The organism is Rhizobium sp. KDH_Rht_773_N, from assembly GCF_052946295.1.
Window position 1 is genome coordinate 1083075 of sequence record NZ_JBRFNB010000002.1, and the last position, 57671, is coordinate 1140745.

At 62.4% G+C, this 57671-nt stretch carries 43 protein-coding genes and 1 pseudogene (2 of these 44 cut by a window edge); 26 read left to right on the forward strand and 18 right to left on the reverse strand.

Annotation, left to right across the window (positions count from 1 at the left end; genetic code table 11):
- The 6 genes from ACU8HS_RS26935 to ACU8HS_RS26960 form a co-directional block, all read right to left on the reverse strand.
- A protein-coding gene (locus ACU8HS_RS26935; protein WP_447016087.1) for an acetamidase/formamidase family protein crosses the window boundary here: on the reverse strand, window positions 1–142 show its beginning. Its footprint begins 803 nt before the window's first position; 142 of the gene's 945 nt are visible here — the first part of the coding sequence; its start codon is at window positions 140–142; its stop codon lies beyond the left edge, outside the window.
- 65 nt (window positions 143–207) lie between these two features.
- A complete protein-coding gene (locus ACU8HS_RS26940; protein WP_447016088.1) occupies window positions 208–1827 on the reverse strand; it encodes an ABC transporter substrate-binding protein in 1620 nt (539 codons plus the stop codon).
- Window positions 1828–1852: 25 nt separating this feature from the next.
- Window positions 1853–2773, reverse strand: a complete 921-nt coding sequence (locus tag ACU8HS_RS26945; protein WP_113412211.1) for an ABC transporter permease — start codon at window positions 2771–2773, stop codon at window positions 1853–1855.
- Window positions 2773–3621 (reverse strand): ABC transporter permease, encoded by an 849-nt coding sequence (locus tag ACU8HS_RS26950; RefSeq protein ID WP_447016089.1) that lies wholly within the window; start codon window positions 3619–3621, stop codon window positions 2773–2775. The genes ACU8HS_RS26945 and ACU8HS_RS26950 overlap by 1 nt, the downstream gene beginning before the upstream one ends.
- Window positions 3622–4203 carry an ANTAR domain-containing response regulator gene (locus ACU8HS_RS26955; RefSeq protein WP_112572342.1) on the reverse strand — a complete coding sequence of 194 codons (582 nt, stop codon included), beginning with the start codon at window positions 4201–4203 and terminating at the stop codon, window positions 3622–3624.
- The gene (locus ACU8HS_RS26960; RefSeq protein ID WP_447016090.1) at window positions 4200–5333 is read right to left on the reverse strand and encodes a transporter substrate-binding protein; all 1134 of its coding nucleotides are present in this window, start codon (window positions 5331–5333) and stop codon (window positions 4200–4202) included. Before ACU8HS_RS26960 ends, ACU8HS_RS26955 begins: the two co-directional genes overlap by 4 nt.
- 408 nt (window positions 5334–5741) lie before the next feature.
- Between ACU8HS_RS26960 and ACU8HS_RS26965 the strand changes: the two genes are divergently transcribed.
- Complete coding sequence (locus ACU8HS_RS26965; protein ID WP_112572340.1) at window positions 5742–6554, forward strand: IclR family transcriptional regulator; 813 nt, start codon at window positions 5742–5744, stop codon at window positions 6552–6554.
- A 66-nt stretch (window positions 6555–6620) separates the two neighbouring features.
- On the opposite strand, the gene ACU8HS_RS26970 is transcribed toward ACU8HS_RS26965, so the two are convergent.
- Window positions 6621–8810, reverse strand: coding sequence for an alpha-amylase family protein (locus tag ACU8HS_RS26970; protein WP_447016091.1), 2190 nt, complete (start codon window positions 8808–8810; stop codon window positions 6621–6623).
- Between the two features lie 528 nt (window positions 8811–9338).
- Between ACU8HS_RS26970 and ACU8HS_RS26975 the strand changes: the two genes are divergently transcribed.
- The 7 genes from ACU8HS_RS26975 to ACU8HS_RS27005 all read left to right on the forward strand — a co-directional run bounded on the left by ACU8HS_RS26975 (window position 9339) and on the right by ACU8HS_RS27005 (window position 18866).
- The gene (locus tag ACU8HS_RS26975; RefSeq protein ID WP_447016092.1) at window positions 9339–10433 is read left to right on the forward strand and encodes a LacI family DNA-binding transcriptional regulator; all 1095 of its coding nucleotides are present in this window, start codon (window positions 9339–9341) and stop codon (window positions 10431–10433) included.
- A gap of 244 nt (window positions 10434–10677) precedes the next feature.
- On the forward strand, window positions 10678–12273 hold the full coding sequence (locus ACU8HS_RS26980) for an ABC transporter substrate-binding protein (protein ID WP_447016093.1): 1596 nt from the start codon (window positions 10678–10680) through the stop codon (window positions 12271–12273).
- A 109-nt stretch (window positions 12274–12382) separates the two neighbouring features.
- Window positions 12383–14944, forward strand: a complete 2562-nt coding sequence (locus ACU8HS_RS26985) for a hypothetical protein (protein ID WP_112757571.1) — start codon at window positions 12383–12385, stop codon at window positions 14942–14944.
- A gap of 94 nt (window positions 14945–15038) precedes the next feature.
- Entirely contained in the window at window positions 15039–15974 is a 936-nt protein-coding gene (locus ACU8HS_RS26990) for an ABC transporter permease (RefSeq protein ID WP_112572327.1), read from the forward strand.
- Window positions 15974–16855, forward strand: coding sequence for an ABC transporter permease (locus ACU8HS_RS26995; protein WP_112572325.1), 882 nt, complete (start codon window positions 15974–15976; stop codon window positions 16853–16855). Before ACU8HS_RS26990 ends, ACU8HS_RS26995 begins: the two co-directional genes overlap by 1 nt.
- On the forward strand, window positions 16852–17859 hold the full coding sequence (locus ACU8HS_RS27000; protein WP_447016094.1) for an ABC transporter ATP-binding protein: 1008 nt from the start codon (window positions 16852–16854) through the stop codon (window positions 17857–17859). The genes ACU8HS_RS26995 and ACU8HS_RS27000 overlap by 4 nt, the downstream gene beginning before the upstream one ends.
- Window positions 17856–18866, forward strand: coding sequence for a dipeptide ABC transporter ATP-binding protein (locus ACU8HS_RS27005; protein ID WP_112570769.1), 1011 nt, complete (start codon window positions 17856–17858; stop codon window positions 18864–18866). The genes ACU8HS_RS27000 and ACU8HS_RS27005 overlap by 4 nt, the downstream gene beginning before the upstream one ends.
- Here the strand turns inward: ACU8HS_RS27005 and ACU8HS_RS27010 are convergent.
- Entirely contained in the window at window positions 18863–22144 is a 3282-nt protein-coding gene (locus tag ACU8HS_RS27010) for a GH36-type glycosyl hydrolase domain-containing protein (RefSeq protein WP_447016095.1), read from the reverse strand. The genes ACU8HS_RS27005 and ACU8HS_RS27010 overlap by 4 nt on opposite strands.
- Before the next feature lie 145 nt (window positions 22145–22289).
- On the reverse strand, window positions 22290–23240 hold the full coding sequence (locus ACU8HS_RS27015; protein WP_112570765.1) for an AraC family transcriptional regulator: 951 nt from the start codon (window positions 23238–23240) through the stop codon (window positions 22290–22292).
- A gap of 105 nt (window positions 23241–23345) precedes the next feature.
- On the opposite strand from ACU8HS_RS27015, the gene ACU8HS_RS27020 reads away from it, so the two are divergent.
- Both ACU8HS_RS27020 and ACU8HS_RS27025 read left to right on the forward strand, forming a co-directional pair.
- The gene (locus ACU8HS_RS27020; protein ID WP_447016096.1) at window positions 23346–24551 is read left to right on the forward strand and encodes an MFS transporter; all 1206 of its coding nucleotides are present in this window, start codon (window positions 23346–23348) and stop codon (window positions 24549–24551) included.
- A 120-nt stretch (window positions 24552–24671) separates the two neighbouring features.
- Window positions 24672–25139 (forward strand): annotated as a pseudogene (locus ACU8HS_RS27025) (helix-turn-helix domain-containing protein); the annotation flags it as partial.
- Between the two features lie 46 nt (window positions 25140–25185).
- Here the strand turns inward: ACU8HS_RS27025 and cysG are convergent.
- The 7 genes from cysG to ACU8HS_RS27060 form a co-directional block, all read right to left on the reverse strand.
- The gene (cysG, locus tag ACU8HS_RS27030) at window positions 25186–26661 is read right to left on the reverse strand and encodes a siroheme synthase CysG (protein WP_447016097.1); all 1476 of its coding nucleotides are present in this window, start codon (window positions 26659–26661) and stop codon (window positions 25186–25188) included.
- A complete protein-coding gene (locus tag ACU8HS_RS27035; RefSeq protein WP_447016473.1) occupies window positions 26633–29287 on the reverse strand; it encodes a nitrate reductase in 2655 nt (884 codons plus the stop codon). Before ACU8HS_RS27035 ends, cysG begins: the two co-directional genes overlap by 29 nt.
- Window positions 29287–29616 carry a nitrite reductase small subunit NirD gene (gene nirD, locus ACU8HS_RS27040; RefSeq protein ID WP_112570784.1) on the reverse strand — a complete coding sequence of 110 codons (330 nt, stop codon included), beginning with the start codon at window positions 29614–29616 and terminating at the stop codon, window positions 29287–29289. The genes ACU8HS_RS27035 and nirD overlap by 1 nt, the downstream gene beginning before the upstream one ends.
- A 107-nt stretch (window positions 29617–29723) precedes the next feature.
- Window positions 29724–32174, reverse strand: a complete 2451-nt coding sequence (gene nirB, locus ACU8HS_RS27045; protein ID WP_447016098.1) for a nitrite reductase large subunit NirB — start codon at window positions 32172–32174, stop codon at window positions 29724–29726.
- Between the two features lie 17 nt (window positions 32175–32191).
- Complete coding sequence (locus ACU8HS_RS27050) at window positions 32192–33454, reverse strand: MFS transporter (RefSeq protein ID WP_113414534.1); 1263 nt, start codon at window positions 33452–33454, stop codon at window positions 32192–32194.
- 449 nt (window positions 33455–33903) lie between these two features.
- Entirely contained in the window at window positions 33904–35187 is a 1284-nt protein-coding gene (locus ACU8HS_RS27055) for a CmpA/NrtA family ABC transporter substrate-binding protein (RefSeq protein ID WP_377312727.1), read from the reverse strand.
- 37 nt (window positions 35188–35224) lie between these two features.
- A complete protein-coding gene (locus tag ACU8HS_RS27060; protein ID WP_112570751.1) occupies window positions 35225–35812 on the reverse strand; it encodes an ANTAR domain-containing response regulator in 588 nt (195 codons plus the stop codon).
- Window positions 35813–36058: 246 nt separating this feature from the next.
- Here ACU8HS_RS27060 and ACU8HS_RS27065 point away from each other — a divergent pair, with 246 nt between their 5' ends.
- Window positions 36059–38362 carry an FdhF/YdeP family oxidoreductase gene (locus tag ACU8HS_RS27065; protein ID WP_447016099.1) on the forward strand — a complete coding sequence of 768 codons (2304 nt, stop codon included), beginning with the start codon at window positions 36059–36061 and terminating at the stop codon, window positions 38360–38362.
- Window positions 38363–38389: 27 nt separating this feature from the next.
- On the opposite strand, the gene ACU8HS_RS27070 is transcribed toward ACU8HS_RS27065, so the two are convergent.
- On the reverse strand, window positions 38390–39412 hold the full coding sequence (locus ACU8HS_RS27070; protein WP_113414532.1) for a LacI family DNA-binding transcriptional regulator: 1023 nt from the start codon (window positions 39410–39412) through the stop codon (window positions 38390–38392).
- A gap of 234 nt (window positions 39413–39646) precedes the next feature.
- Here ACU8HS_RS27070 and ACU8HS_RS27075 point away from each other — a divergent pair, with 234 nt between their 5' ends.
- The 12 genes from ACU8HS_RS27075 to dhaL (ACU8HS_RS27130) all read left to right on the forward strand — a co-directional run bounded on the left by ACU8HS_RS27075 (window position 39647) and on the right by dhaL (ACU8HS_RS27130) (window position 53807).
- Window positions 39647–40786, forward strand: a complete 1140-nt coding sequence (locus tag ACU8HS_RS27075) for a sugar ABC transporter substrate-binding protein (protein WP_447016100.1) — start codon at window positions 39647–39649, stop codon at window positions 40784–40786.
- 78 nt (window positions 40787–40864) lie between these two features.
- Entirely contained in the window at window positions 40865–42403 is a 1539-nt protein-coding gene (locus tag ACU8HS_RS27080; RefSeq protein ID WP_447016101.1) for a sugar ABC transporter ATP-binding protein, read from the forward strand.
- Window positions 42400–43395: an ABC transporter permease gene (locus ACU8HS_RS27085; RefSeq protein WP_112570741.1), complete on the forward strand. Its 996-nt coding sequence runs from the start codon at window positions 42400–42402 to the stop codon at window positions 43393–43395. Before ACU8HS_RS27080 ends, ACU8HS_RS27085 begins: the two co-directional genes overlap by 4 nt.
- Complete coding sequence (locus ACU8HS_RS27090; RefSeq protein WP_447016102.1) at window positions 43392–44375, forward strand: ABC transporter permease; 984 nt, start codon at window positions 43392–43394, stop codon at window positions 44373–44375. Before ACU8HS_RS27085 ends, ACU8HS_RS27090 begins: the two co-directional genes overlap by 4 nt.
- Window positions 44376–44743: 368 nt before the next feature.
- Window positions 44744–46222, forward strand: coding sequence for a sugar ABC transporter ATP-binding protein (locus tag ACU8HS_RS27095; protein WP_447016103.1), 1479 nt, complete (start codon window positions 44744–44746; stop codon window positions 46220–46222).
- Window positions 46191–47267, forward strand: a complete 1077-nt coding sequence (locus tag ACU8HS_RS27100; protein ID WP_447016104.1) for an ABC transporter permease — start codon at window positions 46191–46193, stop codon at window positions 47265–47267. Before ACU8HS_RS27095 ends, ACU8HS_RS27100 begins: the two co-directional genes overlap by 32 nt.
- A gap of 93 nt (window positions 47268–47360) precedes the next feature.
- Window positions 47361–48347, forward strand: coding sequence for a substrate-binding domain-containing protein (locus tag ACU8HS_RS27105; RefSeq protein ID WP_447016105.1), 987 nt, complete (start codon window positions 47361–47363; stop codon window positions 48345–48347).
- Window positions 48348–48405: 58 nt separating this feature from the next.
- A complete protein-coding gene (locus ACU8HS_RS27110; protein ID WP_112570733.1) occupies window positions 48406–49176 on the forward strand; it encodes an SDR family oxidoreductase in 771 nt (256 codons plus the stop codon).
- A gap of 22 nt (window positions 49177–49198) precedes the next feature.
- The gene (locus tag ACU8HS_RS27115) at window positions 49199–50194 is read left to right on the forward strand and encodes a dihydroxyacetone kinase subunit DhaK (protein ID WP_112570731.1); all 996 of its coding nucleotides are present in this window, start codon (window positions 49199–49201) and stop codon (window positions 50192–50194) included.
- A 14-nt stretch (window positions 50195–50208) separates the two neighbouring features.
- Window positions 50209–50856: a dihydroxyacetone kinase subunit DhaL gene (dhaL, locus tag ACU8HS_RS27120; RefSeq protein ID WP_112570729.1), complete on the forward strand. Its 648-nt coding sequence runs from the start codon at window positions 50209–50211 to the stop codon at window positions 50854–50856.
- 152 nt (window positions 50857–51008) lie between these two features.
- Window positions 51009–53099 carry a bifunctional sugar-binding transcriptional regulator/dihydroxyacetone kinase subunit DhaK gene (locus ACU8HS_RS27125; protein ID WP_112570727.1) on the forward strand — a complete coding sequence of 697 codons (2091 nt, stop codon included), beginning with the start codon at window positions 51009–51011 and terminating at the stop codon, window positions 53097–53099.
- A gap of 51 nt (window positions 53100–53150) precedes the next feature.
- Window positions 53151–53807 carry a dihydroxyacetone kinase subunit DhaL gene (dhaL, locus tag ACU8HS_RS27130; protein ID WP_112570725.1) on the forward strand — a complete coding sequence of 219 codons (657 nt, stop codon included), beginning with the start codon at window positions 53151–53153 and terminating at the stop codon, window positions 53805–53807.
- Window positions 53808–53826: 19 nt separating this feature from the next.
- Here dhaL (ACU8HS_RS27130) and ACU8HS_RS27135 read toward each other — a convergent pair whose 3' ends face one another.
- Entirely contained in the window at window positions 53827–55602 is a 1776-nt protein-coding gene (locus tag ACU8HS_RS27135; RefSeq protein WP_162758079.1) for a cytochrome c biogenesis protein DipZ, read from the reverse strand.
- A gap of 139 nt (window positions 55603–55741) precedes the next feature.
- Here ACU8HS_RS27135 and ACU8HS_RS27140 point away from each other — a divergent pair, with 139 nt between their 5' ends.
- The 3 genes from ACU8HS_RS27140 to ACU8HS_RS27150 form a co-directional block, all read left to right on the forward strand.
- Window positions 55742–56194 (forward strand): DUF488 domain-containing protein, encoded by a 453-nt coding sequence (locus ACU8HS_RS27140; protein ID WP_447016106.1) that lies wholly within the window; start codon window positions 55742–55744, stop codon window positions 56192–56194.
- A gap of 137 nt (window positions 56195–56331) precedes the next feature.
- Entirely contained in the window at window positions 56332–57372 is a 1041-nt protein-coding gene (locus ACU8HS_RS27145; protein ID WP_447016107.1) for an alpha/beta fold hydrolase, read from the forward strand.
- A gap of 118 nt (window positions 57373–57490) precedes the next feature.
- Window positions 57491–57671 carry the 5' portion of a response regulator gene (locus tag ACU8HS_RS27150; RefSeq protein ID WP_112570719.1) on the forward strand. The gene runs 560 nt beyond the window's last position, so only the first 181 of its 741 coding nucleotides appear in the window; the start codon lies at window positions 57491–57493; the stop codon falls past the right edge of the window.

Genomic DNA, 57671 nt, shown 5'->3' on the forward strand with positions numbered 1-57671 from the left:
CGCCGAGCTGACCGCAGGAAGAATCCAGGCATTCGAAATGGATCGTTTCGCCCGGCTTGGCGACGACAGCGGGTGCGAAATCCTTGTTCCAGCCGAAATTATGCTGGGCGCGGTGAATCGTGTGGGTGCAGGCAATGCACATGGGTGTCTCCCTCGATTTTGTGGAGCCTTCCCGACACGGCCGGGAAGGCATTGTCCGCTTGAGGCCTATTGCTTCACGTAGATCGCGTCGTAATTGATGACGCGGGTCGGATCGATATAGATGTTGTCAGCGCCGCCCATGCGCAGCGACTTGGCGACGACGCGGCGCTCGTTGATGACCGGAACCCATGGCGCGTCGGCCATGATGTCGGTGAAGATCTTGCCCCAGGCCGCCGTGCGCTCGGCCGACTTTGCCGGATCGGACATGGAGTCGGCGGCCACCGCACGCTTGTCGAGATCGGCATTGCAGTACCAAGACCAGTTCCAGCCGCCCTGAACGGCGCCGGCGCAGCCGAGGATCGGGCCGTAGAAGTTGGACGGATCCGGGAAGTCGGCGATCCAGGCCATGCCGCCCGACCAGATCATCGGCGCTTCGCCTTCCGTGCCGCCGGCTGAAATCACGTTGGCCTGCGCGAGAGCGCGCACTTCGGCCTTGATGCCGATGGCTGCGAGATCCTGCTGGATCGCCTGGGCGATACGCGGCTGCGGATCGGTATTGGTCGAGTAGAGGACCGTTTCGAAGCCGTCCGGGAAGCCTGCTTCCGCCAGCAGCGCCTTCGCCTTGGCGACGTCGTAGCTGTAGCCGGTGAAGGACTTGTCGTAACCCGGCATCAGTGGCGGCAGCGGCTGGTTGGCGGGCGTTGCGCGGCCGTTCAGGATGCGGGTGATGCGCTCCTTGTTGATCGCCATGTTGACGGCCTGGCGCACCTTGACGTTGTCGAAGGGCTTTACCTTGGTGTTCAGCGTGATGTAGCCCGTATGCAGCTGCTCGCCATCGACGATCATCTGTGCGCCGTCGGCGGAGTTCTTGATTTCCAGGAACTTGGCCGGCGGAATGCCGTCGCCGGCAATATCGACCTCACCCTTCTGCAGGCGCAGCAGGGCGACCAGCGGCTCCTGGCCGACTTCGACCTTGAAGCTGTCGAGATAGGGCACGCCCTTGACGAAATAATCCTTGTTGCGCTCGAAAACGAGCTGCTGGCCGATCGTCCAGTCCTTCAGGATGAAGGTGCCCGAACCGACAGGCTTCTTGCCGAAATCGCCGCCGGCGGCTTCGACGGCTTCCTTCGGCAAGACCGAAGCGAAGTTGATGGCCAGCACATGCAGGAAGGTCGCGTCGGGACGCGACAGGTGGAAGATGACGGTGCTGTCATCGGGCGTCTCGATGCCCGAAAGCGTCTCGGTCTTGCCGCCGGTCTCATCCTCGAAGCCCTGGATGGCACCGAAGAAACCGGCACCCGGCCCCTGTGTCTTCGGGTTGACGGCGCGTTCGATCGAATATTTCACGTCGGACGCGACGACTTCGCGGCCGTTGGAGAATTTCACGCCCTTGTGCAGCTTGAACGTATAGGTGAGGCCATCGGGCGACACGGTGAAGCTTTCGGCCAGCGACGGCACCGGGTTCGGCGTGCCCGGCGCATAGTCCATCAGGCGTGAATAGAGGCTCTTGATCATCGACCAGTTGACCCAGTCGTAACCGATGGCCGGGTCGAGCGTGGTGATGTCGTCCTTATAGGTGACGACGATGTCGCCACCCTGCTTGGGCGTTTCCTGTGCGGTGGCGGCGAGGGGGGCGAGCGCCACCATCGTTGCCATGGTTGTGTGTCGAAGCCAGCGTTTGAACATTCGGGTTCCCCTTCTTTGGTTGCTGTCAACGTGTACGGATACGTGGATCGATGAGCGGCGCCATCAGATCGGCCAGCAGGTTGCCGAGGACGATGGCGAGTGCCGATGTCAGCGTGACGCCCATGATGATCGGTATGTCGACCTGCTGGATGGCCTGCCATGCAAGCTGGCCGATGCCGGGCCAGCCGTAGACGGCCTCGACCACAACCACGCCGCCCATGAACTGGCCGATATCGATGCCGATCATGGCGATGATCGGCAGGATGGCGTTGGGCAGGGCGTGGCGGAAGATGATGCGGCGTGAGGACAGGCCCTTGGCCCGAGCGGTGCGAACATAATCCTGATTGAGCACATCGATCATGGCCGATCGCACCATGCGTGCATACCAGCCGGCGCCAAGCACGCCGAGGGTGGTGGCTGGCAGCACGACATGGGCGAACGTGCCATAGCCGCTCATGGGCAGCCATCCGAGCGTTACGGCAAAGACGTATAGAAGCAGCAGGGCGACGACGAATTGCGGCGCCGAAACCCCGACGAAAGAGGCGGTCATGACAAGCCGGTCGACGAAACCGCCGCGGCGCACGGCGGCAATCGTGCCGAGTGTCAGCCCGAGAGCCACTTCCACCAGAATGCCTGAGAGCATGAGGACGAGCGTTGCCGGCAGACGGGCGGCAATGAGCGTCCAGACCTCGGTCTTCTGCGCATAGGAGCGGCCGAGATTGCCGTGCAGAAGATTGCCCAGATAGGTGCTGAACTGGATGAGCAGCGGCTGATCGAGGCCGAGTTCGTGGCGGATATTGGCAACCGTCTGCGCGGTGGCGCTTCGGCCGGCGATCATGCGCGCCGGGTCTGCCGGGAGTGCATAAAGCAGCACGAAAGTGATGGCGGCGACGCCGAGAAGGATGAGCGCGGCCTGGACCAGCCGGCGGAGGACGAGGAAGATCATCAGCCTCTCCCGCGCTGGGTCGGGTCGAGAATGTCGCGCAGCGCATCTCCGACGAGATTGAAGGACAGCGCCGTCAGAAGAATGATCGCGCCGGGGAAGAAGACCAGCCAGGGCGCAGCCTGGAAATAACTCTGGCTTTCGAAGATGATATTGCCCCAGGAAGGCTGCGGCGGCTGCACGCCGATGCCGAGGAAGGAGAGGGTCGCCTCGAGCAGCACGGTGGTCGCGATGCCAAGCGTGCCCCAGACGATCGCCGTCGGTACGAGATGCGGCAGGATGTGCAGGAAAAGCACGCGCATGTGGCCGGCACCGAGCGAGCGTTCGGCCATGATGAAATCGCGTTCCACCAGCCCACGTGTCTCCGTATAGACGATGCGGGCGACCTGCACCCAGTTGACGAGCGCAATCACCATGGCGACGATCCAGAGGCTTGGTCGCAGCAGGGCAGCGAGCACGATCGCCAGCAACAGCGCCGGGAAAGCCATCATCAGGTCGGTGAAGCGCATCAGGATATTGCCGACGATGCCGCGCATGTAACCGGCAAGGATGCCGACGAAGAGGCCGATCGCGACCGCGATGCCGTTGGCGACAAGGCCGATCACGAGCGAGGTGCGCGCGCCAAACAGCATGCGCGAAAAGAGGTCGCGGCCAAGCGTATCCGTGCCGAGCAGATAGGGGCCGCCGGGCGGCAGCGGGGCGCCTTCCAGCGACAGGCCGTCGAACATCTGTTCATCGGGGTTGAAGGGCGCGATCCAGGGGGCCGCCACGGCAAGGCCGATGACAGCAAGCACGACGATTAGGCCGAAAAGGGCAGCTGGCTGCCTCAGGATGGCTTTCAATGCACGCATTCAACCCGCCTCCGGCAGCGGTTCTATGCCGCCGAGGATGAAGGCGGCGATCTGTTCCATTGGCAGGCGGCGGCGCATGGCGCAGTTGCGCAGGATCGAATAGGCGCGTTCCTCGTCGACCCCATGCGCCTTCATGAGTTTTTCGACTGCCGCATGCACGAGCGGTCGCAGGCGCACGCGCTCCTCAAGATATTGAAGACGCTCAGTGACACCCTTGCGCTCCTGATGAATGGAAACCGCCATGACGAGAGCCGGATAGACGGCGGAGGCGGCGATCGGTTTGGCGATGATCGCGCCGGCACCCTGGCCGAGCGCCCAGGCGATGCGGCCGGGCGCTTCCGAGCCGAGCAGCGCAACGATCGGGCAGGTCGGGGCGGCTCCACTCCAGGGAAGCAGGCCGTCAAAACCCTGGTCGGCATCGACGATCACGAGATCCGGCACGCTCGCGGCCGAAAGCGGCGCCCATTGCAGGGTCGCCGAAAGCCCGAGAAGCCGCAACTGACGGATCAGCCTTTCCGTATTGCCATCCTCGCGGTGCAGGACGACGGCATGCCAGCCGGCGAAATTGGGTGTTTCCTTCATGATACCACCCGTAATTTCGGCGAGACCGTCTTGTTGCGGCCGGTCAGATAGGGATCGGCGGCAAGCGGCGGGCGCGAGGCGATCACGTCGAAACCGTTCCTGACGTTGATGCGGCCAAGATGGAAGGGCAGGGCCGCATGATTTGTTTCACGGTCAATAGTGAGCGCGCCGAAGGGTGTTGCCCAGGTCCGGCCGTACAATTCCCGACGCACGGCGGAGGGCTCGTCGCCATCGGCCGCCACGATTGCATCGACACAGAGGCGCACGGCGGTATAGGCGCTGGCAAAGACGCTGGAGATGCGGCGCTCGGCGCCGAAATGGGCGATGATCCGCTGCTTGAATTCGGCATTCTCGGAGGTGGCGACGCTGTCGAAATAGGAGGCAGCGCAGAGCTGGCCGACCGCCGCCCCCGGCGCGATATCGTCAAGCTCGCATTCCATCAGGTCGCAGCTGACGACCGGGCAGTTCTCAGGCCGGAAGGCCGGGTCGCGATCGGCAAGCCGACGGATCGCCTCGTGGAAAGCATAGCTCGACGGCCCGATCAGATTGTTGAGGATGAAACTCGGGCGGTGCTGCTCGATATCGGCGACGATACGCTCGACCGCGGTTTCCTCGAGCGGCAGGTAACGCTCGCCGAGCACCTCGCCGCCGGCATTGGTCGTCAGCTCGCGGGCGAGCCGGTTCATTTCCCAGCCCCAGACATAGTTGGCGCCGACCAGATAGGGCCGATTGCCATAGCGCGGGATCAGGTGCTCGAAGAGCGGTAAGAGGTGCTGGTTCGGGCAGCCGCCGACATAGATGACGTTTTCGTTCGCCTCGAAACCCTCATAGGGGCACATATACCAGAGCAGGCCGTCATGCTTTTCGATAAGCGGGATGACCTCCTTGCGGGCCGCCGAAGTTATGGTGCCGACGATATGGCGGCAGCCGGCGCGCAGCAGATGGCGCGCGCCTTCGAGATAGGCGGCCAGATCGGCTCGCGGGTCGAAGAAGACGGGTTCGACGGGGCGGCCGCTTTCGGCAGCAAATTCGGCGATCGCGAATTCGGCGCCGTCGCGCGCGTCGCGCCCCATCGAGCCGTAAGGACCCGTGGTCGAGTAAAGAATGCCGATTTTCAACGCATCATTCATCTGCAAGCCAAAAACCAAAAACCCCATGAGGCGTCCCATCCGCGACGGGGGCCATCATGGGGCGAAACTGCCCAGCGACTGTCGAAGTCATGTAAAATGCGGTGCACTATCTGCCTAATCCGCAAGCATGAATAAAATACAGGCACCTCTCTTTTGTCAAGCACGCTTCGGGCGAATAATGGCCGGTCGGGCCAGATCATTTGCTGCGCCCGCCAGCCCTTGAGCTGGCGCGATTTCGCGCTGTGGAGAGGTCCCCGGTTGTGGCTCCCGCCGGTGCACGATCCCGTGAAGTTCGGGATTTTCTGGCACTACAACGAACTCTTCGCCGTTGACGGTCTCGAATGGTAGCGTTACCATTCATGTTGATAGCGCCGGAGAACGCCCGAAAATTCGCAATGGAGGAGACGCATGGGAGAGCATGTGGAGGAGAAAAGTCTTCACGGGCGCGTTCAATCGATCGACCGCGCCATGATGCTGCTTGAGGCGATGGGAATGGACGAGGATGGCAACCGTCTGGTTGATCTTGCCAGCCGCACGGGCCTGGCACCTTCCACGGTTCACCGCATTCTGACGACGCTGGAGCAGTGGCAATTCATCCAGTACAATCCGAACGACCGCATGTGGCATATCGGCCGACAGGCCTTTGCCATCGGCTCGGTCTTCACGCGCCAGAGCAATCTTGTCGCCACCGCACTCCCCTATCTCAGACGGCTGCGTGACCAGACGCGCGAAACCGCCAATCTCGGCTTCGTTCAGGACGGCGAGGTCGTTTTCGTCGATCGCGTCGAAAGCCGCGATATTACCCGCACTGTCGCGCGCGTCGGCAGCCGGGTCCCGATGACGGCATCCGCCATGGGCAAGGCCATTCTCGCAACCTATTCGCAGCAGGATCTGGAGGCGGTCTTTTCGCGCGAGGGGAGCCGGCGCTTTACCGCCAATACGTTGAGGGATCAGGCGGCGCTGCGGGCCGATCTCGAAAAAGTCCGGGCGGACGGTTATGCTGTCGATGACGAGGAGCTGGTTCCCGGCCTGCGCTGCGTGGCCTCTGCCGTCTATAATCATCAGGGCGAAGCGATCTGTGCCATATCGCTGTCGAGCCTCGCCTCGCGGATTACACCGCAGCGGATTCCGGTGCTCGGACGCCTGCTGGCCGAGACTTCGGCGCAGTTGACGGCGGCTCTCAGTGGGGAGATGCCGCCGGTCAACGCCATTGCGAGCTGACACAAGACACTGCGCTCGCCTGCACGAACCCGCCGGCTCTGTCAGCCGGCGGTTTTCTTTGGCCGGTCAGGACCAGTCGACGACGATCACTTCATGGTCGAGCACTGCGCCGACATCGATGGCGATCTCGCTGCCTTCGTCACGGACCTTGACCGTTTTTCCGGCCACCCTGAGACCCGCATCCGAGGCAGCCTTGCCGACCGGTTTGCGCAGGCGCAGCGTCACCGGCCCGATTGGTACAAGCTCGTTCTGGCGCCCCGGCACGCGGGAGACCAGCACGCGGTTGTTCAGGTGAACGATCTGCCGTTTATCCTGCTGGTAGAGCGTTGCCGTGATGAGGCCGTGCGTGCCTTCAAGCCGCAGAAGCGAGCGATCGGCAAGCATCCAGCGCACGGCATTGGTGATCAGCCGCGCATGCTCGAACTGGTCGTCCCGGGCGTAACAACGGTCGAGATCGGCGACGAACCAGACGAACTTGCCCTTGCCGTTTTCGCGAACGGTAATGGCAGGCATATCCGAATAGGGCTGCCGCATCCACGAGGTTTCCGGCGGATAGATAGGGAAATCCGGAATGAAGGTCGCGAGCACCTTGACATCGTCGTCGACGCTGACGATCGGCAGATAGCCGCCGAAGGGCAGGGTGTCGGTCTCTTCAAGGCCGGCAAGCACCGGATGGCGGCTTCCCTCAGCCTTCGGCGCCGTGCTGTCCGAGGGGCCGTGCACACCGGCACGCAGCTCGGGCGAGAGGCGCAGATAGGTGTGGCGCGCGCTGGTTTCGATATCGGGATTGGCGGCTTCGAAATCGCCATGCGCACCGGTCTTGCGGTGAACGCCGAAAAGCCTGGCAAGGGCGAAATCCGTGCGGCGGTCGCCGTACTCGCTGTAGAGGCTTGCCTCCGATGATGCGATGACCGAGCCGCCCCCTGCGGCGAAGGCTTCGACAGCGGCAACCTGCCCGTCCGACATGGCCGCGAGATTGGGCAGAACCAGCACGCTGAAGCGCCCTGCCGCCTTGCCGATGTCATCGGCATTGACGGGCAGATAGGTAATGCCGGCACGATCGAGCGCCCGCGTCGTGCCCCTGTAGGGGTTCATCGTGCGGTCGTTCGCCTTGTCGCGGCCGTGATAATCATGGTTGTTCTGCGACCAGACGACGCCGACATCGGCCTGCGGCTGGCGGTTGATGAGGATATCCTGGTTCGCCTCGTGCCATTTGAAGATCGGCTCGGCGGTCTTGTACTGGCGGCGGTCCTCATGCAGCGAGCCGATATGATGCCACCAGGGCTGGATGCCGCCGGCAAAGCCGGAGGAAGACCAGAGGCGCACTTCGGCGGGCGGCATGCTGGCGAGACGGAAGGCCGGCGAGCCAAGCTGATATTGCGGCGTGCTTTCAGGGATCAGCTTATCCCAGCCGCCAACTTCATGCAGCCGCTTGCCGGTTTCGGTATTGTCCTCGAAGCCGTCGATCAGGTTGCGGCGCTGATGGTCGAGCATGACGATCGGACTGCGGGCAAGGATTTCCTTGAGATCGATGAAACGATTGCCGTTGTTGAGGATATCCCCGCTGATCATGCCCATCCAGCAGCAATCCTTGCCGCCGACTTCGGTCGTCACCTTGTTGTTGAACTCCCAGAGATCCGTGCGGCGCTTGTAGTTCCAACGGATCCAGCGGCGATAGTTCTCGTCGGCCCAGTCGTGGCGGCGGGGCAGGTCGACGCCCGACCAGGCAAAGAATTGCTCGGTGCAGTGGCGGCAGTAGCAGATGTTCTTGCGCGGAATGCCGGCCCAGCTGTTGTCGGCAAAACCGTCCGGCCTGGTGCGCTCGATGATTTCGCGCATGATGCCGGGCAGGTATTCGCTGTAATAGGGCGAGTTGATGCAGGTCACGTATTTGTCGGCCTGCCGGTAGGGCTTGCCGTCAATATCGAGGCAGATCCAGTCCGGATGAGCGCGATAGAAATCCTCGGCGACGCGGTTCGAATCCATACGCGCGATGACCTTCAATCCTTCTTCGCGCGCGGCCTTGACGATCTCGCCGTAAAGATCCCGGTCGCCTAGCGTGACCGCCTTGTGATGCAGTGGAAATTTCGTCGGATAGTAGCTGACGATGCCGCCGGCATTGATGATGACGCCTTGAACGCGCGTCTTGCGCCAGTGCTCCCGCCACCACTGATCGTCGTAGCGAGCCGGGTCGATCTCGACCAGATTGGTTTGTCCCCATCGCAACGCCGTCTTGTACCAAGGCTCCGATCCCATGACTGTTTCCACCCTCGTTTCAGTTGGTTCGCATCGCCAAACTAGATGAAAGCGTCGCTTAGTCGCCGACTTTTCCCGGAAATTCCACGATACGGAAAATCCCGGCAAACTATTCGATGGTCATCCGGAAATGTGTTCAAACAATTGCGCGGCGCCGGCGGGCCGCGGAAGCGCTCGTTGTCGGGCCAAGGGTTCGTAAACGCGCAGTGCCGCAAGGGCCGATCACGGCCGTCTTCCGTGACGGCGTCAAATCCGGGCCGAACGAGATCGCCCGCCTTGTGCCCGATCTGGAAGAGGCCCGCCTTTTTGACAGTGTAAGCAGGGTGCGCATAAACTCACTCCCGTAACGCAAGCGTGCCGCCGCCTCCGCAGAGACATTGGACTTTTTGCACGGTCGGGCTGGTTTGTGCCTGCGTTGACTCCGATGTTGCTTTTTGGAATTGACATATTCGTTTTTGAGTAATGCCTGCGAAACCTTCCAGGGAAGGCGAACGGCGCTGTTCCGAAATGCTGCGAGGGGAGAAAAGATTGCGAAGCCGACGGACCGATGGTCGTCCCACGATTGCCGATGTTGCGCGCCTTGCCGGTGTCGGGGCGATTACGGTGTCGCGGGCGCTGCGCGATCCGAGCCAGGTTTCCGCCGCCCTGCGCGCCAATATCGACAAGGCGGTGAGGGAGCTGAACTATGTGCCCAATCTCAGCGCCCGCGCACTTGCCTCCGTCAGGGCAGATGTCATCGGCGTGCTGGTTCCTTCGCTGACCCAGAATATCTTCTCCGACGTCCTGCGCGGCGTCTATGACGGTGTCGAAGGCACCGAGCTGCAGATCCAGATGGGCAATACCCGCTATCAGCCGGAAGAGGAGGAGCGGCTGATCGCCCAGATGCTGCGACAGAAACCGGCGGGCATGATCGTTTCGGGCACGGAGCAGAACGACCGCTCCCGCGAGTTGCTGGAGAATGCCCGCTGCCCGGTCATCCAGATCATGGACCTGACGGACAAGCCGATCGATACGATCATCGGCTTTTCGCACTATGAGGCCGGCCGGGCGATCACCCGCCACCTCATCGAAGCCGGCTACCGGCATATCGGCTTTTTGAGCGGGTGGCTGAACGGCCGCTCCTTTGGCCGCTATACGGGGCTGAAAGATACGCTGACGGAAGCCGGCATCTATAATCCGAGCTACATTTCGCCGATCGACAGGAGCGACCATATTCCGGAGGGTGTCGGCTGGGAAACGCCTCGCTTTGCAACGCCTTCGACGGGCCGCAAGCTGATGGCCGACCTTCTTGACGCCAATCCGGATATGGATGCTGTCTTCTGCAATAACGACGTCATGGCGCTTGGGGCGCTCTTCGAATGCATGGAACGCGGCATCCGGGTGCCGGAAGATTTCGGCATTGCCGGCTTTAACGATTTCGACATCATGGAAGCGGCCTATCCTTCCATTACCAGCGTGCGCAGCCCCCGCTGGGAGTCCGGCTACAATGCCGTCATGGCACTGCGCCGCCGCCTGAGCGGTGACGACAGCGGAGACCGGATCGTTGATCTGGGCTTCAAGATCCAGAAGCGCGCCAGCACCGACCGCAGCGGGGAACTGCGGCGCCGTCTGGCGGGCGGCTGACGCCGGGGCGCCGATTTCCCGGCTGCGGCATATGTCGCAATTTGAATAAGAGCTTTTCCAAAACGCCATAAATCCACGGCCGAACAAACTTGACGCCTCTATCTGGTAGCGCTACCGTGCCCTTGCGCTGCTCGTCGACCCAGAAGACGCCCCAACAATAAAAACACCAGAAATTCAGCGTCAGCCGGGATGCAGCGCCTCGATAAGGGAGGATCTGAGCATGGCGATTACTCGGCGTAGATTTATGGAGAATTCTGCGGCTGCCGTTGTCGGCGCCGGCATTGCGGCGAGCCTCGGCCCGGCCGCTTTTGCGCAAGCCACCGATACATTGAAAATTGCTTTTGCAGCCCGCGGTCTCAGGACTATCGATCCTGCGAAATCGATCCAGGGCGTCGATAACTGGGCGATCATCCATATTTACGACAAGCTCGTCGACCTGCCGCTCTGGAAGTTCCCGGCAACGATCGACGAACTGGTGCCGCGCCTTGCGACGAGCTGGAGTTCGACGCCGGATTCGAAGTCCTGGACGCTGAAGCTCCGTCAGGGCGTCAAATTCCACAAGGGCTATGGCGAGATGACGTCCGAGGACGTCAAGTTCACCTTCGACCGTATTCGCGATGCCGTCCGCGTTGGCGGCGTGCGTCCGAAATTCACCAATATCAGCGAGGTCGTTGCCGACGATCCTTACACCGTGACCTTCAAGCTGGCGCAGCCGGACCCGCTTTTCCTGCTCGGCGTTCTCAGCGACTACGACGCTTCCGTCATGAGCAAGAAGGCCGTCGAGGAGAAGGGCGAGGAGCCGATCGGCCGCGATCCGATCGGAACCGGCCCCTATGTGCTGGAGACGGTCTATCCCGATCCGTCGCAGGGCGTCATGCTGGTTGCCAATGCCGAGCATTGGGATGTGCAGCCCGCGACGCCGAAGCTGCAATGCCTCTATATCGCCGACACGACGGCGCGCACGCTTGCGCTGCTTTCAGGCGACGTGCATCTGATCGAGGGTGTGCGCGCCCCCGGCTGGGCTGCTTCCATGTCGCAGCGCGATCCGAACCTCATCTTAGATGTCGTCAGCCCCGGCAGCTTCTTCACCATGCAGGTCAATGTGACGAAGAAGCCGTTCGACGACGTGCGTGTGCGCCAGGCACTCTTCTACGCGATCGACCGCGATGAGATCACCACGGCGATCGCGCCGATCAGCAAGCGCACCTACGGGCTCAACCCGCCCTCCTATCCCGGCGGCTTCACCGCGGAGACCATCCCGGAGGACGTTGCCTACAAGTACAATCCGGAAAAGGCCAAGGCTCTGCTTGCCGAGGCCGGATTCCCGGATGGCTTCAGCTTCAAGAACGATACCTCGCAGCGCGAGGATTTTTCGGCCATCATGCTGATGATCCAGGCACAGCTGCGCAAAGTCGGCATCAACATGGACCTGAACATCAAGGACCATACCGCCTTCCACGCCGACCAGAACATCGGCACCAACACGCTGTCGCAGCAGTCGTCCGCGCTGCCGCCGGTGCCCACGCAGGTAATCGTCACCTATCTGTCGAAGGGGGCCGAGGTTCGCTCGGACGGCAATGGCGGGGCGAATATGAGCCATTACGGTGTCGCCATTCCGGGCATCGACGACCTTCTAGGCAAGGCGCTTGCCGAGCCGGATCTCAGCAAGCGCCTGGAAATCGTCAAGGAGATCGAGATCAAGGCCTTGAAGGATGCGGTCATCCTGCCGGTTTCCAACAACGGCTTCATGATCGTGCGCTCCGAAAAGGTCGATCTCGGCTACGATGTGGTCTCCGGCTACGTGAACTGGCCGCTGACCAAGGCGAAGATCAAGGCCTGAGCGGATCGAACCGCGAATACGTTCCGAAATGTGATCGTGCCCCCGGCCTTAAGGCCGGGGGAGTTGCGCCCTGCGCGCAGACATTGACCCTATTTTCGCGAGGTCAGACATGGCGCAAGCCGACACTATATCCATCAGCCTTCCGTCCGGCCCGCTTTCAAGTGCCATGGAATGGGCGGTTGAAGAACTGCGCAGCCGTTTGAAGCGGCGCGGTATCAGCCTCTCGGACGGGCGCTCGCCACAAGCGGTGTCGATCGTGGTTGGCGAGGTCGGATCGCCGCAGGCGCCGGCGGCGATGGCGCGCAGCGAGGAAGCCTTTGCCCTGACCCGCGACGGCAATACGATCACCGCATGGGCCCATGATGAAAGGGGCATGGTCTATGCGCTGACCGAGCTTGCCGACCGCGTGCGTTATAACAGCGCCGAGGATCTGTTTGAAGGTAAGTTTCCGCTGACAGAAAAGCCGTCGGCCCGCATACGCAGCATGGCGCGGCTGTTCTGCAGCGAGGAAGAGGACAAGGTCTGGTTCTACGACAAGCAGCAATGGCGCGACTATCTCACCATGCTGGCATCGAACCGTTTCAACCGCTTCGCCCTGACGCTTGGCATGGGCTATAACTATCCCTACCACAATCCGTGGATCACCGATGTCTATTTCTACTTCCCCTATCCGTTCCTGCTGAAGCTGCCGGGCTATGATGTCGAGGTTGCCGAGCTCTCCGACGAGGAGCGCGAAACCAATCTGGAGATGCTGAAATTCATCGCTCGCGAGGCGGCGAGGCGCGGGCTGGAATTCCAGCTGGCGCTGTGGACGCAGCGCTATGATTTCGACGACGTACCGCGTGCCAACTACACGGTAACTGGCATAACGCACGACAATCTCGCCCCTTATTGCCGCGATGCGATCACCAGGCTGCTGCGGGAAGTGCCCGAGATCACCGGCCTGACATTCCGCGTTCATGTCGAGGGTGGCATTGCGGAAGGCGAATACGGCTTCTGGAGGCAAGCTTTCGCCGGCGTGGCCGCTGCCGGCCGGCCGGTCGAGATCGACATGCATGGCAAGGGCCTCGACCACACGATGCTGCAGATTGCGCGGGAGTCCGGCATGCCCTTTGCCGCCTCCCCGAAATATCTCGCGGAACATATGGGGCCGCCCTATCACCAGTCCGCCATCCGCAACAAGGAATATCCGCCGGAAGTGGCCCGCAGCGAGCGCGAGCAGCTCAGCGAAGGCTCCCGCAAGTTCCTGCGTTACAGCTATGGCGACCTCTTGACGAAGGACAAGGATTACAAGGTCATCTATCGCATCTGGGCGGGCACGCAGCGCGTGCTGCTGTGGGGCGATCCGGAATTTGCCGCAGGCTACGGCCGCAGCTCCATGTTTGCCGGCTCCGACGGCGTCGAATGGTGCGAGCCGCAGAGCTTCAAGGGCCGCATGGGCACCGGTATTCCCGGTGGTCGCTTCAACTACCAGAAACATGGCCTGCCGACGCGCTACGACTGGCAGAAATACGAATACCAGTATCGCGTCTGGGGACGGCTGCTCTACTGTCCCGACGCGCCGCGCGAAAGCTGGATGCGTTATCTTGAGCATGAATGCGGCGACGCCGCCATCGAGTGCGAGAAGGGGCTCTCCTGGGCAAGCCGCGTGCTGCCGCTGATCACCCTGACGCACGGCCCCTCGGCCTCCAACAACCACTATTGGCCGGAGATCTACACCAATCTGCCGCTGGTCGAAGGTTCCGGCCGCCGCGCCTACGCCTTCGATATGGAAGGGCCGGTCCGTTTCGGAAATGCGCCGACTTTCGATTCGTCGCTCTTTGCCAATGCGCGCGAATATGCCGAGCTTCTGCTCGCCGGAAAATCGTCGCACCGCTACACGCCGCTCGATGTCGCCGACTGGCTGGAGGAGATGGCGGAGGGCTGCGAGGCGGCGCTGAGCAGGGTGAAGACAACCGAAAGCCACGGTTCTGCCGCCGTCCAGCGCATCATGATCGACGTGCAGATCTCGGCCGCCATTGCCCGCTTTTTCGCCGAGCGCTTCCGGGCGGCTTGCTGGGCGGAGCTGTTCATTGCCACCAAGGTTACGACGCTGATCGAACCTGTCATCGATCACGCGAGGCGCTCGGTCATGGCCTGGCAGGTGGCGGCCGATGTCTCTCGCGACATCTATCACGACGACCTGACCTACGGTCCGCAATCCTGGCTGCGCGGCTCCTGGCAGTCCCGCCTGCCGGAGATGACGTCCGAGGTGCTCGATCTGGAGTCGCTGCGCGGCGCCGGCAAGTTTGAAACTGTGCAAGCCGACGAGCAGGTATTGGCCGCCGTGAGGGCGCTCAAGGCCCGTCAGCCGGTCATCGCCAGCCGCTCGGGTGTTTCTGCACCGTCGAAATTCAAAGCCGGCGAGGCCATCACGGTGCGGATTGATGAAACGGTGGACGAGGAACCGGTGCTGCACTATCGTCACGTCAATCAGGCCGAGCGCTGGAATTCGGCGAAGATGACACGGAATGGCAATGGCTTTGCCGCCACCATTCCCGGCGAATACACCGACTCCAAGTTTCACCTGCAGTTTTTCGTCAGCTCGAGGAGGGGCGGACGAAGCGTGCTTTCACCGGGTCTCGAGGACAATCTTTCCAACGAGCCCTACTATACCGCGCTGCAGGACTGAACACGGCAGGACCATCACGGGCGTTCGCCGGTGGGAGCGCCGGCATCGCCAAAGGAGGAGACCGCTCCGGCGGTGACAGGGAGGAGACGGATCAGTGACCCGGTATCTCTTGCTCAGGCTGGCGGACGCCATTCCGACCATCCTGCTCGTTTTGACGCTCGTCTTCATCGCCATGCGCATCCTGCCGGGCGATCCGGCGATTGCGGCTCTCGGCGACAATGCCACGGCCGAACAGCTCCAGCTCTTTCGTGAGCGCATGGGGCTGAATGCTCCCCTCTGGCAGCAATATATCAATTTCGTCATCGGCACGCTCAGCCTCGATTTCGGCCGTTCCGCCATGACCGACCAGCCGGTGCTCGGCCTGATCGCCTATAACCTCCCCTATACGATCGAGCTGACGATCGTCGCGATGATCATGGGTATCGTCGTCGGCGTGCCCTTCGGCGTCTGGGCGGCCACGCACCGCAATGGCCTGCCGGATTCGGCCATGCGCGGTTTCTCTCTGCTCGGTTATGCCATTCCCGATTTCTATCTCGGCGCGCTTCTGCTGATTACCTTCGCGCTCAATCTCGGCTGGTTTCCGATCAATGGCGGCGGCACGGGTTTTATCGACCGTATGCATCACGTGTTCCTGCCGGCGCTGACCCTTGCGCTCGTCAAGGCGGCCTTCATCGGCCGCCTGACCCGAACTTCGTTGCTGGAGGTGATGGGCCGCGACTATGTGCGCACGGCCCGCGCCAAGGGTGCGCGTGAGACGCGCGTCATCTATCGCCATGGATTGCGCAATGCACTGTTGCCGCTGACGACCGGGCTTGGCCTCAGCATGCTCGCCACACTTTCCGGCTCTGTTGCGATCGAACTCGTCTTCAATCGCCCCGGTATCGGCAAGCTGCTGATCAGCGCCATTTCCGAGCGCGACTACGGTGTGATCCAGGGCGGCGTCGTCGTTTTCGCGATGTTCGTGGTCCTGATCAATCTGGCGATGGACCTCGTCTACATCGTCGTCGATCCGAGAATCCGGGTGAAGTGATGGCCACGACCGAACAAGCTCCCCAGATCATTGCCGACGATCACCGGCTGGCAGATGCGTTCCGCCATATCCTCTATGGGCGCATATCGACCAGTTTTGCGTTACTCGTGGTGGTGGTCTTCATATTCGTCGCCGCTTTCGCGCCCTGGCTCGCGCCCTATGATCCGCTCGCCCAGAGCATCCTGGCGATCAACCAGAACCCCTCGGCAGCCCACTGGCTCGGCACCGACCAGTTCGGGCGCGACGTTCTCTCGCGCATGATCTACGGTTCGCGCAACTCGCTCATCTTCGGCTTCATCTCACCGGTTCTAGCGGCGATCTTCGGGACGCTGCTCGGGGTGACGGCCGGGTATTTCGGTGGTATCGCGGACCGCGTCATCTCGCGGCTGATCGACCTGCTGCTTGCCTTTCCGGAACTGCTGCTCGCCATCATCATCGCAGCCGTGCTCGGCGGCGGCTTCTGGAACATCATTGCCGTCATCACTGTCGCTTTCATCCCCGGCTTTGCCCGTGTGGCCCGTGCCTCGACCCTCGCCGTCAAGCAGGAGCCTTACGTGGAGGCGGCAGTCGCCGTCGGCGTGCGCACGCCGACCATCATCTTCCGGCACATCATCCCGAATATCGCGGCCCCCATCGTCGTGCTGATGACGTTGTGGGTCGCTTCGGCCATCCGTCTCGAAGCCTCGCTCAGCTTCCTCGGCATCGGTACCCAGCCGCCGAACCCCAGTTGGGGCAATATCATCCGCGATGGCCTCAACAATCTCTTCGGCTCGCCCTGGCCGATCATCGGCGCCGGCATCGCGATCACGCTCGTCGTCCTCTCCTTCAACCTGATCGGCGATGCGGTGCGCGACGTGCTCGATCCGGAGACGGCGCAATGAAGCAGCCCTTGCTGAGTGTCGAGCATCTGAAGGTGGAATTTGGAACGCCGACGAACCCGATCGTGGTCGTCGATGATGTGAGCTTCGAGATCGAGGCCGGCGGCGCGGTCGGTATCGTCGGCGAATCCGGCTCGGGCAAGTCGATCACGTCGCTGGCGATCATGCGGCTGGTGCCGGAACTCTGTCGGATCTCCGGCGGCAATATCCGTTTCGAGGGTCATGATCTCCTGAAACTGCCGGCAAGTGCGATGCCGGAGATCCGCGGCCGCGACATCGCGATGATCTTCCAGGAGCCGATGAGTTCGCTGAACCCGGTCATGACGATCGGCGACCAGATCGGCGAGGCGATCAAGCTGCATGAGAAGATGAGCCGCGAGCAGCGCCGCGCCCGCATCATCGAGCTTCTGAAACTGGTCGGCATTCCCAATCCGGAGGGGCGGCTTGACGCCTATCCGCACCAGTTTTCCGGCGGCATGCGCCAGCGCGTGATGATCGCCATGGCGGTCGCCTGCAATCCGAAGCTGCTGATCGCCGACGAGCCGACGACGGCGCTCGACGTCACCATCCAGGCCCAGGTGCTCGACCTGATGGCCAGGGTGCGCAAGACGCTGAATACCGCGGTCCTCTTGATCTCGCACGATCTCGGCGTCATCGCCGAGGTCTGCGACCGGGTGATCGTCATGTATGCCGGCCGGGTCGTCGAGGATGCCGATGTCCGCTCGATCTTCGCCAATCCCAGCCACCCCTATACGCGCGGCCTGCTCAAATCCATCCCGCGCCTCGATGACGATCAGAAGCGCCTCTACCAGATCCCCGGTTCGGTGCCGACGGCAGGTTCGGTAAAGGAAGGCTGTCCCTTTTACGCGCGCTGCCCGCTGCATATCGACAAGTGCCGCAGCGACATGCCGCCGATGTTTGCCTTCGGCCAGAGGCACAAGGCCGCCTGCTGGGTGACGGCCGAAAACAAGGCATCCGTCCCGTCGATCGAGGAGCATAGGCGATGAATGCGATCCTGCGTGCCGAAGGGCTGAGCAAGGTCTTCTCCGAGGGCGGCATGTTGTCTCTCAGGCAGGAGAGCAATGGCGTGCGCGCCGTCGATGATGTCAGCTTCGAAATCCTGCGCGGCGAAACCCTGGCGTTGGTGGGTGAATCCGGCTGCGGTAAGTCCACGCTCGGGCGGCTCCTGCTGCGGCTGATCGAGCCGACGGATGGCCGCGTGTTCTTCGAGGGCACGGAGCTGACGGCGCTGTCGCACGAAAAGATGCGCGGCATGCGTCGCAATGTGCAGATGATCTTTCAGGACCCCTACGGATCGCTCAGCCCCCGCCGTTCCATCGCCGAAATCATTGGCGAGCCGCTGGATGCCTTTGATCTCGTCCGTTCGAAGCGCGAGCGGCGGGAGCGGGTTGCCGATCTCCTGACGCAGGTCGGCCTGCCGACGAGTGCCATGGACCGCTATCCGCGGCAGTTCTCCGGCGGCCAGAGGCAGCGCATCGGCATTGCCCGGGCGATCTCGCTCAATCCCGGCTTCATCGTTGCCGACGAGCCGGTCTCTGCGCTCGATGTTTCCGTGCAGGCGCAGATCATCAACCTGATGCAGGATCTGCAGGAGAAGAAAGGCTTCTCCTTCCTCTTCATTGCCCATGATCTGGCGGTGGTCCGGCATATCGCCGACCGCGTCGCGGTCATGTATCTCGGCAGGATCGTCGAAATCGGCGAAAAGCGTAAGGTCTATTCGGCCCCGCAGCATCCCTATACGCAGGCGCTGCTGTCGGCAGCGCCCGAGCCTGATCCGGATCGCAAAAGCCGCCGCATCGTGCTGGAAGGCGACGTGCCGAGCCCGTCGCGCATCCCGCCGGGCTGCAGTTTCCATACGCGCTGTCCGATCGCCCAGGACATTTGCAAGGTGGAGCGGCCACCACTCCGGGAAGTGGCGGGCGGCCAGATGGCCGCCTGCCATTTCGCCGCTCCCAATCCCATCCCCCCGCGCGTGCGCGAGGTTGCTGCCTAGGCTTTGCCCTTCGGCGTCTTCAGCTGGCGCCAGGGCGCATGATCCGTACGGATCGTGATCGCGGCGGCAGGCGGTAGTAGCGGCAGGCGCTTGCGGCGTCCGAAACGGCGTTTGAAGCCGAGGATGTTTTCGATGAAGCTGCGGGCAAAGAGGCCGGGGCCGCTGGAATAGATGCGCCAGCCGCCATCGACGTCGATCTCGCCCTTCCTGACCATGTCCCAGTCGCTCATCGCCTGGTAGCGGTCGGGGAAAGCGGCATCGCTGCTGCTGAAATAGGTGTTGCGCTGGCGCAGCGACGCATGCGGCAGCGCTTCGGTCACGGCAATCGGATTGACCAGGCCGATTGTTTTCCAGAGCGCCCTTGCATCCCCGGCAATTGCCAGGGTCTCGCAGTAGCGCAGATGCGCGTGCACATACATGAGCCCGATTTCGCGGCCGAAGAAGGAGGACGATTCCGCGCGGCGGAACAGCGTTTCCGGACCGCCGGCATAGGTCGCGGGCTTTTCCATCAGGCGCACGCCATCGGGGAAGAGCAGGTGCTTCTCGATGAGCTTCATATGCGCCTGCCGCTGCTCCGGCGTGAAGAGCTTGCCGAGCATCGCCTGCGTCATCGAAATCAATGAATAATGCAGCCCGGTGCGCTGGTCGTCGGGATGGAGCAGCAGCTCGACGCCGTCATGGGACGGATCGAAGATGCCGTAACCGGCGACAACGCCGTCCCGGATAAGGTGCCTGTTGAAATCGCGCTTCATTGCGGTGGCGATCTTGCGCAGCGCTGTGGCATTCGCGTTCTGACCGATACGGCGCAGGATGGCGGAATAGCGCACGATCTGTTCGTATAGCAGCGAAACGGTCCAACTGCTCACCATCCAGTCGCGCAGATGCGGATCGGCCGGCTGCAGGGAATCGTTCCAGTCGCCTTCGCCATAGCGGATCAGATGCGTGCCGGGAATGAAGCGCGCGCGTACGGTATCGAGAAGCTTGTCGACATGCACGGCGATCGTATCGGCGGGTGCCCTGCCCATGGTCCTGTCATCGCGCCACGACACCTTTTCGTCGAGGATCGCAACGTCGCCGGTCGCTTCAATATAGTCGCAGAGCGCCTTCAGCGGCCAGACGACGATGTCACCATGGCTGTCGCCGGAGCGGATGTTGGAATAGGGCTCGAGCATGAACCATTGCGGCCAGTCGCCCTTTTCGCGGTACTGTTCGCCGAAGACCGTCTTCACCACTTCCCTGGCTTCGCGATCGTGCTCGTAGGCGAGCAGGAATTCGATCGGTCCCTGGCAGGCGTCGCGCGTGCCCCAGGCGGCGCCCGTATATTGTTCCAGCCCGTGCGGCACACTCAGATGCACGATCGCATCATGCGCCAGCCAGGGCAGGATCGCCGCATGGGCCATAGCGTCTGCCTTGGGTTTTTCGAGCGTCAGGCCGCGGATGGCATGCCGCCAGAAGCGGGAGGCGGCGGCGAGCATTGCTTCCTGGGCTACGCCGCCTGCATAGCGTTCGGCCAGGCGCAAGGCCTCCGCCTTGTCCGTCATCGAGCCGACGACAGACAGGGAGAGCGATTGTGTCTGCCTGGACTTCACCGCAATGAAGGCACCGTTGCGTGCAATGCCATCCTCATAAAGGAGTTCGTCGCCGCCGATCGCCTCGATGGCGTCGGGCGTGGAACTCACCAGCCAGTAGCTGGCATCGGGAAAACGCTCGCCCCAGAGCCAATGCGGGTCCGGGCGGAAGAGAATGCGCTTGGCGTCGTCGTCGAATTCGACAAGGCCGCTCGTATCATATTCCCGCTCGCCGAGAACGAGATGGCCGAAAACCAGGAAACGGCAAGGCTTACCCTCGACGGAAGCCGACCATTGCATGGCGGAATCCTCGCCGGAGGCCGTGGCCGTAACGGTGATGGTGCGGTCGGTGAGGCGATAGATCCAGCGGCAGTCGCTGAGGCCCATATCGAAGACAGAGGGCACGCCGAGGAGCTGCCAGCCGTGGCCGATATCGGCAAGGATGCGCAAGCCGCTGGCACGCGTCAGATTGTAGGGATCGCGGGAAACGGAAAACAGCTTGTGGAAGGATGTGTTGCCGATCGTCAGCTGGGCGGCAAAGATGCCCTGCATCCAGCAGGTCGATGCCAGCGTGACATCGTCGAGCAGCATGTTCTGCCCGCTGCGCAGGATCGCGCCGTGACGACGCGCGACCTGTCGCTCCTTCTCCTGCAGAACGACGTGCCGGTTGAGCGCGCCCTCGGCCACGAAGAAGGACTGCAGCTTTCCATCCACTCGCTCTTCGAGCATGCGGTTGGGATAGAGGCGGGCGAGCGACTTGTCGTCCAGCGCCTCTCCCGTCAGCAGGCCGGCATCCTGCAGGATGCTGCGCGGGGGCGTTTTTTCGGCCGGACCTGCCGTCTTCCGCTCAAGGGCTCTCAGATGATCCAGGCGGGAAAGATCGGTATCGTCGGACGCAGCCTGATGATCGTTCAGGAACAGGCCGAAAAAGGTCGCGCTCACGCTTTCGGCGGAAACCGTGAGCGGCTTCGACTGAAGGGAGGGACAAGCCATTTCGTGCTGACGGCGCCCGCTTGGCAGATCGGTGCCGAAGGGGCCGACGAGACGATCGTCGTTGCCGGCGGCCGATTTTACGAGCTGGATCGCATCGGTGGCATAGGCAGCAACGCCCTCCAGGCAGCCCTGCGCGAGCCAGGGGTTGCGCCCGCCGCCCTGCTTCAGGTTCTGCCGGTTCATCACGACAGGCCCGAAGGTCGGGTGTTCGGCGATATGGTGGTCGACATATTGCGAGGCGTAGGCCTCGCTGTTCATCAGGAAACCGCGATCGCCGAGGCCGACGTCCTGGACCAGAACCAGATCGGCCGGCAGCTTTTCCTTGCCGGAATGCGTCAGCGTGACGTGCCAGAACCAAGTTGTCTCGGAGGGCGCAAGCACGAGGCTCACATGATATCGGATGTCGCCAACGTTACCGCTCCAGGAGAAGCCCGTATCGCTGTGACCGAAACGACCTTGTGCCCGAGGCCCGACGATTTCGGTAACGGCAGGTTCCTTGCCGCCGATCCGCAGGTACAGGCGGCCGACGCCGCCGGAAAGAGGCGATCCCTGGATCTGGTTGATCTGCACCGATCCGAGACTGTCGGCATAATCGATGGAGAAAAGCGTGCCGTTCGGCAGAGCGGATATGGAAAGGCCGGAACCATTGGCGATCGTCAGAAGACCGAGGTCGTCGCGGCGGGGCATCTGCAATTTGCGATTCAGTCTCGAGGGCATGTGAGATCTCGTGTCGCCTAAAAGGGAATCGGACAATGACGCAAAATGTTTGAGCGAAATATTACCTAATGTCACTGGTTAGATCGTGGCGCACCATGATGAACCCATGGGAAAGATCGGATCGCATTACCGAGCCGAATCCCGGTCAAAACAGGCGCTCCGAAGAAGAGGCGTGGCCATCCTGCGCTCGCCCGCGAAAAGTCATCGGCGGGGCGCCGATGATGCGTTTGAAAGCCCGGCTGAAAGAGGCCTCCGATTCATAGCCAAGGCGTTCGGCGATCGCGGCGACACGCTGTCCTTCGCGCAGCCACTGATGCGCCTGATGCATGCGCATGCGAGCGACATAGCGAGCCGGTGTTTCACCAACGGCCCTGGCAAAACGCTCCGCAAAACCGGAACGGGAAGCGCCCATCTTGCGTGCGAGTTCTTCGACCGTCCAGTCGTGTGACGGATCGAGATGGATCGCTGCCAGGACCCGCCCAACCTCGGGATTGCGAACAGCCGTCAGCCAGCCCGAGGCGTCGCCACAGCCGTGCTCCACCCAGGCGCGAATGATTGTCGCCGTCAGAACATCGGCAAGCCGGGCCAGGATACCGCCGGCACCGACGCGGTTCATGTCAACCTCGTGCATCATCGCATCGAGCAGGGCAGGGATGGACGGTTCGCTGGCTGCCAGATCGCTTGTCCGCATAACGTTGGGCATCAATTGCAACAGGGGATGCCGCTTGTCGATATTGAAGCGCATGACCGCGAAGAACAGCAGGTTCTTGCTGTCCGCGCAGGGACATTGCAGATCGACGATCCCATCGCATATCGCCTTGCGCGGCATGGATTCGACCGGCGTCGGCACAATCCCGGGTGCGCTTGCAAGCACGTGGGCATCGCCTCGCGGCAGCAGAACCGCATCACCGGGGCGCATTTCCATCCATTCCCCGTCCGGCGTCTGCACATATGCCTCGCCTGCCGCCAGAAAATGAAATTGCGCTTCATCCTTGGTCGGAAACGCAGTCGCCCATGGGGCGGACGGCCGGCATCGACCGTAGTCGACACCATCCAGCCGAAGCCCGCGCATCATTTCCGTCAATGCATCGCTCATCGTTCTCTCGCCATTTGGACGAATAGTCATGTCTTATAGATTTTCTAGCATAGAAACACCGGCAAGAGCCGTCTAGCCTTTCATTACAACATTTGGAGATGGCATATGAATATCAGTCCCGAAACCAATGGCTTCCATATGAACCGCAAGGAGACCGAACCCGCCTGGGCAGGGGTGGTATCGCTCTCGCTCGGCGTCTTCGGTCTGGTGACGGCAGAATTTCTTCCCGCCAGCCTGCTCACGCCGATTTCTGAGGACCTCCACGTCAGCATTGGTGCGGCCGGACAGTCGGTAACGATGACGGCCGTTATCGGTGCTATCGCAGGACCTGCCGTCGTCATCGGCACCAGCCGATTTGACCGCCGTCTCACGTTGTTCGGTTTGACGGCCCTGCTTATTGTTTCCAGTCTCCTTGCAGCATTCGCCGGTGGGCTCACCATGCTCCTTATTGCGCGAGGCTTACTCGGAATAGCGCTCGGCGGCTTCTGGGCCATGTCGCTGGCACTCGCCATGCGGCTGGTTCCCGAGCGGCTGATGCCGCGGGCGATGGCTATCATCATGACCGGCGTATCCGTGGCCACGGTTTGCGCGGCTCCCGTCGGCGCGTGGGTCGGAGAAGCCTATGGCTGGCGTTTTGCATTTCTCATCGCGGCTGCAGTCGGCGGCATTGCCCTTGTCGCCCAGATTCTGACGCTGCCCGCGATGCCGTCGGCAGGTGCCGCCGGATTGGGGACGATGGCCGCGGTGTTGCGTCGCCCCGTGATCAGGCTGGGCCTTTTGACCGTTTTGCTGGTGGTCGCCGGTCATTTCGCCGGTTTCACTTTCATTCGACCCTTCCTCGAAACCGTGCCGCATTTCGGAGTCGAGGGGATTTCTGCGGTTCTGCTGGCCTTCGGAATAGGCGGTTTTCTCGGCAACCTGTTCGGAGGCTTTGTCTCTGAACGCAGCACGACCCTGTCCATCGTCATCGCAGCAACTGGGATTGCAGCAACCACCATTACCTTGGCAATTGCCGGGGGCCTTGCAAGCGTTGCGTTCGCTGCGACTGCTTTGTGGGGTTTTGCCTTCGGAGCTCTGCCGGTGAGCGTGCAAAGTTTCGTCACCCAAGCCGCATCCGACGAAGCGGAAAGCGCTGGCGCGTTGATGTTGACCACTTTCCAGGTCGCCATTTCGAGTGGGGCGGCCATCGGCGGCCTTATCGTCGAGGCGCAAGGCCTGGCAGGAGTGTTTGGCTTTGCAGCTATTGCTGCGCTTTGTGGTGCTCTGGTGATCGGGCTCCTCAGCCGAAGGACCGTCGTGGCGGCATCCTAGACGGACGCAGGCACCTGCAAGAGACCCTCGGGGAGGGCGGGCATATTGAGGACGTACAAGGCCGGTCCGGTGGAAAGCAGGACCGGCCTTGGCTGGCTAGTTGTGGGCTTTCGACAGGAGATGGCGCGCGCGGTTGTTGAAGGCCGTCTTTCCAAAGCCGATGCGGCGCGGACATGCGGCGTGACGGCGAAGGTCGCGGCGCGCTGGGTCGAGCGGTTTGTGCGCGACGGGTCTGCCGGCATGGCGGATCGGTCGTCCCGACCGAAGATGAGCCCGCGACAGATCACGGCGGCCGTAGCCGGCGAGATCGCCATGCTGCGCCGCCAATGGCTGACGGGCAAGCATATTGCCAAGCAGACCGGCGTGTCGGCGGCGACGGTCAGCCGGGTACTCCGGCGGGCGGGTCTTTCACGGCTGAAGGATGTCGAAGCGGCCGATCCGGTGCGCCGCTACGAGCGCGAGAAGCCAGGCGGGATCCACATCGACATCAAGAAACTCGGGCGCTTCGACCGTGTTGGCCACCGCATTACCGGCGAGCGCGCCGCCGGTTTGCGACCTCAAGGCGCTGCAGGAAAGTGGTCTGACGGCTGCCTGCCTGAGGACAGATAAGGCAGGGCTTCCTTCCGGCGCTTCGTCAAGCCTGGGCCACGAGCGGCAGACCGGTTTCAGCCATGAGACTGCAAGCGGCAAAAACCTCCCCGATACCGATCAGGACCGGCCGGTCGAGGCCGATTTCCGCCATGGCCGAAGAAAGGCCGTCCAGGGTGCCGGCCCAGCGCCGTTCGTCGGCATTGGCAACAGAACTGACGATCACGACGGGCGTTCCTGCATCGAGGCCGGCTTCGATCAGCCTGTTCTGGATCTCTCCGGCTGTCCGCCCGCCCATGTAAAAGATCGTCGTTTTTCTCGTATCTGCAATCGCCTGCCAGTCGATCGTCTCGGGCAGGCTGCCATGGCGCGAATGTCCGGTGACGAACTGCACGCTCTGTGCATGATCGCGGTGGGTCAGGGAAATGCCGAGCCGTGAGGCCATGGCGCTCGCCGCCGTGATGCCGGGGATGACCTCGACCGGAATATTGTGCTGCTTCAGATAGGCGATCTCCTCGCCGGCGCGGCCGAAGATCATCGGATCGCCGGATTTCAGGCGCGCGACGTTCTTGCCGGCTTTGGCGAAAGTCAGCATCATCGCGTTGATGTCTTCCTGCCGGCAGCTCTCGCGCCCGCCGCGTTTGCCGACGAGCAGGCGTTTTGCCTCGCGTCGGGCAAGTTCGAGAACCTCGTCCGACACGAGATCGTCGAACAGGATGACATCGGCGGCCTGCAGAGCCCGCACGGCTTTCAGCGTCAGGTATTCCGCATCGCCCGGACCGGCGCCGACAAGCGTCACCCGTCCAGGCGCACGCGCCCGTGCCGGCCGCTGCACATCGGCAAGCAGGTCGCGGACGCTTTCCTCCGTCGGTTCGGCTCCGAAAGCGCGATCGACAAAACGTTCCCAGAAGGCGCGGCGGGCCACACCGGGCTTCAGGCGATTGGCAATCTCCTCGCGCAGAGACTGGGCAAGGGTCGCCCAGGATTTCAGGGATGTCGGCAGCAGCGTCTCGATGCGGCGGCGAATGGCCTGGGCCAGGATCGGGGCTGCCCCATCCGTCGAAATCGACACGACAACGGGCGAGCGATTGACGATGGAGCCGAACTGGAACTGGCAGAACGCGGGCTTGTCGATCACGTTGACGGGAACGCCGGCCAGCCGTGCGGCATCGAAGAAGGTCTGAGCTTCGGCCTCGTCATCGCAGTCGGCTATGGCAAGTGCTGCACCTGCAAGAATGTCCTCTCGCCACGCCATGGGACGGTGAATGAGCGCGCCTTGCGGATGAGGTGAACCTCGCGCGACGAGCGTCGCGCAGGCTTCGGAGAGATGCTCGCCGTAGATCTCGACCCTGGCGCCGCAGGCCGCCAGCAGCTCCGCCTTCCAGGCACACGCATCGGAGCCCCCGGCGACGATCACCCGTTGGCCTGCCAGCGACCAGAAGACCGGCAGCTTGGCAAGCGGCGCCATGCGGGCCGGCGCCCGCTCGGCAATCTCATTCGGCAGCGTCTGCAACACAGGCATTGATGATCCCCCTGATCTCGGCGCGGCAGGAGCCGCAATTGGTGCCGGCCTTGAGTTCGCTGCCGATCGCCTCGACGCTGCGGCAGCCGGAACGGACGGCGGCGACAATCTGGTTGACGCCGACGCTGAAGCAGGAGCAGACGGTTGCACCCGGATCCGGCCTGTCAGCACCCGGCCGGCCGGCGATGATTGCAAAGCGGCGGCGCAGATTGCTGTGATCGGCTGTCAGTTGCGACACCGCCCAGTTGCGTGCCACGGCAACCGGTTCTCGTGCGAGGAAGAGCGCTGCAAGCAACTTCTCTCCGTCGAAGAAGGCAATACGCCGGTCGCCGGATTGCCGGTCGGCGTAACCCAACGGCTCGATATGGTCGGCGATGCCGAAGCTTTTCCGGCACCAGGCCACCCAGTCTTCGATGCCGTCACGGAAGGCAAGCTCCAGCCGCCAGCCGCCATCGGCCTTGGCGAGCGCCCAATAATCGGCATCGGGGACGTCGGGCTTTGCCATGCTGACGGCGAAACCATAGAAGGCGGCGCGATAGCGGCTGACGGCGACCGCGACGTTCTTCGAGGCGGGCTGACCCGAAACGGCGTCCGTCGCGGGTTTGACGACGGCGCCGATCCGCGCTTCGGCGGCATTCTGGTCGCCCCAGTGCATCGGCACAAAAACGCTGCCGCGTGCCTGCCGGTCGGTCACGAGCGCGCGGATGATCGCTTTGCCATAGCCGCTTTCGATCTGCACGAGGGCGGCATCGGCGACGCCGAGTTCCATCGCGTCGCGCGGGTGAATTTCGGCAAAAGGCTCGGCAATGTGGGACGATAGCCGCGCGCTCTTTCCCGTGCGCGTCATCGTGTGCCACTGGTCGCGAATGCGGCCCGTATTCAGCGTGAACGGATAGGCTGAATCTGTTCTGTCGGTTTCCGGCGCTTCGACGGCGATGAAGCGTGCCTTACGATCGGGATGGAAGAAGCCGCCCTCGGCGAAGAAGCGTGTTTCCCTTTTTTCGGATCCGGACGGCTGCGGCCACTGGAACGGCTTCAGCGCGTCATAGGCAGAGGCCTGCGTTTCGGCGTAGGCACCGATGTCGAAGTCGCGGCTGCCGTCATTCTCGAAGGCGGAGAGTGCGGCATGTTCGGCGAAAATGGCGGCCGGAGACGTGTAATCGAAGGCGGCAAAGCCCATCCGGCGGCCGACTTCCGCCATCTGCCACCAGTCGGCGCGCGTCTCCCCCGGCAGAGCGAGAAAGGGGCGCTGCCGCGATATGCGGCGTTCCGAATTGGTGACGGTCCCGTCCTTTTCGCCCCAGCCGAGCGATGGAAGCAGCACATGCGCATGCCGTGTCGTATCGGTCTTTCGCAACATGTCGGACACGACCACGAAGGGGCAGGCGGCAATTGCCGCCTCGACACGGCGGGCATCCGGCAGCGAAACGACAGGATTGGTCGCCATGATCCAGAGCGCCTTGACGCGGCCGTCCTCGACAGCCCGGAACAGGTCCACAGCCTTCAGGCCGGGCTTGGCGGCGATACCGGGCGCGTTCCAGAAGCGCTGCACGCGGTCGCGATCGCCAGCATTTTCGATCGCCATATGGGCGGCCAGCATATTGGCAAGGCCACCCACTTCGCGGCCGCCCATGGCATTGGGCTGGCCCGTCAGCGAAAACGGCCCCATGCCGGGCCGGCCGATGCGCCCTGTCGCCAGGTGGCAATTGATGATGGCGTTGACCTTGTCGGTGCCGGAAGCGGACTGGTTGACGCCCTGGCTGTAGCAGGTGACGACCTTCTCGGTCGTTTCGAACAGGCGGAAGAACTCCCGCACCTGCATGGCCGGCAGGCCGGTGCGCTCAAGCAGCTCGTCGACAGACAGCGCGGCGGCAGCGGCGAAGGCCGCTCCAAAAGCCTCCGTGTGGGCGCCGATATAATTCTGGTCGATGGCGGGGCCTGCCGCCAGATGGGCGAGCAGCCCCATGAACAGCGCCACGTCGCCGTCCGGCCGAATGGCCAGATGAAGATCGGCAATATCGCAGGTCATCGTCCGGCGCGGATCGATGACGACGACCTTCAGGCCCGGCCGGGCCGCCTTGGCGGCTGCCAGCCGCTGGTAGATGACAGGATGGCACCAGGCGAGGTTGGAGCCGGTCAGTATGACGAGATCGGCAAGTTCCAGATCCTCATAGAGACCGGGCACCGTGTCCGAGCCGAAAGCGCGGCGGTGGCCGGCGACCGACGACGACATGCAGAGGCGCGAATTGGTGTCGATGTTGGCGGAGCCGATGAAGCCTTTCATCAGCTTGTTGGCGACGTAATAATCCTCGGTCAGAAGCTGACCGGACACGTAGAAGGCAACGGCATCGGGGCCGTGTTCGGCAATGGTCTCGGAAAACCTGCTGGCGACGAGATCAAGCGCCTCATCCCAGCCGGTCTGTCTGCCGTTGATCTCGGGATGGAGCAGACGCCCGTCGAGATCGAGCGTTTCGGCAAGCGCCGAACCCTTGGAACAGAGCCGGCCGAAATTGGCCGGATGTTCGGGATCGCCCCTCACGGTTACGGCGCCGGCCTCGTCCACCCGGGCGATGACGCCGCAGCCGACGCCGCAATAGGGACAGGTGGTCTTGACCTCCCGTTCCATCATTCGGCCGCCATAACCAGGCTTTCGAGCGCGATATAGAGTGTACCGCCCTCGTTCCTGAGCGGGATGGTGCGCACCGCGCCCTCATCGGCGCCGAGTGCCTTGCCGGTCTCCAGCGAGATCACCCAATTGTGCAGCGGGCAGGTGACGGCATTGCCGTGCACGATACCCTCCGAAAGCGGCCCGCCTTTGTGCGGGCAGCGGTTTTCGATTGCGTAGACCTCGTCCTCGCCCGTGCGGAAGACGGCAATGTTCATGTGCGGGGTCTTCACGCAGCGAGAGCCGCGCAGCGGAATGTCCGAGATGTCGCCGATCGGGTGCCAGTTCATCATTTAAGTCCTTCCTTTGGGGGTGGCCCAGCCCTTCGCTTGCGCTCCGGGCATTCGTCCTTCGAAACGGTTCATGCGACCGTTTCGAAGGCCGCGCCGACCCGTCCTCACTCCGCTGCCTGATTGAAGCCGATGGTCGCCATCGGCCGGAACTCGTGCTTGTCCTTGCCGGAGACACGCTCCGACCAGGGATCGACCTGGGCGAACTTCTGGGAAAAGACGAAGCGCTCGTAATAGGCCTTGCGCTTGTCGTGATCCTCCATAATCTGCCGGCGGATCTCGTCGAGACCGATGCGCTTGGCCCATTTGTAGATGCGCTCAAGGTAGCGGGCCTGTTCGCGGTACATCTGGGTCAGCGCCACGATATGCTCGAGCGCTTCGTCCTCCGTCTTGACGAGGCCGAGCACCTCCGTGCCCTTGATGTCGAGGCCGGCAGCGCCCGCGAAGTGGATTTCGAAACCGGAATCCACGCAGATCACGCCGATATCCTTGCAGGTGGCCTCCGCGCAGTTCCGGGGACATCCGGAAACGGCCATCTTCAGCTTGGCAGGCGTCCAGGAGCCCCACATGAATTTCTCGATGCGGATGCCGAGCCCGGTGGAGTCCTGGGTGCCGAAGCGGCACCAGTCGGAGCCCACGCAGGTCTTCACCGTGCGCAGGCCCTTGGCATAGGCCTGGCCCGAAACGAAGCCGGCCTTGCCGAGATCGGCCCAGACGGCCGGCAGGTCTTCCTTTTCGACGCCGAGCAGGTCGATGCGCTGGCCGCCGGTCACCTTGACCATCGGGATTTCGAACTTGTCGACCACATCGGCGATGGCGCGCAGTTCCTGCGAACTTGTAACGCCACCCCACATGCGCGGCACGACGGAATAGGTGCCGTCCTTCTGGATGTTGGCATGAACGCGCTCGTTGATGAAGCGCGACTGGTAGTCGTCGGCATATTCGTCCGGCCAGTCGCAGACGAGGTAGTAATTGAGTGCCGGGCGACATTTGGCGCAGCCGCCGGATGTCTTCCATTCCAGTTCCTGCATGATGGCCGGAATGGTCTTCAGCTTCTTCGCCTTGATCAGGCGGCGCACATCGTCATGGCCGAGCTCGCTGCAGGTGCACATCGGCTGTACGGCCTTCGGATTGTAGGCGTCGCCCAGCGTCAGGCTCATCAGCTGCTCGACGAGGCCGGTGCAGGAGCCGCAGGAGGCGGAAGCCTTCGTATGGGCGCGCACGTCGTCAAGCGACGTCAGTCCCTTGGCTGTGATCGTCGATGTGATCTTGCCCTTGCAGACGCCGTTGCAGCCGCAGATTTCCGCATCATCCGGCAAGGCTGCAACGGCCGCCATAGGGTCCAGCGGAGACCCTCCCTGATAGGCCTGGCCAAAGATCAGCGTGTCGCGCATGTCGGAAATGTCGACGGCTTTTTTCTTCAGGTCGTTGAACCAGGCGCCATCGGCGGTTTCGCCATAGAGCACCGTGCCGATGATACGGTTGTCCTTCAGCACGAGGCGCTTGTAGACGCCGGCCGTCGCATCGCGCAGCACGATTTCCTGCCGGTCGTCGCCGTCGGCGAAATCACCCAGTGAATAGAGATCGATGCCGGTGACCTTGAGCTTGGTCGGCGTGTCGGAATGTACGAAGCCGGGCGTCGTGTCGCCGGCCAGATGGGAGGCGGCCACGCGTGCCATCTCGTAGAGCGGCGCGACGAGGCCATAGACCATGCCGCCCACTTCAGCGCATTCGCCGAGCGAGTAGATGTCGCCATCGGAGGTCTGCATGCCGGCATCGACGACGATGCCGCGATTGACGGCAAGCCCGGCATCCTTGGCGAGATTGACGTTCGGACGAATGCCGACCGCCATGACGACGAGCGTGGCCGGAATGATCGTGCCATTGTCGAGCTCGACGCCTTCCACCTTGCCGTCGCCGACGATCGCCTTGGTATTGGCCTTGCAGATGACCTTGATGCCGCGTTCCTCGACGGCCTTCTGCAGCAGATAGCCGGCGGCGGGATCGAGCTGGCGCTCCATCAGCGTCGGCATGACGTGCAGTACGGTGACGTCCATGCCGCGCTGGGCAAGGCCGGCCGCCGCTTCAAGGCCGAGCAGGCCGCCGCCGATCACGATGGCCTTTTGCCGCGACTGGGCCGCCAGCAGCATGGCCTGCACGTCGTCAAGATCGCGATAGGTGATGACGCCGGGCAGGTCCTTGCCGGGAACGGGAATGATGAACGGCACGGAGCCGGTGGCAATCACCAGCTTGTCGTAGCTTTCGGTGACGCCATGGTCGGAGGTGACCGTCTTGGCCGCGCGATCGATCTTGATGATCTTGTGGCCCTTGTAGAGCGTGATGCCGTGCTTGATGTACCAGCCGTCGCCGTGGATGATGATCTGCTCGTAGTCCTTTTCTCCCGAGAGGACTGGCGAGAGCATGATGCGGTCGTAGTTGACGCGCGGCTCGGCGTTGAAGATCGTAACCTTATAGCGTCCGGGCGCCTGTTCGAAGAGGTGCTCCAGCATACGCCCAGGTGCCATGCCATTGCCGATGATGACGAGTTTTTCGGTCATATTTACAGTTCCTTGCATCAGGTTGCGGCCACGGGCACGGAGTGCCCCCGACGCGACAATTGCTTTACGGACAGGTGCATCCAGATGAGCGAGACCGCGACGATCGCGAAGAGCAGCACGAAGCAGCTCGACCAGAGGCCGGTCATGTCCTTGAGAAGGCCGAAGGCGATCGGAAGCACGAAGCCGCCGAGGCCGCCCATCATTCCGACGATGCCGCCGACAGCCCCGACGTCCTGCGGGTAATAGGCCGGGATGTGCTTGTAGACGGCAGCCTTGCCGAGGCTCATGAAGAAGCCAAGCACGAAGATGACGACGATGAAGATCGCAGGCGTGATACCGAAGGCCGAACCCGTCGCGGAGGCCGCCGGCAGCGAAAGAATGAGGGTTGCCACGGCCGACACGGCAAACATCGTGTACATCACGCTGCGCGCGCCCTTCCTGTCCGACAGCACGCCGCCAAAGGCGCGGAAGACGCTGCCCGGGATGGAATAGGCGGCCGCGATCATGCCGGCGGTTTCCAGGTTGAAGCCGTAGACGCCGACCAGATAGCGCGGCAGCCACAGGGACAGGGCAACGAAGCCGCCGAAGGCGAAGAAATAGTAGAGCGAGAAGCGCCAGACCTGAAGGTTTCGCAGCGGCGCGAATTCCTGGGCAAGGCTCTTGGAGGCAATGCCACGTTCGCGGCGAAGGCGGAACGCCGGATCATCGGTGGTGGTGAACCAGAAGACGATTGCCATCAGTGCCAGGCCGACTGCCCAGATCTGCGCAACTGCCTGCCAGCCCCAGGCGATGAGCACGAAGGGGGCTGCGAATTTCGTTACGGCCGCCCCGACATTGCCCGCGCCGAAAATGCCGAGCGCCGTTCCCTGCTTCTCTGCCGGGAAGAAGGGCGAGACATAGGCGACGCCGACTGCGAAGGCGCCGCCGGCAAGCCCGACGCCGAGGCCGGCAATCAGCATCTGCGTGTAAGTGTGGGCGTAGGAGAGCAGGAAGGTCGCCAGGGCGGCGGCAAGCATTGTCAGCGTGTAGACGAGGCGGCCGCCATAACGTCCCGTCCAGATGCCGAGGACGATGCGCACGAGCGAACCGGTGAGGACCGGAGTGCCGACCAGCAATCCGAATTCGGCTTCGTTCAGGCCGAGTTCCTGTTTGATGCGAATGCCGATGATCGCAAAGATCGTCCAGACGGCAAAACAGAGTGTGAAGGCGACCGTCGATATCCACAGTGCTTTGGCTGGTTCGCCGGCGGACATAGGGTGCGCTTTCTCGATGACAGACATGGCTTCTCCGTGGCCCGACAAGGTCGCGCCGATCCATCGCTGGGGGTTAAAACAAAAAGCCGCTGGTCAGGACGCGCATGCACGAGGCGCGCAAAATGTCCTGATCAGCGGCTTTGCTGGTGACGTCCGCCGTTGGACGCCGAATCATGGCCTTCCGGCCTATCTGCCTTAAGCAATCTGTGGGCTGGACCGCTCAAGGTTACTGCTGTGTCTCTAACGGGCGCCTGTTGCGCTCATCCTGCTCCGATCGCCTTTGATCGGTGCACCAATAACCAAGCAAGTCATGTGCCAGTTTCCGAATATTTTGCTAGTCTGTTGAATTTGAAGAATTTTTTGGAATCCTGCCGCCTGCGCGTTTTTCGAGCTTCTGTCATTTGTGCAAATCTTTTGTGCGCTCTCGTGCGTCGGACGCATGTCCATGGCGGCCTTTTGTGCAGGTTGACAGGAGATCAGACCTCATCGTTGCCGGGGGCGAAGGGCAGGGCGCTCCTGACGGCAAAGCCTGCAATATAATCCGGCAGTTTGGACGGATCGAAAACATGGCCGTCCATGAAACGGTCATTTTCGTCCGTGCCTTCGATGCGCACGTCCGCATCATCAGGCGCACTGCCTTCTCCGAGGGCTGCCCGATAGAGGTCCGGGCGATAGGCCGAGGCGGCGGCGCGAGCAGGGTTGAGGCCGAGTTCCGCCTGGCCCCAGCGGATCATCTGGCTGTAGATCCAGAGCGCCTGGCTGGTGCGCGGATAGTTGGCAAAGCCCGCATGGAACATGAAATAATCGTCGATGACACGCTGGTTTCCCTTCGCGTCGAGACTGAATTCGCCTGCCAGCACATGGCGGATGATCTCCACCGGGGCGGCGATGTAACGGCTATCCGCCAGTGCTTCGGCAAGCATGTCGTGATTTTCCGGCTGGTCGCACCAGCGTGCGGCCGCATCGAGCGCGACGATCAGCCGGGAGACTGTTTCCGGATGGCTGTCGGCCCAGTCCGGCCGCATGCCGATTACTTTTTCCGGCGCAGAGGGCCAGATGTCCTGCTTGGCGGCGACGATGCGCCCGACCCCGAGTTGCGAGGCAACCATGTTCCATGGTGCGCCCACACAGAACCCGTCGATTGCGCCGGCCGCCAGTGCATCCGGTGTCAACGGCGGCGGCACGACGACAAGTTTGACGTCTTTGTCCGGGTCGATCCCGCCGGCGGCGAGCCAGTAGCGGAATTCGTAATTGTGGGAGGAGAAGGGATAAGTGACGCCGAAGGTCGGCAGCGGCTCGCCGCGTGCCTTGATGTCGGCCAGAATTCTGGAGAGCGCCCTGGCGTTTTCCAGGGCGCTGGCGGTCTCTGAAAGGCCGACCGTATCGCGCATCCTGTCGAACAGGCGGGTCGAAAGCGTAATCGCGTTGCCGCCGCGCCCGAGCGAGAAAGGCGTGATCGTCGGCGAAGGATTGGAGCCAAGGCCGAGCATGGAAGCAACCGGCATCGGCGAGAGCATGTGGGCGATGTCGAATTGCCGGAAGGCGAGGCGATCGCGGACATTGGCCCAGGAGACATCCTTGACGAGATCAAGCGTCAGGCCTTCCTTCCGTGCGAAGCCGAATTCGGCGGCAACAATCAGCACGGAGGCATCCACAAGCGGAATGAAGCCAGCCCGAAGCGTCCTGTCGCCTTCGCCGGCGAGGCGCGAGGGAGCGGGCAGGCCGCCGCCGAGGTGGAGGTTCTTCGTCATCATGTTCACTCCGGCTTCCTCCGGGCATCGGCATGCCAGACCGTCATCACATCAAAAGTCCCGCTGCGGTTACGACACTCTGGGCGATTTCGGACATTTTCTTCTTCTCGTTCATCGCCGTCTGGCGAAGCAGGGCAAACGCCTCTTCCTCCGACAGGCCGCGCATCTTCATCAATATGCCCTTGGCGCGTTCCACCACTTTGCGCTCCTCAAGCGCCGATTTGGCATCGGCAAGTTCGCGCTGAAGCCGGCTGAAGGCGTTGAAGCGGCTGACCGCCATGTCAAGAATGGGTTTGACGCGCTCCTTCTTCAAGCCGTCGACGATATAGGCTGAAACGCCGGCATCCACCGCAGCCTCAATTGAGGCAGTGTCGGAACGGTCGACGAACATGGCGATCGGCCTGCCGACGGTGCGCGTCAGCTGGAACAGGTGCTCCATCATGTCGCGGTTGGGGTTCTCGATGTCGATGATGATGACGTCGGGCCTCAGCGTGTCGATGATCCGCGCCACGCCCTGGACTTCGTGAATGACCGTCACGCGCGCATGGCCAGCCTCCCGCAGCCCCTCTTCGATGATGGCAGCGCGAATGGTATTTTCATCGATCACAAGAATGGTCAGATCGAGCCGGCTCATGCTTCATTTATGACGCAGCGCAGCAAAACGCACAAGCCATAAAGGCAAATTTTTAGGCATATTAGTTCACTGATTAAACAATAGGCAATTTGCCGCCTATATGTGCAATCTCCCGCAGGAGACACCGTCGCGAAAGCCGCGCAACGTCCCTGGCCCGCCAGCGTCAGCTCTACCTATGCCTCAGTATAATGCCCGGCCCGATCCATCGCTGTTATCGTCGGCCGATCTTGAAGACGGAGAGCGAAGATGAGCGATGAACGTCCGGACGGAGTGGAGAGCTACGAGCATCCAGCAGGGGGGTGGGATGCCCTGAAAGCGGTGGCGAAAACACTGAAGCATCAGCAGATCGTCGCACAGGGCAGTGCCACTCTGCTCAAGGCAAACCAGCCGGAAGGTTTTGATTGTCCCGGCTGTGCCTGGCCGGATCCCAAGCATACGTCTTCGTTCGAGTTCTGCGAAAATGGCGCAAAGGCCATTACCTGGGAATCGACTGCCCGGCGTGTCGCGCCGGAATTCTTTGGCGAACATACGGTTTCCGAACTGTGGGGATGGACCGATCACAAGCTCGAGGACCAGGGCCGGCTGACGCATCCGCTGAAGTACAATAGTGCCACGGACAAATATGAAGTGATCGATTGGGATGATGCCTTCAACTTGATCGGCGCGGAACTGAACAAGCTTGCCAGCCCCGACGAGGCCGAGTTCTACACCTCCGGCCGCGCGTCCAACGAGGCGGCGTTCCTCTATCAGCTCTTCGTGCGGGCCTATGGCACGAATAATTTTCCCGACTGTTCGAACATGTGCCATGAGGCAACGAGCGTCGGCCTGCCGCTGTCGCTTGGGGTCGGCAAGGGTACGGTGACGCTCGAGGATTTCGATCACGCCGATGCCATCTTCAGCTTCGGCCACAATCCCGGAACCAACCACCCCCGCATGATGACGACCTTGCATGAGGCCTCGCGTCGCGGCGTCCCTATCGTCGTCTTCAACCCGCTGAAGGAGCGGGCGCTCGAGCGTTTCGCCGCGCCGCAGAACCCGGTGGAAATGGTAACGCTCTCTTCGACGCGCATTGCGTCGGCCTATCACCAGGTCCGCACCGGCGGCGATCTTGCCGCCCTCAAGGGGCTGATGAAGCTGATCTTCGAGCGCGACGCGGCCGATCTCGCTGCCGGCGGCGGGGGTGTGCTTGATCGGGCTTTCATTGCCGAACATACCGTCGGCATCGACGGCCTGAAGGAGGATCTCGCAAAGGCGAGCTGGGCCGATATCCTCGGCGTCTCCGGTCTGACCATGGAGGCGCTGAACAGCGCCGTTGATGTCTACCTCAACGCCCGCAATGTCATTCTCTGTTACGGCATGGGCATTACCCAGCACGCCAACGGAACGGCGAACGTCCAGCAGCTTGCCAATTTCCTGATGCTGCGCGGCAATGTCGGCCGCCCCGGCGCCGGCCTCTGCCCGCTGCGCGGTCACTCCAACGTGCAGGGCGACCGGACCGTCGGTATTACCGAGATCCCCAACAAGGCGTTGATCGACGGCATGGAGCGCGCCTTCGGCTTCCGCCCGTCCGACAAGAAGGGCCATAACGCGATCGAATCCATCGAAGCGATCGCTGCCGGTCGGTCCAAGGCATTGATCTGCCTCGGCGGCAACCTCGCCGTCGCCATGTCCGATCCCGATGTCACCTTCGAGGCCATGCGCAAGCTCGATCTTGCCGTCCACATTGCGACGAAGCTCAATCGCTCGCATCTTCTGACGGCGAAGACTTCGATTATCCTTCCCTGCCTTGGACGCACCGACCTCGACACCCAGGCGTCCGGCCCGCAGGCCGTGACCGTGGAAGATTCCATGTCGATTGTGCACGCCTCGCGCGGCTTCCTGAAGCCGCCGAGTGAACTCCTGAAGTCCGAACCCGCTATCATTGCCGGCATTGCCAAGGCGACGCTGGGTGCCAGATACGGCATTGACTGGAATGGGCTCGTCGCCAATTACGATCGCATCCGCGACAAGATTGAAGTGGTCTTTCCCGACTTCCACGAATTCAACAGCCGTGTGCGGGTCCGTGGCGGCTTCCGGCTGGACGTGCCGGCAGCCTATCGTGTCTGGAAGACGGCAAGCGGCAAGGCAAACTTTCTGGTTGCTCCCGGTCTGGATGAAGATCCCCGCCTGAAGAACCCGACGACACTGGTCTTGACGACGCTGCGCAGCCACGACCAATACAACACCACGGTCTATGGGCTCGACGACCGCTATCGCGGAATTTTCGGCCGCCGCGACGTCATCTTCATGAACAGCAGGGACCTCGCCGAACGCGGCCTGCGCGATGGCGACAGGATCGATATTCGATCGGCCGCCGGCGACGGCAGCGGCAAGACCGTGATCGGTTTCACGGCTGTCGAATACAATATCCCCGCCGGCTCGGTGGCCGGTTATTATCCGGAAATGAATGCCGTCATCGCGCTCGACCACTATGACCGCAAATCGGGGACGCCAAGCTACAAGGGCGTTCCCGTCGTGATCGCCAAGAGCGGGATTCAGGCCGCCGCATGAAGCGTGTGCGCGCAATCCCGGACAGGTTTAGTGCGAAACCGTGTCGCTGATGCCCGTGCTCTCGCGGGCGATCACCTCGAAGCCGAGGTCGATCTGGTTCGGCGGTTGGCGGCCTGTGGAATCGAGGGCCGCCAGCACTTTTTCGGCGGCAAGCTTGCCCGTCTCGAAGCGCCTCGTGACGATCGAGGAAAGCGACGGTGAAGCGCAGGCCGAAAATTCGAGATCGTGAAAGCCGATGATGGCGATATCGCCGGGTACGCGGATGCCGCGCTTGCGGCACTCCTGCATGGCGCCGAGCGCGAGGTTGTCGTCCGTGCAGAAGATCGCCTCGGGCCTGTCACCGCGTTCATGCATCAGGGTCAGGAGGTCGGAGCCGAGCGCAACCGAACTGTGCCGCGGCCGGTGGGTGACGATTTCGAGGTCTTGCAGACCTGCCTCCCGCATCGCCAGGCGATAACCGTCGAAACGGGACTGGGCGCGGTGGTCGAGATTGCCGGCAAGGAAGGCGATGCGCTGGAAACCGCGGTCGATGAGGTGCTGTGTCGCCGCCTGCCCGGCCCGATCCTGCAGCATGCCGATATTGAGATCGATCGGGTCGGGCGAAAGCTCGAACGTCTCGACGACCGGCAGGTGCGCGCGGGTCAGAAGCTGGCGGGCAAGCGGTGTGTGATGAATGCCGGCGATGATGATCGCCTCGACCCGCTGGCCGAGTAGCACCTTGACGGCATTCTCCTCTTCCTGCTCGGAGTAGCGGCTGTTGACGACGATGACCTGGAAACCCGCGCCGACAAGCACGTCGTGCAGCGCGAAAAGGTATTCGGCGAAGATGACGTTGTAGAGCGTTGGCACGATGACGCCGATTGCGTGCGTGCGTGACGAAGCAAGTCGGCTGGCTGCTATATTCGGCACATAGCCGAGTTCCTGGACGGCGGCATGGACGCGCCGCTGGAGCGCCTGCGAGACCGCGTCGGGCTTGCGAAGCACTCTTGAAACTGTGATCGGGCTGACGCCGGCCAGATTGGCCACGTCATCCAAGGTTATTCTTCGCATTGTCTTCTCGCTTTATACAGCAAATTCATCCATATCCGTGATTTATCTCGCAATTGCGAAATATTTCTTCTCGACCACCATAGTTGACAGCGCTAGCAAATCCGATTTGACAGCGCTGTCAACTATGTTACGCTCAAATTGTACCGGAAAAGGATGGGATGGAGCCTTCCGGCATCAGCATGCCAACAAGATTTCAGGAGGGGCGGCCTTGTCCGCCTGAGGAGGAGGCATTCAATGCTCAAAGTGAAGAAAGCGAAGATGGCCCGTGTCGCCGCGTTTTCCGCGTCGGCGTTTGCTCTGCTCTGCAGCACGGCCATGGCGGAGCCGAAGGTCGTATCCGGTCCCGCCGCCGACCCGAACTGCATGGTTCCGTGGTCGGCAGAAACCCAGTTCCTGCAATATCCGAAGAAGGATGGTCCTTACCGCATCGCGCTTGCCAACGGTTACATCGCCAATACCTGGCGCATCCAGATGGTGCAGACCGCAAAGGCCTATGCCGCCCAGCCCGACGTCACCGCCAAGCTGAAGGAATTCAAGGTCGTCTCGACCGGCGAGGATGTTCCAGCGCAGATTTCGGCGATCAACAACTTCATCGACGCCGGCTATGACGCCGTTGTCGTCAACGCCCAGAATCCGACAGCCTTCGGCCCGGTCATCAAGCGCGCCAAGGAGGCCGGCGTCGTTCTCGTCGCCTTCGACAACATCCTCGACACCAAGGATGCGATCAACGTCAATGTCGACCAGAAAGGGCTTGGCGTCATCTGGGCCGAATGGCTGGTGAAGCACCTGCCGCAAGGCGGCAAGATCCTGGAAGTGCGCGGTGTCGCGGGCACCTCGGTCGATACGGACCGCCATAACGGCATTCACGAAACGCTGGACGCTTCCGGCAAGAAATTCACCGTTACCGAAGTCGTCGGCAAATGGGACGATAGCGTCGCGCAGAAGGCGACCGCCGATGCGATCGCCACCAATGGCCCGTTCGATGGCATCACCGCGCAGGGCGGGGATACCGGCGTCGTGCAGGCGATGATCGACGCGAAACATCCCTTCGTGCCCTTTGGTGGCGAGACGGAGAACGGCTTCCGCAAATTCTGCGCCGCCCATGCGGCCGATGGCCTGAAATGTTCGTCGGCCGGTACTGGCCCGGCACAGGTTGCCGTCGCCATCAAGACCGCAATCGCAGCACTTGAAGGTCAGGTCGTTCCGCAGGCCGTCAAGCTGCCGACGGCACTCGTCTCCGATCCTGATTTCAAGGAAGGCCAGGATTATTATCCGAAGGAATCCGACAACTTTTTCGTCGGCAATTCCTTCCCGACCTGCGGCATCAATTTCACCGCGCAGGAAATCATGGGGCAGACCAAGGAAAACCAGTAAGCGCCGCCATCCGGAGATGACCGCGGGCGTTCGCGCCCGTGGTCTCGATCTCGACGCGACCGAATGGAGGCTGGATGCATGATCCTTTCCGAACCGCTTCTGCGCCTGGAAGGCATATCGAAACGTTATGGCGGCGCGGTTGCGCTGAAGGATGCCAATATTGCCGTGCGACCGGGTGCGATCCATGCTGTGCTCGGTGAAAACGGCGCCGGCAAATCGACCCTCATCAAGATCATGGCAGGTGTTGTCGCGCCCGATGAGGGGCGGATGCTGCTCGACGGGAACGAGGTGTCGTTCTTGACGCCGGCTGCCGCCAATGCCGCCGGTATCGTCTGTGTTTTCCAGGAACTGTCGCTTATTCCCGATCTGTCTGTGGCCGATAACATCGTCATCAGCAATCCGCCGCTGCGTTTCGGCATGATCGACCGCAGGCGGCAGCGCCAGATCGCCGAAGCGGCGCTTGCCCGCGCAGGGGCTGCCGATATCCACCCGTCCTCGCTCGTGAAGGACCTGCCGCTTTCGCGCCGCCAGATGGTGGAAATCGCCAAGGCGCTTGCCCGCAAACCGCGGCTGATGATCCTCGACGAGGCAACCTCGGCGCTGACGCAATCGGATGTCGAGAGGATCTTCGGCGTCGTGAAGCAGCTTCGTGCCGAAGGTATGGCGCTGATCTATATCTCCCACCGCATGCATGAGATTGCGGAACTCGCCGATGAGTGCACGGTCTTCCGCAACGGCCGCAGCATCGAATCCTACCCGGCCGGCAGCAAGAGCGACCAGCAGGTGGTAGAATTGATGATCGGTCGCGAATATACCAACGTTTTCCCACCCAAGCCGATGCAGTCGATGGCAGATCCGCCGGTTCTCTCCTGCCGCGATCTCTCCTGGGGCGGTCGGCTTTCCGGCATCAATTTCGATGTTCGGCCCGGCGAGATCGTCGGTTTTGGCGGATTGGACGGGCAGGGGCAGCGCGAATTGCTCCTTGCGCTTTTCGGCGTGCTGCGCGACCTCAAGGGCGAGGTGGCGATCGATGGCAGGCCGGTGGCGCTGAAGGGTCCCGGCGAGGCAAAATCCGGCCACGTGTCCATGGCGCTGATTCCGGAGGATCGGAAGACCGAAGGCTTGATGCTGCCGATGACCGTGCGCGAAAACCTGTCGATCGCCGCACTCGACCGCGTTTCGCGCAACGGCGTGATCGACCGCGCCGCGGAACTGCACGAGATCGACGAACTTGTGAAGCTCCTGGGAATCAAGGCGGCGACGATCGATATGCCTGTCGCCTCGCTTTCGGGCGGCAACCAGCAGAAGGTGGTGATCGCCAAATGGCTGATGAACCGCCCGCGCATCATCCTGCTCAACGATCCGACCCGCGGCATCGATGTCGGCACCAAACAGGAGATCTACGCCCTGCTGCGCAAGCTTGCCGACGCGGGTGCGGCCATCATCTTCTATTCGACCGATTATGACGAGCTGGTCGGCTGCTGCGACCGTGTACTCGTCATGTATGACGGCAGTATCATCCGCATTCTCGAGGGAGACGAGATCAACGAGCGCGAGCTGGTGAGTGCCGCCCTCAACATCGCTGCCGGTGATGCGCAGCAAAGGATGGTTCAATGAGCGAGCAGGCAGCCGGCGAATGGCGCTACTGGTATGTGCAGCAGAAGGGCACGCTTCTTGCGGCGCTTCTCTTCGTCCTGATGTTCATCATCTACGTCTCGAACCATCCGGCCGGCTTCACGCCCAATGTGGTGCAGACGGCTGCCAACAAGGCCACGCTGCTGGCCTTTGTGGCAATGGCCCAATGTTTTGTCGTCATCACGGCTGGCATCGACCTTTCGGTCGGCATGATCCTGATCCTGTGCAACTGCCTTGCCTCCTGGCTCGTCGTCGGAACGCCGCTGCAGACCGGGCTCGGCGTCGCGGCCGTGCTTTTGACGGGCCTTGCCTGCGGCCTGCTCAACGGGCTCGTCATCATTTTCGGCCGGCTGCAGCCGATCGTCACGACAATCGCGACCAGCGCGGTCTTTTACGGCCTAGCGCTGCTGCTGCGGCCGACACCCGGCGGCTCGGTCAATGAGGACCTCGCCGATGCCTTCACGTCGAAGCTTTTCGGCATCCTGCCGGCAAGCCTTGCCGTGCTCGCCCTTGTCGTGCTGGTGATATGGGTGCCGTTCAGCCGTTCCGTTTTCGGTCGCGCCGCCTATGCGGTCGGATCGGCCGAAAACGCAGCCTACATGTCGGCCATGCCGGTGAAACGGGCCAAGCTTGCTGCCTACGCGCTGGCGGGACTGCTCTCTGCGATCGGCGGGCTCTATCTGACCTTCTTCTCCTACACGGGCGAGGCGGCGTTTGCGAGCGGCAACGCCTATACGCTTTATTCGATCGCCGCAGTCGTGCTCGGCGGGGTGTCGCTTGCGGGCGGCAGGGGAAGTGCCGTCGGCGCCGTTTTCGGTGCGCTTGCCTTCCGCACGATCGGCGATTTGCTGTTCGTCTTCGATCTCGACCCGCTCTGGCAGCCGCTCTTCCAGGGTGTGGTCCTGATGCTGGCGGTCAGCATCGGCTCTCTCGGCCTGTCGCGCGTTCGCAACCGTCTGGAGTGGTTCCAATGAGCGAGGATGCTTCCAGCATGCGGCAAATTCCCGTGCCCGCCCGGTTGCGCGGCGTCGATCCGGCGGTGGCGATCGCCTTCGGATGCATCATCCTGCTGCTTCTCGGCGGCTCGCTCTATTCGCCCAACTTTCTGTCGCCCGACTATCTGCTGCAGCAATTGAAGGTGGCTTCCTTCCTCGGTGTTATCGCCACCGGCATGATGGCCGTCATTCTGCTTGGGCAGATCGATCTGTCGGTGCCCTGGGTCGTGACGACGGGAGCGATGATGGCCTGTGCCGCCACCGCCTACGGGACGACGGGCGCAATCCTTGCGATTCCCTTCGGCATCCTCTGCGGTGCTGCGATCGGTGTCGTCAACGGCATTGCCGTCGCTTATCTGCGCATTCCCTCGATGATCATTACCCTTGCCACCAATGCGGTCGCCCAGGGCCTGATGGTCGTCTATACCGGGGGCTTCTCGCCGCAGGATTCGGCGTCTGCCGCCATGCGATTTCTGGCCACCGGCTATGCCATTCCAGGGCTTCCGAACGGCGTTCTCGTGTGGCTCGTTGTCGGCCTGCTTGCCGTCTTTCTTTTGACGCGCACCACATTCGGCCGGGCGCTCTACGCGATCGGCAACCGTGAACGTGCCGCCTATATGTCCGGCATCAACACGCGCCGGATCACCCTGTTCGCCTTCGTCATCTCCGGCGGCCTCAGTGCGCTCGGCGGCGTTCTTCTCGCCGGCTATGCCTCGAAAGCATCGCAGTCCATGGGCGACGCCTATCTCCTGCCGTCGATTGCTGCCGTCGTGCTCGGCGGTACGCATGTGCTCGGCGGCAAGGGTTCTTACCTCGGGACTGTCGCCGGCGTCATCCTGATCACCCTGCTGCAGTCAATTCTCTCGGTCATGCAGATCGAGGAGGCCGGCCGCCAGCTCATCTATGGTGCGGTCATTATCGGCATGCTGCTGCTCTATGGGCGGCAGAAGGTCTTCTGACCAGGCTCAGCCTTTTTCTACGTTCGCCATAAAACCCGGCGCGCTCGGGTTCGTCGCGATGGCGACGGACCGTCCGGCAGCATGCGAGGCGGCGACATCCGGCGGTCCTTGTCGGCACCGCCGACCCGGCCGCGATTTTCACCGGCGGTTCCTCCTGCTCGCTGCTTCTCTGTTCAACGAATTGAATTTGCATCACTTTTCAGTGCTGCTCCGGTTCTTTGGCGCTCTGACATTTATATGATTATGCGACGCTTGACATTTGTCGAACTGCAATTGAATATTGTCAGCATCGGCATTGGGCGGAGGTTCCCTGTGCCGAGCGGCGCACCGGAATGGGTTCGCCGGATGTATGCGTGGAGGAAACTGACGTGGAATTTCTGCTGGAAGTGGAGGGGCTCAAGAAGTCCTTTGGCGGCGTCGCAGCCCTGCGCGACGGCCGCTTCCAACTTCGCGCCGGCTCGGTCCACGCGCTCTGCGGTGGCAATGGTGCCGGCAAGTCGACCTTCCTGAAGATCCTGATGGGTATCCACAAGCGCGATGCCGGCTCGATCCGCCGGCGCGGTCGCGAGGTGGATTTCTCCGGTCCGGCCGATGCGCTCGCATCCGGTATCGCCATTATCGAGCAGGAGCTGAGCCCGGTCCCGCACATGACGGTCGCCGAGAACATCTATCTCGGTCGCGAGCCGTCCGCCCGTTTCGGCGGCATCGATTTTCGCAGCATGAACCGGGCAGCGCAGAAGCTGCTGGACGAACTGGAATTCGATATCCGCGCGAACCAGTACATGATGAATCTCTCGGTCGCGCAGATGCAGCTGGTGGAAATCGCCAAGGCTCTGAGCCACGATGCCGAAGTCATCTTCATGGACGAGCCGACGTCGGCTATCGGCGAGCGTGAAGCCCAGCAGCTGTTTGCAGCGATCCGCCGTCTGCAGGCGCAGGGGCGCGGCATCGTCTACGTTTCCCACCGCCTCTCGGAAATCTTCCAGATAGCCGATTCCTACACCGTCTTCCGTGACGGTTCCTTTGTCGGCGCAGGCGCCTTGTCGGAGATCGACCGGCCAAGCCTGATCCGCATGATCGTCGGGCGGGAACTTGCCGAGGAATACGTCAAGACCAACATGCCGACTGCGGATATCGGTCTGGAGGTCAGCGCGCTCTCCTGCCCGAACAAGATCGAGGATATTTCCTTTGCCGCCCGCAAGGGCGAGATCTTCGGCATCTATGGGCTCATGGGCTCCGGCCGCACGGAAATCTTCAACTGCCTCTTCGGCCTCGACAAGCCGTCCGCGGGGCGCATCGCGGTCGATGGGGCGCCGGTCTCCATCTCCAAGCCATCCGACGCCATGGCGCACGGGCTGGCGCTGGTGACGGAGGATCGCAAGCAGACAGGGCTCAACCTGTCTGATTCCGTCCGCGCCAATATCTGCATGGCGAGCCTGCCGGAGCTGAGCCCCGCCTTTGCCATGGACCATGCGAAGGAGGCAGATGCCAGCCGGCGTATGCGCGAGCAGTTTCAGATCAAGGCGGCGCGCGACACCATGCCGGTATCGGGCCTGTCCGGCGGCAACCAGCAAAAGGTCGTGCTTGGCAAATGGTTCCTGCGCAACCCCAAGGTCCTGCTGCTGGACGAGCCGACACGCGGGGTCGATGTCGGCGCCAAGCGCGAAATCTACCGCATCATCTGCGACTTCGCCGAAGGCGGCGGCACCGTGGTGATGATCTCATCGGAAATCGACGAAGTTCTCGGCATGTCGGACCGCATCATGGTGATGCGTGGCGGCAAGAGCGCCGGAATATACAGCCGGGAGGAGACGAATGCCCAATCACTCGTCCACTTATCAACCTGACCAGGGTCAGGGCGTTCGTCCGGCAGCAGAGGAGCAGGCAGTGTCAGTGAATGACAACAAGAGTGCGGGCGGCTGGTTCAAGAGCGAACAGCGGCGTCTGATCGTGCAGGAATACGGCATCTTTCTCGCCTTCCTGCTCCTGGTCGTTATTCTCTCGTTCTCGAACGAATTCTTCCTGACCGGCGGCAATATCTCCAACGTTCTGCTGCAGACCTCCATCAACGGCGTGCTGGCGATCGGCATGACCTTCGTGATCCTGACGCGCGGCATCGATCTGTCGGTCGGTTCGGTCGTCGCACTTGCCGGCATCGTCAGCGCCAGTTTTGCCACCACTTCGGCAACGGCCGGTGTCATCGGCTCGCCCTATCCGGTCGCGATCGGTTTGGCGGTCGGCGTGCTGGTCGGCATCATCTGCGGCTCGATCTCGGGCGCGATCGTCTCGCGCTTCTCGGTACCGGCCTTCGTCGCGACACTCGGCATGCTTTCGGCGGCCCGCGGCATGACCCTGATCTATGGCGGCGGGCGTCCCGTTCCCGCGCTCACGCCCGCCTTCCGCTGGATCGGCACCGGCGATGTGTTCGGCATTCCGGCGCCCGTCATCGTGCTTGCGGTCGTCTTCGCGGTTTCCTGGTGGATCCTCAACCGCACGCGGTTCGGCCGCTATATCTACGCCGTCGGCGGCAATCCCCATGCGGCCAAGACTTCGGGCATCAATACCGACCGTATACGCTTTACCGTCTATGTCATCTCGGGTGGCCTTGCAGGGCTTGCGGGCATCCTGCTCAGCGCCCGTACCGGCTCGGGCCTGCCGCAGGCCGGTGTCGCCTACGAGCTGGACGCGATTGCCGCGGTCGTCATCGGCGGCACCAGCCTTTCCGGCGGCGTCGGCCGGGTGACGGGAACGCTGATCGGCGCGCTCATCATCGGCGTCATGAACAACGGCCTCGATCTGATGGGTATCCAGTCCTACTACCAGCAGGTTCTGAAGGGCGCGCTGATCGTCGGCGCCGTCATGCTCGACCAGAAACGGAATTTCGGAGCCTGAATTCGACAGCAGAAATTCGGGGCAGGCGGCCCGCCGCCCCGTCAGACAGGCAAGCCATGCCGGCAGCCTAAACCCAAAGTGGAGGAAATGATAATGAGAAAGCTACTGATTGCGCTCGCTTCGACAACGGCGCTGCTGGCAACGTCTGCCGCAGCCCAGGAAAAGATCAAGATCGGCGCAGCTCCCTACGGCCTAAACGCGGAGTTCATGCAGATCTGGACGGCAGCCCTGCAGGACCATCCGGCGGTCAAGAGCGGCGAAGTCGAACTGACGGTTTTCGATGGCCGCTATGATGCGCTGGTCCAGCAGGATCAGTTCAAGACGATGATCACCCAGAAGTACAACGCCATCATCTTTGCGCCGATCGATGTCGATGCAGGGGCGGCCGCCGTCCAGTCGGCTGTTGATGCCGGCATTCCGGTCATCGGCTCCAACACCCGCGTCAATTCCGATCAGCTGACCTCCTATGTCGGCTCCGACGATACGGTGTCGGGCTATCTGGAAGCCAAGAGCGTTCTGGACAAGATCGGCTGCAAGGGTAATGTCGTCATCATCGAAGGCCCGGTCGGCCAGTCGGCGCAGATCCAGCGTCTGGAGGGCAACAAGAAGGCGCTTGCCGAGTGCCCGGATGTGAAGGTTCTCGAGGACCAGACGGCAAACTGGTCGCGCGCGGAGGCTCAGACGCTGATGGAAAACTGGCTGACGGCCCACCCGAACCAGATCAACGGCATTATCGGCCAGAACGATGAAATGGCCCTTGGCGCCATTGAAGCGATCAAGGCCGCCGGTCTCGACGTCAAGAGCTTCGCCATCGCCGGTATCGACGGCGTCACCGACGCGCTGCGTGCGGTCAAGGCCGGCGAAATGACCTCGATCCTGCAGGATGCCCGCGCCCAGGCGCAAGGCGCTCTGGATCTGGCGATCTACAATGCCAGGAAAGGCGACTACAAGCCGGAATCCGATATCTGGACCACCTACAAGGATATGCCGTGGAACGACGGCAAGGATAAGACCTACAATGTTCCGTGGACCCCGGTGACGGCCGAAAACGTCGACCGGCTGCTGTCGACCCGCAAATGATCCCTCCCTGGGGCGGAATCATCTCCCGCCCCAAACCCCGAGCGTTCGAGAAAGAGCCATGACTGATTCCAAACAGGTTGACCTCAACTTTTCCCTGAGCGGCAAGGTCGCTCTGGTTACGGGCGGCGCATCCGGCATCGGCAGCGCCATCGCATCCGCCATGGCTGCCAAGGGCGCCGTCCTTGCCGTCGTCGATATCAATGAATCGGTGGCGCGGGCCAAGGCCGAAGAGCTTGGCAATGGCGCGAAGTCCTTCGTCTGCGATGTGTCGGATCCGCAATCGGTCGAAAAGGTGGTTGCCGGCGTCGAGGCTGCGTTCGGCAGCATCGACATCACGGTCAACAGCGCCGGCGTCGTCATGCTCGCTCCGGCTGAAGAGCTTAGCCTCGATGCCTGGGACAAGACGATCGCGATCAATCTCAAGGGCACGTTCCTGATCTCCCAGGCCGCGGGCCGCGCCATGATCAGGGCGGGCAAGGGCGGCAAGATCATCAATATGGCGTCGCAGGCAGGTACCGTCGCCATTGATCAGCATGTCGCCTACTGCGCCTCGAAATTCGGCGTTATCGGCCTTTCCAAGACGCTCGCCGCCGAATGGGGCAAGCATGGTATCACCGTCAATACGATCTCTCCGACCGTCGTCCTGACCGACCTTGGCAGGAAGGCCTGGGACGGCCCGCGCGGCGAGGCGCTGAAGCAGCGTATTCCGTCCGGCCGTTTCGCGTTTCCCGAAGAGATTGCGGCGGCTGCGGTGTTCCTGGCTTCAAACGGTGCCGATATGATTAACGGCGCGGACCTTCTGGTCGACGGCGGCTACACCATTATCTGACGCGCGGGAGATAGGAACTATTATGCAGCGGTTTATCAACAATCCGGATGAGGTCGTCGAGGATACCGTCAAGGGCTTCGTCAAGGCCCATGCCGATATCGTCAGGCTATCGGCACAAAATCCCCGTGTCGTCGCGGCCCGTCATGCGCCGGTCTCCGGCAAGGTGGGCGTCATCACCGGCGGCGGCTCGGGTCATGAGCCGGCCTTCATCGGCTATACCGGCCGCAACATGCTGGATGCCGTCGCCATCGGAGAGCTTTTCTCCTCGCCAACCGCAAAGAGCTTCCTTGATGCGGCGCGTGAAGCCAATGGCGGCAAAGGGGTTGTCTGCCTCTACGGCAATTATGCCGGCGACAACATGAACGTGAAGATGGCGATCAAGCTGGCGGCGAAGGAAGGCATCGAGATCGCCACCGTCGTCGCCAATGACGACGTGTGTTCCGCAGGCCCCGAGGAGCGCGAAAAGCGCCGCGGCGTTGCCGGCGAGATCTTCATGTGGAAGTGCGGCGCGGCAAGGGCCGCCGAAGGCGCAAGCCTCGAAGAGGTCCGCGCGACGGCGCAGAAGGCGATCGACAATTGCCGTTCGATCGGCGTCGGTCTCGGCCCCTGTACGCTGCCGTCGGTCGGCCATCCGAACTTCACCATCGAACCCGGCACGATGGAGGTCGGCATCGGCCACCATGGCGAGCCCGGCGTGCGCGTCGAGCCGCTGAAATCGGCCAAGAAGGTTGCCGAGGAGATGGCGAAGATCGTGCTCGATGATCACCAGCTTGCTTCCGGGACCGAAGTTGCGGTGATCGTCTCGGGTCTCGGTGCCACGCCGCTCAACGAACTCTATATCCTCCACGACACGATCGAATCCGAGATTGCCGCACGCGGGCTGAAGATCCACAAAGTCTATATCGGCAACTATTTTACATCGCTGGAAATGGTCGGCGCGACGCTGACCGTCATGGCGCTGGACGACGAGCTGAAGCGGCTGCTGGATGTCGATGTCCAGTGCCCGGCGATGCTTTGAGGGGAGGTAGGCGAATGCAGCAATTCCAGAACGCCAAATCGGGCGATATCGTTCTGTCGCTGGCAGACCGGATCATCGAAAACCGCGCCTATCTGAGCGAAATCGACGGCAAGATCGGTGACGGCGACCACGGCGTCAACATGGCCAAGGGTTTCGGCATGGCGGCCGAGCGGATCAAGGGCGCGGACATGTCACTGGCGGAAGCGCTCGACACGCTCGGCACGGTGCTGATGACGGAGATCGGCGGTTCGATGGGGCCGCTCTACGGCGTGATGTTCACGCAGTTCGCCGAAACGATCGAAAAGTCCGATCGCATCGATGCGGCGACTTTCAGCACCATGCTGCACAACGGGCTCGACGGCATTCAGGCGATCGGCTCGGCCAAGGTTGGCGACAAGACCCTGCTCGACACGCTGGTGCCGGCGATTGACGCATTCGATACGGCTGTCGCCGGCGGCAAATCCTTCGGCGAGGCGCTTCAGGCGCTGGTCGCGGCTGCCGAGGCCGGACGGGACAGCACGCGTGATCTCGTCGCCAAGATCGGTCGGGCAAGCCGGCTCGGCGAACGTTCGCTCGGCGTGCTCGATGCCGGCGCGACGTCTTGCGCGCTGATCCTGAAGTCGCTGGCGGGCGGCGTGGAAACCAGGCTTCAGCCCGCCTGACAGATCGGGCTTTGGTGAGAGCCCGCGATCCTCCCTTGCCGCACCTCCCGGCCGCTTCGGCGGCCGGGAACAATCGGGCGGAGGCACGTTGAAAACCGCGGCTTTTGCGCTCATCTTCGCCGTCGATCGCAGACGAGGAGAAACCAGGCAGGATGACGGCTAAGACATCATCGGCACGAAAGAACAACACGGCGGATATCGCGGCCGAGCCCATCCCGCTGCGCTATGGTGACGACCCCTATGTCTGGGCCTGCTGGCTCTATTATGAAGACGGCATGACCCAGGGCGATATCGCGGAAACCATGGGCATTTCGCGCGCGACGGTAAACAGCTATCTCGCCGATGCCCGCGCCCGCGGCATCGTCAATATCTCGATCGAACCATCGCGCCTGAGTTCGTTGACCATCGCGCAGGAGCTGAAGCGGCATTTCGGCCTGCACGACTGTCTTGTCGTGCCGAGCGACGACAATGCCCGACCGCTGATCGAACGGCTCGGCGCAGCCGGTGCCCAGGCGCTGCAGAAGCTCCTGAAATCGGGCGATACGCTGGCGGTTGTCTGGGGTCGCACCATCATGGCGGTCGGCGAGCAGGCCGCCATTCCGGGACTGCAGGACATGACCGTCGTGCAGGCGACGGGGGGCACGAGCGCGACGTTCGCCTATACGCCGGAACTTTGTGCCGCGGCTTTTGCCGATGCGGTCGACGGCCGGCTGATCAACATTGCGGCGCCCGCCATTGTATCCAGCGCCGAAGTGCGTGATCTGCTGATGCGCGAACCGCTGATCGATCGCCAGTTCGAAGCGCTTTCGCGGGCAAACAGAGTGGTTTTCGGCATCGCCTCCATGCGCCCCAATTCCACCATCCACACCAGCGGCTTTTTCGATTCCGTGTCGCTGCAGGATTATCTCGCCAAGGACGCGACCGGTGTCGTGGCCGGCCGCTTCATCGACGGCCATGGCCGTCCGGTGGCCGGTCCGCTGGACGATCGCACCATCGGCATGTCGCTCGATCTCCTGAAGAAGATCAACATGCGCATTGCCGTTGCCGGCGGCTTCGACAAGGTGCCGGCCATTCTCGCCGCACTGCGTGGCGGCTACGTCAATGTGCTCATCACGGACGCCGCCACCGGCCGCGGCATTCTCAATGCCGATGGCGTCACGGAGTTCGCGCAAAAGCTCTCCCAGCGGCCGCGCGTGGAAAGCGAGATTGCGGCGCCGTCGAACAGCGCCCGCACGCATATCAAGAAGTTCCTGAACAATCCTGACGATGTCGTCGAGGAAATGCTCGAGGGTGTCGTCAAGGCGCATGCGAATTACCTTCGTCCGGTCGACAGTTCCAACCGCGCGCTTGTTGCCCGCTCAGGCCCGCGGCCCGGCAAGGTCGGTCTGGTCGTCGGCGGTGGTACCGGCCATGAGCCGGCCTTCCTCGGTTATGTGGGCAAGGGGCTGGCGGACGCGGTCGCGGTCGGCAACATCTTTTCCTCCCCGCCTCCCGGGCCGATCCTGCAATGCGCCAAGGCGGCATCGGGCGGCGAGGGCGTGCTCTTCGTCTATGGCAACTACGCCGGCGACGTCATGAACTTCGAGATGGCTGCGGAAATGGCCGCCGAGGACAATATCGAGGTCCGCACGGTGGTGACGACCGACGATATTTCCTCCTCGCCCTTGGAGGATCGGGACGGCCGGCGCGGCGTTGCCGGCAATTTCTTCATCTTCAAGATTGCCGGGGCGGCCTGCGATCGCGGCCTGACGCTGGATGCTTGCGAGGCGGCAACGCGAAAAGCCAATGCCCGCACCTTCACGATGGGGGTGGCGCTCGAGCCCTGCTCCCTTCCGCAGACCCGCCGCCACAATTTCGAGATCGGTCCCGACGATATCGAAATCGGCATGGGCATCCACGGCGAACCGGGTGTGATGCGCGAGAAGATGATGAGCGCCGATGCCGTGGTCGATGTCGTCATGGACCGGATATTCTCGGAGATGAAGGCCGCGGCGGGGGATCGCGTCGCCGTTCTCGTCAACTCTTTCGGCGGTACGCCGCTGATGGAACTCTATATTCTCTACCGGCGGGTGGAGCAGCGCCTGAGCGCCAAGGGCATCAGGATCGAAGCGAACTGGGTGGGGCATTATTGCACATCGCTTGATATGGTCGGCGCATCCATATCGATACTGCATCTCGATCAGGAACTGACGGATCTGCTGCATCACCCCTGCGACACGGCGTTTCTGAGGGTCGTGAACTGAAAAGCAAGAAGGCATCCCACTGGCTGGGCTGCATGATTTGGGAGGATACGCATGTCGGCAAACGCGGCCCGCCGCCTCAGCAGGATGTTTCACCGGATATCGGTGGCGATTTCGGCCGAGAAGGATCATCTTTCCGATCTGGATGGCGCGATCGGTGATGCCGATCACGGCATCACCATGTCGCTCGGCTTTCAGGCCGTGAACGGCGAGCTGGCCAAGCATGACCTCGATGCGATGCTGCCGTCGGAGGTTTTTTCGCTGGCTGCATCGGCCTTCCTCGACGCCGTCGGAGCATCGACCGGTCCGCTCTATGCCACTGCTTTTCGCAAGGCAGCGCAGACGCTGAAGCAGGATGAGACGCTTTCGATCGCCGCTCAGGCCGCGCTGGTCGAGGCGATGACATCAGGCATCAGAGACCGCGGCAAGGGGCAGCGGGGCGACAAGACCATGCTCGACGCCTGGATCCCGGCAACCGAAGCGGCAGCTGCCGCGCGTGACCGACAGGCCGGCGTCTCGGATATGTGGAACGACATTCTGGAGGCAGCCGACGCCGGCGCGCGCTCGACCCGTTCGATGGTGGCCACCCGCGGGCGTGCAGCCCGACTGGGCGAACGGTCCCTTGGCCACATCGATCCGGGCGCGGCATCGGCCGTCGTGATCATCAAGGCGATGAAGGAGACGTTCACGGAAAACGAGCCGGCGGAGTGATCCGCCGGCCAAGGAATGCTCAGCCGAACGTGAAGGCATAGGCCCGGACGCCGGGATCGAGGAAGCGGATCTCGAACTCGTGCGTTTCCACGGTACTGGACTGGCGCATCAGCTGGTAGAGCCTGGTCGATGTCACCGTGCCGTTCCCCTCGGCGTCGATATCGCTGCCACGATCGGCGCCCGGCATCTTGCCGTCGAGCAGCACCTGGAAGCGGACCGGTTTGCCGTCAGCGCCCGGGCCAAGGACAAGATGCAGGTCGCGCGCGCTGAACCGATAGGCAAGGCCGCCGCCTGCCTGATTGAGGACCGCCTCTTCGGCCCCGACTGTCCAGTTGCCCGAAAGACCCCACTGATTGAGACCGGGCTGACGGACCGAATAGTCCCTGGGGGCATCGGCGCGCATGCTCTCGCTGGAGGCAAAACTCGTGGCCTGCCGATAGCCGATATAGGTTTCGCCGGAACCGAGGTGCTTCAGGTCGGGCGCGGCTTCCGCGCCCTTCGCATCCGGCGTCACCAATGCGCTTGCCGCCGTGTCGCCGCCAGCTTCGTGCAGCAGATCCTGGATCGCCTGTTCGGTCTGGCCGTAGTTACCTTCGCCGAAATGGTGATAACGGATATGGCCCCTGGCATCGATCAGGTAGTGGGCCGGCCAATAGCTGTTATCGAAGGCGCGCCAGATCCTGTAGTCGTTGTCGATGGCGACGGGATAGCCGATCTTGAAGTCGCCGACGGCCCTTTTGACATTGTCGATCTTCTTCTCGAAGGCGAATTCCGGAGCGTGCACGCCGATGACGACCAGACCCCGGTCCCGGTACTTCTCGGCCCATGCGCGGACATAGGGCGTGGTGCGAACGCAGTTGATGCAGGAATAGGTCCAGAAATCGACGAGCACGACCTTGCCGCGGAGTTGCTCCGACGTCAGCGGCGGTGAGTTCAGCCATGCGACCGCGCCATCGAGCGACGGCGCGCGGCCTTCGATGGGCAAATCGCTGTGGAACGGCCTTGTCGCATCCGCAAGACCGATCGCCTTGTCGTTGCTTGCAATTTCAGGGGCCAGGCCGTCGGTTGGCTTGACATTCAACCTGTCGAGCACAGCCTGTTCGAGGGATGTGGTACTGGCATAGGAAAGCTGGGAAAGCAGGCCGGCATCGAGGCCGAGTGCGATGACGGCGACGCCCGCAAGCACGGCGCCACCCAGACCCTGGCGAATGCGCTCGCTGACGCCGAGCGATTTCTTCATGCCGGCAAGGGCCTTCCCGCCGACGCAAAGTGCCACAGCCAGCGAAGTGGCTGCTCCGGCGGCATAGGCGAGCAGCAGCAAAGTCGTCTGCAGGTTGGCGCCCTGCAATGCGGCACCGGTCAGCACCAGGCCGAGGATGGGTCCTGCGCAGGGCGCCCAAAGCAGGCCGGTTGCGACACCGAGAACGAGTGCGCCCGCAGCGGTCGGCGCAGCACCGGTCCTGCCGGACGCGTTCAGCAGGCGATTGCCGAAATCGACGAGCGGCTGGGTGATGAAACTCGCAACACGCGGCGAAATCAGGCTGATGCCGAAGATCACAAGCAAAAACAGCGCGGCAAGACGGCCATATTCGTTGGCATTGATCACCCAGCTTCCGCCAACGGCGGCAAGGGTTGCCACCAGCGCGAAAGTGGCGGCCATGCCGATCAGCATAGGCAGCGTGCCGCGCAAGAACGGCTGTCCGGCGCGGGCAAAGACGAAGGGCAGGATGGGGAGGATGCAGGGGCTGACTATGGTCAGCGCCCCTCCGAGATAGGCAATGACAAGAAGCGTCATCATCGTTTCCTTTGAAACCGGTGATCGGGTTGTCGGCGGCGATGCGGCTCGACCAGCTACGGTGCCAATCTGGTCGAGGCGATGTATCCCCGATGTGTCCGGCCTCGTGGCGAAATGTACCAAAGTGTAGGAGGCGCGCTTGTCGCGGCTGCGCTATCCTGTTCCGGTTGTTGGCTCCGGCCGCGGCCTCTTGCTGCTGTCGGCAGCGCGGGAGGTTGCCATGACGGTCGGGCCCGAGAGGATTAAGACCAAGCGAATCTATGAACCCAAGGCAGATGCGGATGGCGCGCGCCTTCTGGTCGATCGAATCTGGCCCCGCGGCGTGAGCAAGGAGCATGCCGCGCTCGATGCCTGGCTAAAGGATGTCGCGCCGAGCAACGAGCTGCGCCACTGGTTCAACCACGAGCCGAAGCGTTGGGAAGAGTTCTGCCGGCGCTACACGTCCGAGCTTCAGCAGAAGGGGGAAGAGGTGAGCCAGGTGCTCGATTTCGCAATGAAGGGCAACGTCACGCTGCTCTATGCCGCCAGCGATGACGAACACAATAACGCCGTCGCGCTACGAGCTTTCCTCATCCAATGCATCCTCGGGTGAAGAGGCAGCCAATTGTATCCGAATGTATCGGCAAGGCCGGATCCTACATTGGCATGCAATAGAAGCAGGCGCCCGAAACATCGGTGATACATGCAGGCTGTTTTCTCCCCGCCATCAACTCGAAACGGAGAGAGCCAATGTCCAGCCAAATCAATCTTCAGCGGCGTCGTTTTCTGGGTGTCGCCGCAGTGACCATGGCGGCGGCCGAATTCGGCCTTGCCAGCAGCGCGGCCGCGCAATCGCAGGCGGGCGTGCCGACCGTCAAGGCCGGCTCGCACACGTCCTTTGCGTCGCTGAAGCGGGTCGAGGCAGGCGTGCTCAATGTCGGCTATGCCGAAACCGGTCCGGCAAATGGGCCGGCCGTGCTTCTGCTCCATGGCTGGCCCTATGATATCTACAGTTTCGTCGATGTGGCGCCGGTCCTTGCAGATGCCGGCTATCGGGTGCTGATCCCCTACCTGCGCGGCTATGGCGCGACAGAATTCCTGTCCGCCGATACGCCGCGCAACGGCCAGCAGGCCGCAATCGCTTCGGACATTATCGCCTTTATGGATGCGCTGAAAATTGAGCGGGCCATCATCGGCGGTTACGATTGGGGCGGTCGCACCGCCGATATCCTGGCCGCTGTCTGGCCGGAGCGCTGCAAGGCGCTGGTGGCCGTCAGCGGTTATCTGATCGGCAGCCAGGAGGCCAACAGGAAGCCGCTTTCGCCGCAGGCCGAGCTTTCCTGGTGGTATCAGTTCTACTTCGCCACCGAGCGCGGTCGCGAGGGTTACGAGGCCAACCGGCACGATTTCGCCAAGCTGATCTGGAAGCTCGCTTCGCCGCAATGGAACTTCGACGACGCAACCTTCGACCGTTCCGCCAAGGCATTCGAAAACCCAGACCATGTCGCCATCACCATTCACAATTACCGCTGGCGCCTTGGCCTCGTCGACGGCGAGCGCCAGTATGACGAGCTTGAGAAGAAGCTGGCTGCCTTCCCCGTGATCACCGTGCCGACCATCACCATGGAGGGTGACGCCAACGGCGCGCCGCATCCGGAACCTTCGGCCTATGCCAGAAAGTTTACCGGCAGGTACGAGCATCGCACCATCACTGGCGGCATCGGTCACAACCTGCCGCAAGAAGCGCCGCAGGCCTTTGCCCAGGCAATTCTGGATGTCGATCGCTTCTGAAACCTGCCATGGCGGCGGCGAACGCACTTGCCTGTATCGCGGCCGCCGATTCAGAGTCAAAAGAGAGAATGGCGACGATGCCTTGCGCCTGACCGACAGAGGATACGGACGTCCTGACATGGAGCATATCGACCATATTCTGATCGTCGACGACGATCGTGAAATCCGCGAACTGGTTTCGAGCTATCTGAAGAAGAATGGCCTTCGTACGAGCGTTGCCGCCGATGGCCGCCAGATGCGCAGTTTTCTCGAAGGCAACACGGTCGATCTCATCGTGCTCGATCTCATGATGCCCGGCG

Bases quoted from the DNA above. Each gene is read 5' to 3' on its own strand.
- ACU8HS_RS26940 (WP_447016088.1), bottom strand. From the start codon at position 1,827: ATGTTCAAACGCTGGCTTCGACACACAACCATGGCAACGATGGTGGCG.
- ACU8HS_RS26945 (WP_113412211.1), bottom strand. From the start codon at position 2,773: ATGATCTTCCTCGTCCTCCGCCGGCTGGTCCAGGCCGCGCTCATCCTT.
- ACU8HS_RS26950 (WP_447016089.1), bottom strand. From the start codon at position 3,621: ATGCGTGCATTGAAAGCCATCCTGAGGCAGCCAGCTGCCCTTTTCGGC.
- ACU8HS_RS26955 (WP_112572342.1), bottom strand. From the start codon at position 4,203: ATGAAGGAAACACCCAATTTCGCCGGCTGGCATGCCGTCGTCCTGCAC.
- ACU8HS_RS26960 (WP_447016090.1), bottom strand. From the start codon at position 5,333: ATGAATGATGCGTTGAAAATCGGCATTCTTTACTCGACCACGGGTCCT.
- ACU8HS_RS26965 (WP_112572340.1), top strand. From the start codon at position 5,742: ATGGGAGAGCATGTGGAGGAGAAAAGTCTTCACGGGCGCGTTCAATCG.
- ACU8HS_RS26970 (WP_447016091.1), bottom strand. From the start codon at position 8,810: ATGGGATCGGAGCCTTGGTACAAGACGGCGTTGCGATGGGGACAAACC.
- ACU8HS_RS26980 (WP_447016093.1), top strand. From the start codon at position 10,678: ATGGAGAATTCTGCGGCTGCCGTTGTCGGCGCCGGCATTGCGGCGAGC.
- ACU8HS_RS26985 (WP_112757571.1), top strand. From the start codon at position 12,383: ATGGCGCAAGCCGACACTATATCCATCAGCCTTCCGTCCGGCCCGCTT.
- ACU8HS_RS26995 (WP_112572325.1), top strand. From the start codon at position 15,974: ATGGCCACGACCGAACAAGCTCCCCAGATCATTGCCGACGATCACCGG.
- ACU8HS_RS27000 (WP_447016094.1), top strand. From the start codon at position 16,852: ATGAAGCAGCCCTTGCTGAGTGTCGAGCATCTGAAGGTGGAATTTGGA.
- ACU8HS_RS27005 (WP_112570769.1), top strand. From the start codon at position 17,856: ATGAATGCGATCCTGCGTGCCGAAGGGCTGAGCAAGGTCTTCTCCGAG.
- ACU8HS_RS27010 (WP_447016095.1), bottom strand. From the start codon at position 22,144: ATGCCCTCGAGACTGAATCGCAAATTGCAGATGCCCCGCCGCGACGAC.
- ACU8HS_RS27015 (WP_112570765.1), bottom strand. From the start codon at position 23,240: ATGAGCGATGCATTGACGGAAATGATGCGCGGGCTTCGGCTGGATGGT.
- ACU8HS_RS27020 (WP_447016096.1), top strand. From the start codon at position 23,346: ATGAATATCAGTCCCGAAACCAATGGCTTCCATATGAACCGCAAGGAG.
- cysG (WP_447016097.1), bottom strand. From the start codon at position 26,661: ATGCCTGTGTTGCAGACGCTGCCGAATGAGATTGCCGAGCGGGCGCCG.
- ACU8HS_RS27035 (WP_447016473.1), bottom strand. From the start codon at position 29,287: ATGGAACGGGAGGTCAAGACCACCTGTCCCTATTGCGGCGTCGGCTGC.
- nirD (WP_112570784.1), bottom strand. From the start codon at position 29,616: ATGAACTGGCACCCGATCGGCGACATCTCGGACATTCCGCTGCGCGGC.
- nirB (WP_447016098.1), bottom strand. From the start codon at position 32,174: ATGACCGAAAAACTCGTCATCATCGGCAATGGCATGGCACCTGGGCGT.
- ACU8HS_RS27050 (WP_113414534.1), bottom strand. From the start codon at position 33,454: ATGTCTGTCATCGAGAAAGCGCACCCTATGTCCGCCGGCGAACCAGCC.
- ACU8HS_RS27060 (WP_112570751.1), bottom strand. From the start codon at position 35,812: ATGAGCCGGCTCGATCTGACCATTCTTGTGATCGATGAAAATACCATT.
- ACU8HS_RS27065 (WP_447016099.1), top strand. From the start codon at position 36,059: ATGAGCGATGAACGTCCGGACGGAGTGGAGAGCTACGAGCATCCAGCA.
- ACU8HS_RS27070 (WP_113414532.1), bottom strand. From the start codon at position 39,412: ATGCGAAGAATAACCTTGGATGACGTGGCCAATCTGGCCGGCGTCAGC.
- ACU8HS_RS27075 (WP_447016100.1), top strand. From the start codon at position 39,647: ATGCTCAAAGTGAAGAAAGCGAAGATGGCCCGTGTCGCCGCGTTTTCC.
- ACU8HS_RS27080 (WP_447016101.1), top strand. From the start codon at position 40,865: ATGATCCTTTCCGAACCGCTTCTGCGCCTGGAAGGCATATCGAAACGT.
- ACU8HS_RS27085 (WP_112570741.1), top strand. From the start codon at position 42,400: ATGAGCGAGCAGGCAGCCGGCGAATGGCGCTACTGGTATGTGCAGCAG.
- ACU8HS_RS27090 (WP_447016102.1), top strand. From the start codon at position 43,392: ATGAGCGAGGATGCTTCCAGCATGCGGCAAATTCCCGTGCCCGCCCGG.
- ACU8HS_RS27100 (WP_447016104.1), top strand. From the start codon at position 46,191: ATGCCCAATCACTCGTCCACTTATCAACCTGACCAGGGTCAGGGCGTT.
- ACU8HS_RS27105 (WP_447016105.1), top strand. From the start codon at position 47,361: ATGAGAAAGCTACTGATTGCGCTCGCTTCGACAACGGCGCTGCTGGCA.
- ACU8HS_RS27110 (WP_112570733.1), top strand. From the start codon at position 48,406: ATGACTGATTCCAAACAGGTTGACCTCAACTTTTCCCTGAGCGGCAAG.
- ACU8HS_RS27115 (WP_112570731.1), top strand. From the start codon at position 49,199: ATGCAGCGGTTTATCAACAATCCGGATGAGGTCGTCGAGGATACCGTC.
- dhaL (WP_112570729.1), top strand. From the start codon at position 50,209: ATGCAGCAATTCCAGAACGCCAAATCGGGCGATATCGTTCTGTCGCTG.
- ACU8HS_RS27125 (WP_112570727.1), top strand. From the start codon at position 51,009: ATGACGGCTAAGACATCATCGGCACGAAAGAACAACACGGCGGATATC.
- dhaL (WP_112570725.1), top strand. From the start codon at position 53,151: ATGTCGGCAAACGCGGCCCGCCGCCTCAGCAGGATGTTTCACCGGATA.
- ACU8HS_RS27135 (WP_162758079.1), bottom strand. From the start codon at position 55,602: ATGACGCTTCTTGTCATTGCCTATCTCGGAGGGGCGCTGACCATAGTC.
- ACU8HS_RS27145 (WP_447016107.1), top strand. From the start codon at position 56,332: ATGTCCAGCCAAATCAATCTTCAGCGGCGTCGTTTTCTGGGTGTCGCC.